Origin of the sequence: Butyricimonas hominis (genome assembly GCF_014287455.1) — a bacterium.
Classification (GTDB): Bacteria; Bacteroidota; Bacteroidia; order Bacteroidales; family Marinifilaceae; genus Butyricimonas; species Butyricimonas muris.
In genome coordinates this window covers 115,343-173,013 of the sequence record NZ_JACOOH010000001.1, presented here as the reverse complement: position 1 = coordinate 173,013, position 57,671 = coordinate 115,343, and the positions used below count along the sequence as shown (strand labels likewise).

Annotated in this window: 42 protein-coding genes and 1 tRNA gene (2 of these 43 running past the window's edge); 27 read left to right on the top strand and 16 right to left on the bottom strand. The window is 45.1% G+C overall.

Annotated elements, in window-relative coordinates; all coding sequences use genetic code 11:
* Positions 1-2,585, top strand: partial view of a PL29 family lyase N-terminal domain-containing protein gene (locus H8S64_RS00655; RefSeq protein WP_186974578.1) — the 3' portion only. It extends 274 nt beyond the left edge of the window; 2,585 of the gene's 2,859 nt are visible here — the last part of the coding sequence; its start codon lies beyond the left edge, outside the window; the stop codon is at positions 2,583-2,585.
* Positions 2,586-2,688: 103 nt separating this feature from the next.
* Here the strand turns inward: H8S64_RS00655 and H8S64_RS00650 are convergent, their stop codons facing one another.
* A complete protein-coding gene (locus H8S64_RS00650; RefSeq protein WP_186974577.1) occupies positions 2,689-3,456 on the bottom strand; it encodes a head GIN domain-containing protein in 768 nt (255 codons plus the stop codon).
* 143 nt (positions 3,457-3,599) lie between these two features.
* On the opposite strand from H8S64_RS00650, the gene H8S64_RS00645 reads away from it, so the two are divergent.
* A complete protein-coding gene (locus H8S64_RS00645; protein WP_186974576.1) occupies positions 3,600-4,133 on the top strand; it encodes a methylated-DNA--[protein]-cysteine S-methyltransferase in 534 nt (177 codons plus the stop codon).
* A gap of 136 nt (positions 4,134-4,269) precedes the next feature.
* Here the strand turns inward: H8S64_RS00645 and H8S64_RS00640 are convergent, their stop codons facing one another.
* Positions 4,270-4,863 carry a MarC family protein gene (locus H8S64_RS00640; protein ID WP_099290938.1) on the bottom strand — a complete coding sequence of 198 codons (594 nt, stop codon included), beginning with the start codon at positions 4,861-4,863 and terminating at the stop codon, positions 4,270-4,272.
* Between the two features lie 269 nt (positions 4,864-5,132).
* Between H8S64_RS00640 and H8S64_RS00635 the strand changes: the two genes are divergently transcribed.
* The 10 genes from H8S64_RS00635 to H8S64_RS00590 all read left to right on the top strand — a co-directional run bounded on the left by H8S64_RS00635 (position 5,133) and on the right by H8S64_RS00590 (position 21,912).
* Positions 5,133-7,850: a response regulator gene (locus tag H8S64_RS00635; protein WP_186974575.1), complete on the top strand. Its 2,718-nt coding sequence runs from the start codon at positions 5,133-5,135 to the stop codon at positions 7,848-7,850.
* Between the two features lie 123 nt (positions 7,851-7,973).
* A complete protein-coding gene (locus tag H8S64_RS00630) occupies positions 7,974-8,531 on the top strand; it encodes an RNA polymerase sigma-70 factor (protein ID WP_099290936.1) in 558 nt (185 codons plus the stop codon).
* A gap of 58 nt (positions 8,532-8,589) precedes the next feature.
* Positions 8,590-9,759: a FecR family protein gene (locus tag H8S64_RS00625; RefSeq protein ID WP_186974574.1), complete on the top strand. Its 1,170-nt coding sequence runs from the start codon at positions 8,590-8,592 to the stop codon at positions 9,757-9,759.
* Between the two features lie 168 nt (positions 9,760-9,927).
* Positions 9,928-13,530 (top strand): SusC/RagA family TonB-linked outer membrane protein, encoded by a 3,603-nt coding sequence (locus tag H8S64_RS00620; RefSeq protein ID WP_255469368.1) that lies wholly within the window; start codon positions 9,928-9,930, stop codon positions 13,528-13,530.
* Between the two features lie 9 nt (positions 13,531-13,539).
* Complete coding sequence (locus tag H8S64_RS22460) at positions 13,540-15,276, top strand: RagB/SusD family nutrient uptake outer membrane protein (RefSeq protein ID WP_255469367.1); 1,737 nt, start codon at positions 13,540-13,542, stop codon at positions 15,274-15,276.
* Positions 15,273-16,442 carry a hypothetical protein gene (locus H8S64_RS00610; RefSeq protein ID WP_186974573.1) on the top strand — a complete coding sequence of 390 codons (1,170 nt, stop codon included), beginning with the start codon at positions 15,273-15,275 and terminating at the stop codon, positions 16,440-16,442. The genes H8S64_RS22460 and H8S64_RS00610 overlap by 4 nt, the downstream gene beginning before the upstream one ends.
* 41 nt (positions 16,443-16,483) lie before the next feature.
* Complete coding sequence (locus tag H8S64_RS00605) at positions 16,484-17,845, top strand: TlpA family protein disulfide reductase (protein ID WP_186974572.1); 1,362 nt, start codon at positions 16,484-16,486, stop codon at positions 17,843-17,845.
* 159 nt (positions 17,846-18,004) lie between these two features.
* The gene (locus H8S64_RS00600) at positions 18,005-19,423 is read left to right on the top strand and encodes a TlpA family protein disulfide reductase (RefSeq protein ID WP_186974571.1); all 1,419 of its coding nucleotides are present in this window, start codon (positions 18,005-18,007) and stop codon (positions 19,421-19,423) included.
* Between the two features lie 25 nt (positions 19,424-19,448).
* On the top strand, positions 19,449-20,537 hold the full coding sequence (locus H8S64_RS00595; protein ID WP_186974570.1) for a thioredoxin family protein: 1,089 nt from the start codon (positions 19,449-19,451) through the stop codon (positions 20,535-20,537).
* Between the two features lie 16 nt (positions 20,538-20,553).
* On the top strand, positions 20,554-21,912 hold the full coding sequence (locus H8S64_RS00590) for a TlpA family protein disulfide reductase (protein ID WP_186974569.1): 1,359 nt from the start codon (positions 20,554-20,556) through the stop codon (positions 21,910-21,912).
* Between the two features lie 121 nt (positions 21,913-22,033).
* On the opposite strand, the gene H8S64_RS00585 is transcribed toward H8S64_RS00590, so the two are convergent.
* Positions 22,034-23,227, bottom strand: coding sequence for a phosphoglycerate kinase (locus tag H8S64_RS00585; RefSeq protein WP_186974568.1), 1,194 nt, complete (start codon positions 23,225-23,227; stop codon positions 22,034-22,036).
* A gap of 236 nt (positions 23,228-23,463) precedes the next feature.
* Between H8S64_RS00585 and H8S64_RS00580 the strand changes: the two genes are divergently transcribed.
* The 6 genes from H8S64_RS00580 to rpiB all read left to right on the top strand — a co-directional run bounded on the left by H8S64_RS00580 (position 23,464) and on the right by rpiB (position 29,664).
* On the top strand, positions 23,464-24,912 hold the full coding sequence (locus tag H8S64_RS00580; RefSeq protein WP_186974567.1) for a tetratricopeptide repeat protein: 1,449 nt from the start codon (positions 23,464-23,466) through the stop codon (positions 24,910-24,912).
* Between the two features lie 17 nt (positions 24,913-24,929).
* On the top strand, positions 24,930-25,370 hold the full coding sequence (locus H8S64_RS00575; RefSeq protein ID WP_099291815.1) for a nucleoside deaminase: 441 nt from the start codon (positions 24,930-24,932) through the stop codon (positions 25,368-25,370).
* A gap of 173 nt (positions 25,371-25,543) precedes the next feature.
* Complete coding sequence (gene ruvB, locus H8S64_RS00570; RefSeq protein WP_099290925.1) at positions 25,544-26,569, top strand: Holliday junction branch migration DNA helicase RuvB; 1,026 nt, start codon at positions 25,544-25,546, stop codon at positions 26,567-26,569.
* Between the two features lie 185 nt (positions 26,570-26,754).
* Positions 26,755-28,296, top strand: coding sequence for a sensor histidine kinase (locus H8S64_RS00565; RefSeq protein WP_099290924.1), 1,542 nt, complete (start codon positions 26,755-26,757; stop codon positions 28,294-28,296).
* 75 nt (positions 28,297-28,371) lie between these two features.
* The gene (rprY, locus tag H8S64_RS00560) at positions 28,372-29,061 is read left to right on the top strand and encodes a response regulator transcription factor RprY (RefSeq protein ID WP_099290923.1); all 690 of its coding nucleotides are present in this window, start codon (positions 28,372-28,374) and stop codon (positions 29,059-29,061) included.
* 171 nt (positions 29,062-29,232) lie between these two features.
* Positions 29,233-29,664, top strand: coding sequence for a ribose 5-phosphate isomerase B (gene rpiB, locus H8S64_RS00555; protein WP_186974566.1), 432 nt, complete (start codon positions 29,233-29,235; stop codon positions 29,662-29,664).
* Positions 29,665-29,741: 77 nt separating this feature from the next.
* Here rpiB and H8S64_RS00550 read toward each other — a convergent pair whose 3' ends face one another.
* The gene (locus H8S64_RS00550; RefSeq protein ID WP_186974565.1) at positions 29,742-32,024 is read right to left on the bottom strand and encodes an NADP-dependent malic enzyme; all 2,283 of its coding nucleotides are present in this window, start codon (positions 32,022-32,024) and stop codon (positions 29,742-29,744) included.
* Between the two features lie 150 nt (positions 32,025-32,174).
* On the opposite strand from H8S64_RS00550, the gene H8S64_RS00545 reads away from it, so the two are divergent.
* A complete protein-coding gene (locus H8S64_RS00545; RefSeq protein WP_186974564.1) occupies positions 32,175-33,527 on the top strand; it encodes a redoxin family protein in 1,353 nt (450 codons plus the stop codon).
* A gap of 3 nt (positions 33,528-33,530) precedes the next feature.
* On the opposite strand, the gene mutL is transcribed toward H8S64_RS00545, so the two are convergent.
* The 4 genes from mutL to H8S64_RS00525 are packed head-to-tail and all read right to left on the bottom strand — an operon-like array spanning position 33,531 to position 37,598.
* Complete coding sequence (gene mutL / locus H8S64_RS00540) at positions 33,531-35,414, bottom strand: DNA mismatch repair endonuclease MutL (protein WP_186974563.1); 1,884 nt, start codon at positions 35,412-35,414, stop codon at positions 33,531-33,533.
* A gap of 10 nt (positions 35,415-35,424) precedes the next feature.
* A complete protein-coding gene (locus H8S64_RS00535) occupies positions 35,425-35,733 on the bottom strand; it encodes a hypothetical protein (RefSeq protein WP_099290919.1) in 309 nt (102 codons plus the stop codon).
* A gap of 23 nt (positions 35,734-35,756) precedes the next feature.
* Entirely contained in the window at positions 35,757-36,845 is a 1,089-nt protein-coding gene (locus H8S64_RS00530) for a lysylphosphatidylglycerol synthase transmembrane domain-containing protein (RefSeq protein WP_099290918.1), read from the bottom strand.
* A gap of 42 nt (positions 36,846-36,887) precedes the next feature.
* Complete coding sequence (locus tag H8S64_RS00525; protein ID WP_186974562.1) at positions 36,888-37,598, bottom strand: hypothetical protein; 711 nt, start codon at positions 37,596-37,598, stop codon at positions 36,888-36,890.
* 1,013 nt (positions 37,599-38,611) lie between these two features.
* Between H8S64_RS00525 and H8S64_RS00520 the strand changes: the two genes are divergently transcribed.
* Entirely contained in the window at positions 38,612-38,785 is a 174-nt protein-coding gene (locus tag H8S64_RS00520; RefSeq protein ID WP_186974561.1) for a hypothetical protein, read from the top strand.
* Positions 38,786-39,051: 266 nt separating this feature from the next.
* Here H8S64_RS00520 and H8S64_RS00515 read toward each other — a convergent pair.
* Positions 39,052-39,125: transfer RNA gene (locus H8S64_RS00515), tRNA-Ala, on the bottom strand.
* A 695-nt stretch (positions 39,126-39,820) separates the two neighbouring features.
* Here H8S64_RS00515 and H8S64_RS00510 point away from each other — a divergent pair.
* The 7 genes from H8S64_RS00510 (at position 39,821) to H8S64_RS00480 (ending at position 49,753) form a co-directional block, all read left to right on the top strand.
* Positions 39,821-40,402, top strand: a complete 582-nt coding sequence (locus H8S64_RS00510; RefSeq protein ID WP_099290915.1) for an RNA polymerase sigma factor — start codon at positions 39,821-39,823, stop codon at positions 40,400-40,402.
* A gap of 110 nt (positions 40,403-40,512) precedes the next feature.
* Positions 40,513-41,673: a FecR family protein gene (locus H8S64_RS00505; protein WP_186974560.1), complete on the top strand. Its 1,161-nt coding sequence runs from the start codon at positions 40,513-40,515 to the stop codon at positions 41,671-41,673.
* Between the two features lie 98 nt (positions 41,674-41,771).
* On the top strand, positions 41,772-45,368 hold the full coding sequence (locus H8S64_RS00500) for a SusC/RagA family TonB-linked outer membrane protein (RefSeq protein WP_255469366.1): 3,597 nt from the start codon (positions 41,772-41,774) through the stop codon (positions 45,366-45,368).
* 11 nt (positions 45,369-45,379) lie between these two features.
* A complete protein-coding gene (locus H8S64_RS00495; RefSeq protein ID WP_186974559.1) occupies positions 45,380-47,005 on the top strand; it encodes a RagB/SusD family nutrient uptake outer membrane protein in 1,626 nt (541 codons plus the stop codon).
* The gene (locus H8S64_RS00490; protein ID WP_186974558.1) at positions 46,990-47,658 is read left to right on the top strand and encodes a hypothetical protein; all 669 of its coding nucleotides are present in this window, start codon (positions 46,990-46,992) and stop codon (positions 47,656-47,658) included. Before H8S64_RS00495 ends, H8S64_RS00490 begins: the two co-directional genes overlap by 16 nt.
* 11 nt (positions 47,659-47,669) lie before the next feature.
* Positions 47,670-48,428 (top strand): hypothetical protein, encoded by a 759-nt coding sequence (locus H8S64_RS00485; protein WP_186974557.1) that lies wholly within the window; start codon positions 47,670-47,672, stop codon positions 48,426-48,428.
* A gap of 47 nt (positions 48,429-48,475) precedes the next feature.
* Positions 48,476-49,753, top strand: coding sequence for a thioredoxin family protein (locus H8S64_RS00480; protein ID WP_255469365.1), 1,278 nt, complete (start codon positions 48,476-48,478; stop codon positions 49,751-49,753).
* A gap of 163 nt (positions 49,754-49,916) precedes the next feature.
* Here the strand turns inward: H8S64_RS00480 and H8S64_RS00475 are convergent, their stop codons facing one another.
* The 7 genes from H8S64_RS00475 to aspS form a co-directional block, all read right to left on the bottom strand.
* Entirely contained in the window at positions 49,917-51,038 is a 1,122-nt protein-coding gene (locus tag H8S64_RS00475) for an ATP-binding protein (RefSeq protein ID WP_186974556.1), read from the bottom strand.
* 137 nt (positions 51,039-51,175) lie between these two features.
* Positions 51,176-52,201 (bottom strand): endonuclease/exonuclease/phosphatase family protein, encoded by a 1,026-nt coding sequence (locus tag H8S64_RS00470; protein WP_099290909.1) that lies wholly within the window; start codon positions 52,199-52,201, stop codon positions 51,176-51,178.
* Positions 52,202-52,349: 148 nt separating this feature from the next.
* Entirely contained in the window at positions 52,350-53,273 is a 924-nt protein-coding gene (locus H8S64_RS00465; RefSeq protein WP_186974555.1) for a rhomboid family protein, read from the bottom strand.
* Between the two features lie 12 nt (positions 53,274-53,285).
* Positions 53,286-54,110 (bottom strand): rhomboid family intramembrane serine protease, encoded by an 825-nt coding sequence (locus H8S64_RS00460; RefSeq protein WP_099290907.1) that lies wholly within the window; start codon positions 54,108-54,110, stop codon positions 53,286-53,288.
* Entirely contained in the window at positions 54,107-55,522 is a 1,416-nt protein-coding gene (locus H8S64_RS00455) for a PSP1 domain-containing protein (protein ID WP_099290906.1), read from the bottom strand. Before H8S64_RS00455 ends, H8S64_RS00460 begins: the two co-directional genes overlap by 4 nt.
* Positions 55,523-55,648: 126 nt before the next feature.
* Positions 55,649-56,776, bottom strand: coding sequence for a DNA polymerase III subunit (locus H8S64_RS00450; RefSeq protein ID WP_099290905.1), 1,128 nt, complete (start codon positions 56,774-56,776; stop codon positions 55,649-55,651).
* Positions 56,777-56,871: 95 nt separating this feature from the next.
* Positions 56,872-57,671: the 3' portion of an aspartate--tRNA ligase gene (gene aspS / locus H8S64_RS00445; protein WP_099290904.1), read on the bottom strand. It continues 949 nt past the right edge of the window; the window shows 800 of its 1,749 coding nt (coding positions 950-1,749); its start codon lies off the right edge, out of view; its stop codon occupies positions 56,872-56,874.

Below are 57,671 nucleotides of genomic sequence, written 5' to 3'. Positions count from 1 at the left end.
CGAACGGGAAAGATGGCAATGATGGAAACGATGGAGCGGCTGCTCCTGTTCCGACATTTGAGATTCAGGATGGTAAATTGGTGGCAAGTTATGCAGACGGAACCTCGAAGGTGGTTTGGGACAAGGTACTTTCAGTGGATGACTTTACTTTCCGTGTTGAAGAGGGACATTTGATTGTCAACGAGAAAGACATGGGAAAAGTTTCCGGAACGGACGGTTTGACTCCTGAAATTAAATTTGAGGGTACGAAGTTGGTGATCAAGATTGGTGACCAGACGATCGAGAAGGAACTCAAGGGCGAGAAAGGCGATGATGCTGACTTGACTCCTCTACAATTCCGGGTAAATTCCGTGAACGGAGAGTTGGAATACACGAAAGACGGCAATACGTGGACCAGCACGGGCACGAAAGTAACCGGGGAGGTACCTGCATTGAATTTCGAGATCAAGGATGGTGTGTTGTATTTGAACCCGAATGAAGATTTCACGCAAGGTGCTATCGGAAGTGTCGTGCCGAATGAATTTAAGGTAGGTAGCGACGGGTACTTGTACGTGAACGGTAAAAAGACCGAAGCTTTGGTTCCCGGTGTTTACATGAAGAAAGATGTGGAAAATGGAACGATGACAATCCATATACCGGCTTATGATGAGGAAACGAATGGTATCAAGGTGGATGTCAACGGCATTGTTTACGAGGATGTTGTTATCCCGCTTCATATTAACAAGATACAGGTAACTTCGGTGACTTTAGTACCGATGACCGAGGGTGGTGATCTAAAGGTTTATAAATTAGCGGGTGCAGATGAAGATGATGAACCCTTGTACGCGACAGCCAGTCAATTGCGCTTCCGCGTGAACCCGGAAGGAGCTACATTGGGAACGGATTTCAAGATGCTGGAAGTGATGGATCAATTCAAACTTTCAAGAAGTGCCGGACCGGTATTCTCGTTATTGAATGCGAAACAAAACGAAGAGGATGGATTGGTGTATGCCGATTTCAAATTTGAAAATGTGGATTTAACATCGGAAGACGCCTACACGTTGGCTGCCGGAGTTGAGAATCTTTACACGGGAAAGGTAATCTATTCCAATTATACTGAATTTAAGCCTGCCGGACAAGAAATAACACCGCAATTTATGAAATTGGCTAACGGGAAAGAAGTTGTTGTCGGGGAAGGTGAGACACCGGTGTTTGAATTGATTCGTGTCGCGGGCAAGAGCGTGAATATCGCGGAAAATATTTTCGTGAAGGCTAAGATTAAAGAAGCTGCCGCACAAGAACTTCGTACTATCGAGTCTTATGGTTTTGCTGCCCCGACTTTCGAGGTGAAAGAGGCTTTGGAGCCCGGTGTATCTTCCAAGAATATTTTCGCGGTGGAGGGAACCACGATTAAGGTGAATGATGTTACTTTCCAAGCGCAAGGTGCAGAGGCTACTTTCAGCGTGATTGCTAAAGTAGGCGACCTTACCGTCGGTACACAAGAAATTAAAGTGAAGATGGTAGAGGATATCAAACAATTGAATTTGATCAAGGATGTAGTTGTAGATAACTTTAACGGCTCTGCACGGGAAATTGCTCTTGCTCTTGAGGCAAATGCAATCAACCAGTTCAATACGCATTTCAACGTTGACGTGACAACGGCTGATAACGTGGAAGTGGCATTCAAGGTAACGGATAAGAACGGTAATGATGCTACGGCTAACTTTACTACATTTGATAAATTGTCCGCGACACCGAAAATTACAGTGAATGCGGGAACCAAGGACGGTGTTTACAATGTGGTGATGACTGTGACGAACACGGTGAGTCCAACAGTTAAAGTTATGAGCGAAACTAAATTCACGATCTCTGTTCACGAGATCAAGTTCTTGGAAGCATGGAAAGTGGCGGAATACTGGCAGAAGGGAGCGGATGCTATCACGATCAAAGTTGATAAGACTACCGAAGATTTTAAATCCGATTTGAGCAAGTTGTTTAATATCAATGCTGATTTGGGCGTGAAAGTAAAATACGTGAACAAAGCCGGTGAAACTAAGGTAAAGGTAGAAGGCAATGAAGCTAAGTTAATGGCACCGAAGAATCTCGTTATCGGTGGAAATGTAAGCGGTAAGATTGTTGCTCAACTGGTGAATGCAGAGGATGAATCGCTTGTTGTTGATGAGAAGGAGATCGACGTGACCTTTGAAAACCCGATCAAATCCTTCACGGTAAGCGGGGAAGACAAGTTGACCATGTTGGATGCCACGGCTTCCGGTGATCAAGGTGGTGTGACGTTGGATATCGATAAGTTGTTAACTCTTGCTTTGAATGTGGATAACCGTGCCGGAGAGATCGTGAATATTATCAAGAAGGAAGAAAGCGGTAAGAATGCAATTGAACCCGATGGCGGCATGTATGGTGCTTCTGCTATTGCATACTCGTTGAAAGGTGCAGATGACAGATTCTCTATTAACGAGGGCAAGTTGACTTGGAGAAATACAAGTACTGCTTTGTCCCAAGAAGTGAAAGCTGTTGTTGTGATCACGATAGAGAATAATTGGAAGACGATCACGAAAGAGGTAACGGTAACTGTAAAACCGAACTAAATAATTTGCAACCAGAACGTAGGTCCGAATCTAGGACCACCTTCACTCCCCGCGAAGAGATTCGCGGGGAGTCTTGTTTTGGTATAATTTCTTTCGTGTGTTATTAATTGTCTTTCTTTATTTTGGATACTCCCGTGGCATCGAGTTTTATGATTTTCGGGTTGCCGGAGTACGTGATCGAGGATACCCCGGAGGCTTTGGCGCTGAGTTCTTTCACGACGTTGATGTTGACGTGGGAGGAGCCTGAGGCTTCGATGGTGGCATTGTCGATCCGGAAGTTGTCAAGGTTTGCGCGAGAGGCTCCGTTTACTTCAATGTTGCCTTCCGTGCTTTTGCCCGCGAGGGTGAGGTTGCTGGCTCCCGATATTCTGAAAGCTATCACGGGGGCGGTGAGTTCACCGGATATTTTTGACGCTCCTGCCAAGTGTATTTCTGCTTCTTGATTTACGCGGATGGGGTCGGTTGACTTCATGGCGGAAGCGCCGACAATTTTCGCCTTGAAGTTGTTCGCGGTGATTTCTCCCGTTAAAGTGAGGGAGGAGGCTCCGGTCAATTCGACATTTTCTAACGCGGACAGGTTGACTTCGGCGGTGAATTTATCGTTGTTTTTTCCTTTGATTTTACCTTCAAAGGTAATGAGTAGTATCCCGTCCTGTTTTAGCGTGAAGTTTAGTTGCTTTTCCAGTCGGGCGGGAATGGTGACCGATGCCCCGGTGGATTCGCCTTGTCTGGCGGTAACTTTGAATGCCCCGTGGACTTCAATCCCGGTGATTTTTTCTCCTTGGAAATGGGAAATCGTGATTTGTTCTTGTGCGATGGCTCCGGTGATGGCGAAGCAGAACATGAAGAGGATGAATGTAATTTTTTTCATGATTATTATTTTTTAATGGGACGTTTAAAGGTAGTGAAAAGTTACAAAGGGTGATAAGTATTGGAAAAAAAATTAGAAATTTGTTTGTTAAGAATTAATCTTTACTTTTGTAAGTATCAGATGTTTTTTTAATCTATAACGCTATGCAATACACTTGTAAATATCTTTCGCCCGCGGGTGGAATAACGATTGCCAGTGATGGCGATAGTCTGACAGGACTATGGTTTGACGGTCAGAAATACTTTGCCGATACGTTGTCGGCGGAGCATGAAGAGAAGTCTTTGCCTGTTTTCGTGCGGACAAAAGAGTGGTTGGATTGTTATTTCGGCGGTAAGGAGCCCGGTTTCACTCCCGATTTGCATTTGGATAGCACGCTTTTTCGTCTTGCCGTGTGGGAAATATTAAGGGAAATTCCTTACGGTAAAGTGATAACTTACAAGGATATCGCGGAAGAAATTGCCCGGCAAAAGGGGGTGCGGAATATGTCGGCTCAAGCGGTGGGAGGTGCCGTGGGGCATAACCCGATCAGTATTATTATACCGTGTCATCGTGTTGTCGGTTGTAATGGCAGTTTGACCGGATACGCGGGAGGTATTGCTAAAAAAGTTCATCTGCTTGCTTTGGAAGGTGTTGACCCGGGTAGATTTTTTGTCCCGTCGAAGGGAACGGCATTGTGATAGACGTGTTTTCACGGGAATTAGTAGCTTCCTTTTTCTATTAAAATATAAATTGGAGCACTTTTTCTCCGATTTTGATATTAAAAGATGTTAAATATAATGTTTTTTCGGGGAAACAGGGATTTCTTGTTTTTGATTAGTGCAGGGATTCCAGTAGAATATTAAGATTGGAGGTGAAAATCTTCACGGACATGGCAAGCAGGATGATGCCGAAGAATTTTCGCAGGATGTAGACACCGCTTTTGCCCAAGACGCGCTCCACGAGGTAGACGTTGCGCAGGACGACGTAGACGACGAGCATGTTGAGGATGATGGCGATGATGATGCTCAAGGGGCTACATTCGGCTTTGAGGGTTAAGGTGGTTGCCAAGGCTCCTGCCCCGGCGATAAGCGGGAACACGACGGGGATGAATGTGGTTGCTCCTTCCGGACCGTCGTTTTGAAATATTTCGATGTTGAAGGTCATTTCTATGGCAAGTACGAAGAGTACCAACGCTCCCGCCAGCGCGAAAGAAGGTATGTCGATGTTGAATAATCTCAATAACCCGTCCCCGGCAAAAAAGAAAGCGATAAATATAACCAGAGATATTCCTGACGCTTGGGCTGCGTTGACTTTTTTCCCGGTACTGTTAAGACCGATGACGATTGGGGTGGAACCCGTGATATCAATAATGGCAAAGAGTACCATGAAGGCGGTGAATATTTCTTTTATATTGATGCTGAAATCCATAAATCGAAGAATAATATGTTTTAATTGACGGGACAAAGATAAGGATAAAAAATAGAAAAGTCGGGTGCTAAAAATGGAATATCTTGTATGGGGGTAATTGTCTTGTAAATTGGAGAAGGTAATCTTTCATAATTATCACTCGTGATTGACTGAATTTATCCTATTTTGTTCTATCTTTGCACGATAGATGCCCTTGTCGTAAGGGGATGGAAGGAATTTTGAGTGTAAACATATAGCACATCTGTTGTGCCGGCGAAAATAGAGGAATAATGAAAGAACGTGAAATGCCTTCTCGGGAGGATGGTAATTTGTCTTTTGAAGAGGAAGTGTCCGAATTAATGGATGAACAGTTTTTGTTCACGGAAAGTGTATGTATTGATTTACCCATGGGGGTTGAGATTTATGATGCACGGGGGATATTGCGTTTTATAAATGATAGTGCCTTGCGTATATATGGTGTTGACGACCGGAATACCGTGGTCGGTACGGTTAATCTTTTCAATAGTCCTTATATGGATGAAGTGTTGGAGGCAAAAGTCCGGGGAGGAGAGGAGATTGAACTGGAGTTCGAGTATGACTTCGACAAGATAAATAGCAATGCCTATTTCAAGAGTAAAAATCGGGATACCATGATTTACGCGGTGCGGATTGTCGCGGTGCGGAACAAGAAGGGAAGTATTATAGGGCATATATTACTCACGAATGATGTTACTGCCGTGAAGGAAGCCGAGTTTCACACGGAAGAGAGCAAGAAGGATATGGAGATGGCGATGGATACGGCTAATATGTCGTCTTGGGTGTATGATGTGGATAAGAAGGTATTCGGTACTTTATATGGCAAGGCTATCGTGGAAGATGGTGTGACTCTTGCCGAGTTACTGGTGAAATTGCATCCTCAGGATCATGTCCCGTTGATGCAACTTTTTTCCCGATTGATAGATAAAGAAATTCAACAAGGGCAGATAACGGTGCGTTTCTATGATGAGCGGGAGGGACAATACCGTTATTACGAGAGCCGGATGCGATTGTCGATGGAGCATTTCGGAAAGCGGTTGATTGTCGGAACGCAAATGGATGTGACGGATAAAGTGCGGATGGTAAAGAGAACACAGGATTTGCTCGCGAAGCGGGAGTTGGCGATGCAATTCAATAGTATTGTTCATTGGGATTTTGATATACGGACACGGAAGTTTGAAGCCTATAATGACCCGATTAATGATTATGCCAGTGATAAGCTTGTGACTGTTTCCGAATACATGGAGGTAGTCCACCCGGAAGATTGTTCTGTTTTCAATGATGCTATCCAGTCGATGTTGTCCGGAGAAGATCTTACGATTGATTTTACTTGTCGCATGCAAACCAAGTACGATGAAACATGGCAATATTTCAGTGTTACGGGTGTTCCTTTCGAACGGGACGAAGAGGGTAATATTGTGCGATTCACGGGATTCAGACAGAATATTTCCAAACTTCACCAGTTGGATGAAGAACTCAGAAGAAGGAATTACAGGATAGAACTTACTTTTAAGACTGTCGGGATGTCTTATTGGGATTTTGATGTCGAGAGCAAGCAGTTCCGGGCGTTTAACGATCCGGTAAATGATTTCCTCTCGGAAAAGGCAATCACTCCCGAGGAGTATCTGAATGTAACCCACCCGGATGATATAGAGCATGTTCGTGAAAATATCGATTGTATGCTCCGGGGGGTAGATAGAGAGTTCGCTTTTAAATACCGCTCCAAGACGAGGTGGGATAAGGAGTGGCAGACTTTGCTGGTGACCGGCGTGCAGGTCGAAAGGGATAAAAGAGGGCGTGTACTTCGTTATACCGGAATCAAGTTTAATAACACGAAATCGGAGAACGTGGCACGGGAGTTAAAGGAACTGAAAGAGAAAGCCGAACTTTCCGATCGGCTTAAATCGGCTTTTCTTGCTAATATGAGTCACGAGATACGTACGCCGTTGAATGCCATTGTCGGGTTTTCCGGGTTGATGGTGGATTGTGACGATCCGGCGGAAAAAGAGGAGTACATGAATGTTATCCGGTCTAATAATGAGTTGTTGTTGCGATTGATTAATGATATTCTTGATCTCTCCAAGATTGAATCGGGTGTTCTTGAGCGTAGGAGAGAGAATTTCAACGTGACGAAGGTGTGTAATGAGTTGTACATGATGATTTCGCAGAAGATCACGAATCCTGATGTCGAATTTTTATTGGAGCCCGGACCGGACTGTTGGATATTTCTGGACAGGAACCGGCTTAAACAGGTGTGGATGAATTTCCTTTCCAATGCCGTGAAATGTACGCGGTCGGGATATATTAAAATGGGATACTCTATCGAGAGGGGAGGCATCCGGGTGTATGTCGAGGATTCCGGTGTCGGAGTCCCCCGGGAGTTGCAGGATAGATTGTTCGGTCGGTTCCAGAAGTTGAACGAGTTCGCGCAGGGGACCGGGTTGGGACTGGCTATTTCCAAGGCTATCGTCGAGGGTGCGGGGGGAGAGATAGGGTGTTCTTCTACTCCCGGTGTCGGCTCGACTTTCTGGGCGTGGGTGCCTTGTGCCATATCCATGGAGGAGAATGGTGATCCGGTTATCACGCAATTTTCGGAAAAACATTCTTCTTTGGATAAATCACGGGAACTGAAAATTTTGGTAGCTGAAGATAATGATAGTAATTATTTGCTGGTGCGACAGATTCTTAAGGGGTATCATGTTGTTCGTGCGCTGAATGGAGTTGAGGCTGTAAAGATGAGTCGTGACGAGAAGTTCGACCTTATTTTTATGGATATGAAAATGCCTGTCATGGGCGGACTGGAAGCAACTCGGAAAATACGAGAGTTTGACGCGGAAATACCCATCATCGCTCTCACGGCAAACGCGTTTGATTCTGACAGAATCAGCGCCATGGATGCCGGATGCAACGCCTTTTTGGCGAAACCTTTGGAAAGGAAACAGTTGCTTGAGATTTTTTCTATGAAATGGTAGGGGGAAATTAAACATTGGTGATGATTGTTTTATATGCCTGAAATGTGAAGGTGGAGTCTAAAAGATAGAAAAAAGGTTATATATTTGTGACGTTGAAGTGATGTTTTATTTATCCGGAGTGTCATGGCTGACGTTGATGATGTTTTTGTACGACAGGTAAACGGGAAGCAGGAAAGAGCTTATCATGAGTTGTTCCGGCGGTTTTATAATTACCTTGTAGTGTATGCCATGAGGCGGGTGCAACGGCAGGATGTGGCGGAGGACGTCGTTCAGGAAGTATTCGTGAGTATGTGGGAGGGCGACAAGGAGTTCAATTCGTTTGTCGGGTTGAAGGCGTTTTTGTATAATGCCGTGTCGAATCGTTGTCTGGATTATTTGAAACACCAGAAGGTGGTAGACCGGTACGTGGCTGTCGCTTTGCGGGAAGGGAAGGAATGGGAGGAGATGGATTTGGTGGAGGAAGAGATGTACAGGGAATTGCATTTGGCAGTGCAGGGATTGCCGGAAAGGAGCCGTGCAGTTTTCGAGTTACATCTGGAGGGGAAGAAAAACGAGGAGATCGCACGATTGCTGGAATTGTCGGTACTTACCGTGAAATCGTACAAGAAAAACGCGATGCATTATTTGAAGAAAAGATTGGGTGATTTGTATTTTTTATTGAACGCGGTAAAAATAATTTGATTCGGATACCCTCTTTTTGTACCCTCGGTCGTATTTGGTGTAAATAAGAAATTACGCCATGAGCAGTGCCAATAAAAATGAAATAAGTTGTTTGCTTCGGAAGTATTTTTCCGGGACGTTGTCCCCGGGGGAGAAAATACGGCTGGATAGTTGGTTGGAAGAAAGGGAGGAACACCGGGTTCTTTTCGAGAGATTGCATAATGACACTCGATTTGCCGAGGAGTATGGGGTGTTTCGACGAGTGGATACGGAGCGGGCGTGGGAGCGTTTTCGCGAGGGACAGGGATTAGGTCGTAGACGGAGGATAGGCACGTGGGTGAGATACGCGGCGGTTATTATGATACCCTTGATTGTCGGGGGGATTTGGTGGGGAATTTCTTCCGGGCGGAAGGAGAAGCAGCCGTTGGTGGCGCAAAAGTCTTTGCCTGTGTTGCGGAAGACAGACGTGATTCTGGAACTTGCCGACGGGAAGAAAATGGTTCTGAAGGGGAAGCAGGAGAAAATGATTCAAGTGGGAGAAAAATTAGTCGTGAAGCAGGCAGCCGGGGAGTTGGTGTACTCGGATTCCGTGGGGAATACTCGGGTTGACACGAATATATTGCGAGTGCCCAAGGGTGGGGAGTTTAAATTGCAGTTGGCTGACGGGACACGGGTGTATTTAAATTCCGCGACAAAATTGAAATATCCGGTGGCTTTCGAGGGGGAAGAACGGCGGGTGTATCTGGAAGGCGAGGCTTATTTCGAGGTGGCGAAGGACGCGGAACGACCGTTTTTTGTTGTCACGGACGAGATGACGGCAAGGGTGTACGGGACGGAATTTAACGTGAACACGAGTTCCGAGAACGGGGTGCGCACGGTGTTGGTCGAGGGAAAGGTGGGGGTGACCGTGCGGGGTTCCGAGCGGGAATACGTGTTGAAGCCTAGTGAGATGGCTTTCTATGACCGGGGCTCGGGAAAGGTAGACGTGCGGGAAGTGGATACGGATTTGTACACGTTGTGGAGGAAAGGGATGTTTGTTTTCGAGCGGGAGTCTTTGGAAAGTATTATGGAAACACTTTCGGCATGGTATGATGTGGAAGTGTTTTTCCAATCGGAGAGCGCGAAGCGGTTGCATTTCTCGGGGCATATGAAGCGTTACGAGCAGATAGACGAGATTTTGCACGCGATTACGGACGCGACGGGTGTCGTGTTTACTATAAACGGGAAAACAGTTTGTGTTTCAAGATAAAACGGAAGGTCGGCAAACCCTCCGTTTCATTCTCATTTAAACAATAAACCTCGCCTTGGAACCGTGAAGGTTTATTGAGTGTTTAATTTATATTACGACAAATGTATGAAAAAAAAACGATTATGTTTTCGATTACCCTGTGGTACGAGAAAAAAAATTGAAAGAGTGATGAAATTTTTTTGGATTTTAATGTGCGCTTTTACTTTCTCTGTTTCGGCAAATTCATTTGCTCAACAGGAACGAGTCAGCTTGAATTTGAAGGATGTGGCAGTACGGACATTGTTCGATGAGATTCAACGCCAGACGAATCTTTATTTCGTGTTCAACACGGAGCAGACGGATCAGTTGGGGCAATTGTCTTTGCGTGTCGAGAACGAAACGGTGGAGAACGTGTTGAAGAAGGTGTTGGAAGGCACGGGGTTGACGTATAAGTTTCGCGGGGATCTGATCGTGATTCAGCAGGAAGACGAGAAAAAGGACGAGAAGAAGGGTAAGCGGATTTTCGGTACGGTTGTTGACGAGAGTACGAAAGAAGTGTTGCCGGGGGTTACGGTGAAGTTGTCCTCGGGGGCTTCCGTGACGATGGGGACTTCCACGGATCACCGGGGGCGATTCGAGTTGGTACTTCCGGTGACGAAGGGTACGTTGGAGTTTTCTTTCGTGGGGTTCGAGAGCCAGAAGGTGAGTTTTAACGAGAAGACGGATAGTTTGCGGGTGGTGTTGAGAGAGAAGGTGAACGAGTTGGAAGATGTCGTTATTACCGGTTACCAACAGATTGACAGGCGGCATTTGACGGCGGCGGTGACTTCGCTTAAAATGGATGATATTGATGTGCCGGGTATAAACCGTCTTGACCAGATGCTGGAGGGGCGTATCCCCGGAATGACTTTTATGCAGAATAGCGGTCAGGTGGGGGCTACCCCGAAGTTGAGAATACGTGGCACTTCTTCTGTCCTCGGGAATCAGGAGCCGTTGTGGGTGGTAGACGGGATTATTCAACAGGATCCGGTGAACATTGATCCGCAACAGTTGAACGACCTCGATTTCGTGAATTTGTTGGGTAATGCTATTGCCGGGTTGAACCCGGACGACGTGGAGCAGATCGACGTGTTGAAGGATGCCGCGGCAACGGCATTGTATGGCGTGCGGGCTGCTAACGGGGTGATCGTTATTACCACGAAAAAAGGGAAGGTGGGACCTCCCAAGTTGTCTTATTCGTTGACGGGAAGTTTTTCGACTCGCCCAAGGTACACGGACAAGGGGTTGAACTTGATGAATTCCAAGGAGAGAGTGGATGTTTCCCGCGAGTTGATGGAGCGGGGGGTGCGTTATACCGGAACGTATAACAGTTTCACGGATTGGATCGGTTACGAGCAGGCTTATTTGGATCATTATAAATACGGTGCGATCAGTTTTGAAGAGTTTCAAAAACGTTCGGCTTATTATGAAACGTTGAACACGGATTGGTTTGATATCTTGTGTCGGGATGCTTTTTCGCACAACCATTCGTTGAGTATCAGCGGGGGAAGTACCAGCGCAAAATATTACGCTTCATTTGGGTACGCGAACGACCAAGGGGAGATTCGCGGGGAAAAGAACGAACGCTACACGGCAAGTGTGCGGGTAACGGTGCAGCATAATAAATTCCAGATGCAATTCGGGATATCCGGTAACGTGCAGGATAAGTTATATAATCCGAGTGAATTGGGAATTATGAATTATGCTTATAATATGACCCGTGCTATCCCTTTGCGTTGGGAAACGGGTGCATTGTACACGTACCAAAAGAATAATCAGCCGTTTAATATCATTCGGGAGATGGAGGAGTCTGAATACAAGATAGCCCAAAAGAGTGCGAGCGTGAATGCGCAGTTGCAATATCGGGTGTCGGAGGCGTGGAAATTGGTCGGTACGGCTTCTTATTCCATGGGTACTTCTGATGATGAAACTTGGTACGGGGAAAATTCCAATTATATTCTTCAATTGAAGAACAAGAGCAATAAGTTGTCCGAGAGTTTGTGCCCTTTCGGGGGAGAGCTGAAAACCAATGCTACGCGTAATAGTTCTTATATGCTTCGTTTGCAAACGGATTATAGCCGGTATTGGGATAAGGATAACGACCATTTCACGAATGCTTCTGTCGGTTACGAGTTGTCGTCCTCAACTTATCGGAAAGAGGCGAACACGGAACGGGGGTATTATAAAGACCGCGGGATGAGTTTTGCCGGATTTGCCGATGGTGATTATGAGAAATACCCGAAATTCTACGAGTGGAGTGTTTCCAATCACCCGAAATATACTAAATCGTTGACAAACACGATGTCGGCTTATCTCACGTTGACGTATAGTTACAAAGACCGGTATATTTTTAACGTGAATACCCGTGCGGATTGGTCTAATGCTTTCGGTAGCCGTAGTAACGAGAAATTGCTTCCCGTGTGGTCGTTTTCCGGACGCTGGAACATGACGGAGGATATTGTTCGGAACGTGAATTGGATCAATAATTTGGCATTGCGTGTGTCATACGGTATCCAAGGAAATATGTCGAACGATCAGCCTACGCGTTTGATTATCAATAAGGGTGGATATAGTAACTCTAAGGGTGGATATACTTCGACGATTAGCAAGTTCCCGAATCCCGATTTGAAATGGGAAAAGACACACTCTTTTAACGCCGGCTTGGATTTCAGTTTGTTGAAAGACAAGATTCAAGGTTCTGTTTCATGGTTTTACAAGAAAACGATTGACGCGTTCCTGTCGAAAACCGTGTGTAACGTGAACGGGGTAAATTCTTACGTGGTTAATTCCGGTAATGTTGAGAATAAGGGTATCGAGTTGACGTTGAATTTTGTCCCGATAAACCAGTCGGTATCGTCTAACGGAAAGAGAGGGTTCGTGTGGAGGTGTGATCCCCAGATCGGGCAGACGTTGAATAAGTTGTTGAACGACCAATTGCGTAAAAATGACAAAACTTTGCAGGATGAATTGTCGTTGTCACAATTTTTGAGTGGTTCCGTTCAGTTGGCGGGAACACCTTTGAATACGTTCTTTTCTTATAAATACGCGGGATTGGACGGCGAGGGAAAGCCTACGTTCAAAGGCTTGGAAGCGGACCGGGCTGACGAGTTGCATGAAAAGTACAAGAATTTGAGTAAGAAGGACGTGTGGTTGGCGGTTTTGGATGAGTCCGGAAGCCGGGTGCCCGTGATTCAAGGTGGGGTTAGTAACTATTTTGGTTACCGGAGTTTCACGTTGTCTGTTAATTTCACGTATAGTTTCGGGAACAAGATTCGATTGTTGCGTATCGCTTCCGGGGAATATAGCGCCGTGTCACCGAAACCGATGCAGAATTTGCGTCGGGAGTTCGTGAATCGCTGGAGAAATCCGGGTGACGAGAAGATAACGGATATACCGGCATTGTCTATTGACGGTGGACAAGATAAAGGGTGGTGGTATAAAAACGAGTATAGAAATCATTGGGAACCGAGCGGGAATGCTACTATATATTCGATGTATGATGATTCGGATATCAGAGTGGCGAGTGGTAATTACGTGCGTTTGCAATCTCTTACTTTGCGGTATTTGTTACCCAAGGAGTTGTTGAAAAAGTTGGGAATGTCTTCCGGGTATTTGTCTTTGTCCGGCTCTAATTTGCACACTTGGGCGAGCAAGGAGTTGAAAGGGCAGACGCCGGAACAATCGGGGACTTCCAGCGTGGTAAATATTTCGATTCGACCGAAGTATTCGTTTAGTTTGAATGTTGTTTTTTAAAATGGATGTATGATGAAAAGATACAGTATTTTGTGGTTTACGGTGCTCCTTTGCTGGCTAAGCGGGGGATGTAAGGATTTCTTGAACGAGTACTCGCAGAGTCTTTCTTATATAGAAACGGCAGCGGATTTGCAGGAATTGTTGTTGGGAAGCGGGTATCAGGATCCCGCTGTGACTGTAAGACCGGGTGGAGAGTATGTCGCTCAGGCGTGGAACAACACGCAGATGAAAGATTTCATGACGTATATTCATTTGATGGATGATGATCTAAAAGAGGCGCCCGATCCTAAAGAGAAAGACACTCATAACAGACCTTGGCAGACTATGTCCGGATTCTATCGTTGGGCGGATGACCCGAATATGAATATACTGGGTACATCGTATATCGATCCCGTGTGGGAGGATTTTTACAAGCGTATTGCTGTCTTGAATTCTATTATATCGGAGATTCCCAGACAGAGGGAGAAAAATAAAATAGGGGAAGAGGAGGTATTGAATCAAGTGGGAGGAGAAACCTATTTTTTGAGGGCTTGGTATTATTTCATGTTGACCAATATATACGGTGCGCCTTACGAGAAGGCTAACCCGAATGCCAAATGGGGAGTGCCATTGAAGTTGTCGGAGGAGGTGATTGATATGTATTATTCCCGCCACACGGTAGGTGAAGTTTATGAAACGATCGTTTCCGATTTGAAGACCGCTATTAAATTCTTTGAACGGATGAGTGCGCCAAGTAAGTCGAAACGCATCGCGAGTGCCGAGGCTTGTTACGCTTTGTTGAGCCGGGTTTATTTGTACATGGAACGGTATGAGGATTGTATCGAGGCGGCGGATAAGATAGAAGGTTTTGGGGTAAGGGAACTTGGTTCGTTGCCTGTTGCCGAATCTTTTGCCACGATAGAATCCGTGGAAACGATATTTTCCCACGGACCGTACGTGATGTATTGGATTCATGGGGAGGATGCTGAAATAGAAACGGTTAACAAGATTGATATAGACCATTTGTTGGAAACGGGAGAAGTTATCATGATCCAGACACAGGAGGTGAAGCAGAATGCTTGGTCGTGGGCTTGTTCTGCCACGTTTGAATCTTTGTTTGACGAGAATGATTATCGATTGAATCGTTTTTTCAGTCGCACCCGTTACAAGAAAAATTTGGTACCGAGGAAGTATAAGGCGAGTATGACTTTTGCCGAATATGATCCGGTGAGTATGGATACCGTGGTGTGCACGAACACGGGAAGTCCTGCAGCTTCCGCGGGGTGGTTGCGTTATGGCGAGGTGCTTTTGAATAAGGTGGAGGCACAGGCTTGTTTGGGACAGGGTGATGCAGCCAACACGTTGAAAGAGTTGCTCCGGTCTCGTTACAAAGTGATGCCGACGATTCCCGGCGGGGGAAAGGAATTGGTGGATTTCGTGCGTTTGGAACGGCGCAAGGAGTTGTGTTTCGAGGGACATCGTTGGTTTGACCTTCGCCGTTACGCGGTGAACTCGGTTTACCCGGATAAAAAGCCGATAGAACATGTTTGTTATCAAATTACAACCAACGACAAGGGGGTGGCCGTGGCTGAAAAGGTTGGAGAAACAACTCTTGAAGCATATAGCGAGAATAGCATGGGGTCGTGGATGATTCCGATACCGCAGAGTGTAATCACTTTTTGCGACGGGAACATGGAAAATCCGGAGCGGAGAGGGGTGTCTGCAAATTTTGTACTTGAAGAAGAAAAAGAGGAGGAAACATTATGAAAAGGTTTATTTGTATTTTGTTGCTGGGGATGTTTTTGGCGTGTTCAGAGGAGGATGCGTTGACCCCCACGGAGGTGAAAGATTGGTACGTGATTACCCCGACGGAGAATATGGACGAGGTGGATGAAGCGATTTATCACTTGTATGAAAAGTACAATAAGGCTGTGTTTTACAAGGATACGATCGGCTCTGAAGACCGGGGTTGGAAAGACGAGAACGGAAACCCGAAACTTTATTACGAGGTGCTTCGGTTAAGTTATGACATGACGGAATCAAATAATATTCAAACGAAAATCACTTACACTCCCGTGGATGTGTCGACTCTCGAGAGCAAGAAGGCTATGCTTCCTTTGTTGGAATTGATGGATGAGAAATTGTTTGCATGGATTGAGGGAGCGGACGTGCACGTGCCTGCCGTCCTGATCGTGCAAGATATGGAGAGAGCGAAGAAGCCTTTGTATGTGTACCGGGGATTCGGGGTACTCGGTTTTGCCTTGAACTGTTTTGAGCAAAAGAATGCGGATTCTCTTATCCAACGGACTTTTTTGCATGAGGTGTGTTATGTGGCTTTACAAGAAAATTTGTCTACTTATCAAGATATTGTTATTAATGCTTTTGAAAACAACACATCAGCATCTCCCGCGGTAGCGAAAGAGTGTTGGGGGGTGAATTACGAAACGTTTGTACCTTCCTATGTTTCTTGGCTTACCAGTGTGAATAATCTGCAAGTGTATGCAAACATGAAATTGCAGTATGAACAACAAAAGGAGGAGGCGCTGGAGCAGTTGAAAAATGAGAATTTAACCGAGGCAGAGCGGAAAAAATGGGAAACTAAACTTAGTTCCGCTGAAATGATGCTTACTTTCGTGGAGGGGAAATTGGGTAATTACGATGAGTACAAAGCAAATCTGGAATTGTATTGTCCCGAGAATTTTGGTTTGTTGGGTTTGACACAAGGTAAAGTCGGTGATAAATTGGCCTATTTTGTTCCGACTGCCGTAGAGGATTTTGCCGCTTACTTGGATGCCATGTTGGATTATAGCGAGGAGGAGTTCAAGGCAAAATACGAGAAGTATCCTTTGGTGCAAGCACGCTATATTCTTGTACAACACGTGCTGAAGAATGCCGGATTTGATATTCAACGAATTCGGTCGGAGATTGATTGAAAATAGTTGTCTGTTTTTAGAGAAATAAATGTTTTAAAAAGATGAAAAAGATATTCGTTTTGATGTTGGTGCTTTGTTGCACCCGGATGCTTGTTGCCCAAGAGTTTACGGCAATTAAAGGAAAGGTCGCGGATCGGTGGTTGCCGCAAGTCAAATTATACGAAACCATTGATGGTGCACCCGTGGTATGCGCTGTGGCTAAAGTGGAACCCGATGGCAGTTTCGGTTTTCTGGTGAAACCGAAAAAGCCCGGTTTTTATGTGTTGGGAGAAGACGAGAAGATGAATTTCCCTGTTTACGTGAAAGGAGGAGAAGAGATTAACATCGAGTTGCGGGAGAATAAAGCTACTTTGACGGGTAAGAATACAAAAGAGAACGTGCAATTGTATAAGTGGCAAGAATATGCTTATAATATTTGGTTGAAAAGTGTGTTCTTTCAGAAGATTATTTCTACCTATGAAGATTTTTTCCCCGAGTACGAGAAATTTGTCGATGGGTTGCCGGCATTCAAAGCAAACGTGAAGAGCGGTAATAAAGTTTTCGATGCGCTCCTTAAAGAGTGGATAGATTATTCGGCGGATTATTACGGTATAGTGTTTCTCTACACGCCTCGCACGAAACATCCGAAAGTATCCGATTACCCGGCATATTATAACCAGATTGTAAATCCCGAGAAGTTTGCTGATGAGAGCGTGCTGGCCTTTCCGAACGGGACTACTATGTTGCGGTTGTACGCGATTTTTGCCTCGAATCAAAAAAATGTCGCTCCTTCCGACAAGGCGGCTTACGAGCAAGCCTGTTTGGAGGCTTTGCCTAATGATCGGTTGAAAGGGGAGTTTGTTGTTGACCGTTTTTTCTCACAATATCGTACTTACGAGGAGTATCTCGATGGGATGAATAAATTCGGGAAATATTGGCTATCACCTTCTTTAAAGACCCGTGCCGAGGCTGTCGGAACTAAACTATACCAAACCCGTTCCGGGGGGATAGCTGCTGATTTCACCTATCCGGATGTGCGGGGCAAGAATGTGTCCTTGTCCGATTTTAAGGGGAAGGTCGTGTTGATCGATGTATGGGCGACATGGTGCGGACCTTGTAAGCAAGAGATTCCTCATTTGAAAAAACTCGAGGAGGAGATGAAAGGAACCGATGTCGTTTTCTTGGGCGTATCGGTGGATGAAGCCAAAAATAAACAGAAATGGCTCGATTTTATTGAAAGCGAGAAATTAGGTGGTATTCAGGTGTTTGCCAACGGTTGGAGTAAGATAACCAAGGATTACCGTATTAACGGGATTCCTCGTTTTATCGTGATTGACCGTAAAGGAAACGTGGCGTCGTTCGATGCCCCTCGTCCCTCGAACCCGGCTTTGAAAAAGATGTTGGAAATGGAATTGAAAAAATGAGTCTATAAGGTCCATAAAGTTTATAAGGTCCGTAAGGTCGATGGACCCCTGCGGGACACTTTGCTTACGGCGGTGAAGCTGCCGATAAATATAGTCCGAAGGACATCTGTGATTTTACGGACTTTATAGACTTTACGGACTCATAAAAGTTTGATTATCATGAGAAGGATTGGTGTATTATTGGCACTTTTGTCGTGTTGTGCTTTTCTCTGTCCGGGGCTTTGGGCGGGAGAGAAGGGGAAACGGCGTATTCAATCACGGGAGCAGAGTGTTTTCGCGGAAGTGAAGGGATTGGTCAGTCGCGACAAAATGCAGGAAGTCGGTTTGTATGAAGCGGTAGACGGGGGCGAGACTTTGATTAGCAAAACCCGTGTCGGCGCGAATGGTTGGTATGGTTTTGCCGTGGAGGTTGCCACTCCCGGTTTTTATACCGTGGGAGGGGAGAAAACGAGTGAGCGTATTCGTGTTTACTTGGAGGCAGGGATGAACGCGGAGGTTAATATTCTGGAAGATTCTCTCGTTATTACCTCTCGTAATTCTCCTGAAAACCTGTTGCTTGCCGAATGGGAAGGCTTGTTTGAGCCTGTCCGTCGTAGGGTGGATCACATGGATTATATTTTCTTTACTTATAAGGAATTATTCCCGTATTATATGGAATTTTTGCCTCAGACCGAGGCTTTTAAGTCAAAGATTCATTGTCGGAATCGTTCGTTTGCGGAATTGCTAAAGCAGACTGTGGATTATGATGTTGAATATTTTGCCTTGCGCGCCTTGACCGCAATCAAGATTGATCGGGTGGTGAGGAAAGGGTGTCGGCCGACTTTGGATGAGTATCCGGTTTATTATAAAACTTTGGTAACGAAAGATAAATTGAAAAATGCGGATTTGCTGAAACAACCTTATGGGACCGATTATCTAGAAAAATATACAACCCTTGCGTTACAGCTGGAAAATCGAAAGAGTACGATTGCCGATCAATTGAGATGGGTGCCTTGTGATTTGTTGAAGGCAGAAATTGTGTTGCGGCATGCCGGGCGGGCAAAGACGTACGAGAAATACGATGAAATTGTCACTTACTTTGCACGTTATCTGACCACCGAGAGTCATCACCGGCGTATGGATGAACTCAGTGCAAAACTTTACGTGGGGAACAAGGGTGACAAGGCGGCAAATTTCACTTATCCCGACCGGAATGGTAAAATGGTTTCTTTGTCTGATTTCAAGGGAAAAATCGTGGTGGTTGATGTATGGGCGACGTGGTGCGGACCTTGCCGGAAAGAGATTCCCGCTTTGATAAAATTGGAAAAAGAGATGCACGGGAAAGATGTCGTTTTCATCGGGGTTTCCGTGGACGAGAAGAAAGACCACCAGAAATGGCTGGAAGTTCTCGACAAGGAAGGGCTGGAAGGCGTACAACTTTTTGCCGACGGGTGGAGCCAGATCGTGAAGGATTACAAGATTAAAGGCATTCCCCGTTTCATGGTTTTCGACCGGGAAGGCAATGTGATTATGATAGACGCTCCCCGTCCTTCCGAACCGGCGTTGAAAGCGTTGCTGGAGAGGGAATTGGATAAATAGGAAAATAACTTAACAAGAAAATATCATGAAGAGGATAGTTATATTGTGTGGTATCGTTTTGTGTTTTATTCAACTGAACGCGCAAGAGAAAGGAGTACAGTTTCAAGACCTAACTTTTCAGGAGGCTTTGGATAAAGCGAAAGCGGAAGACAAACTGGTTTTCATGGATTGTTATACCAGTTGGTGTGGTCCCTGTAAACATATGTTGAACACGGTGTTCGTTTTGCCCGAGATGGGCGAATTTTTCAATGATCAGTTTATTAATGTCAAGTATGATATGGAGAAGGGGGAAGGGCCTCGGTTACGGGGAAAATTTCGTATCACCGCTTACCCCACCTTTTTGATTCTCCGTCCCGACGGCACTTTGCAACATCGTATCGTGGGTGCGCGGAAAGGGACGGATTTTCTGGAATGCGTGAAGCGGGGTGCGAAAGAGGAAACTTCCCAATTTTATTTGGACGAACTCTATCGGCAAGGGAATTTGAGCAAGGAACAACTTCCCTCTTATCGTGTAGCCTTGAAGGACGCGAAAAGAAATGCCGAACTGAAACATATCACCGGGGAAGAGTTTAAACAACTCTCTGACGTGGAGAGGTGTTTGTCCCAATACTGGTATCTTTACGACCAAGATGAGATCACCTTTGAGGACGAGAGATTTGTTTATTTGATAGCCCACAAGACTGAATTTGACAAACAGGTGGGGAAAGAGATCGTGGATAAGAGAATATACGATAGTTATTTTCAAAGATTGGCGGCTCTTAAAGCTAACGTTCCGGTTTCAGCGTCGGTTGCCTTGATAAAAAGACAGATTGCTTCCGTTGATTTCGAGAAAAAGGAGGAGATTGTTTTATCTCTTCGCTACGTGGAAGCCCGTAATAGTCAGGATATCGATGTTTTGCTCGATATCATGGAAAAGAGTTTGCGGGCTTTGCCTCGTGCTTTCCTGTGGCAGGCTCCTTTCTTGGATTTTATTGTTAAGGAAGGGAGCCGGAAACAGGTAGACCGCTATATAGGCATGGAGAATGAAATGGTTGAGGCGATGGATAATGAACCTTTGAAAAAGGCTGTAAAGGAAACATTCGCTAAATATCGTTCTGGTCGAATCGATAATTGATTTATATATGATAGGTATGAGAAAAATATTGATGATGTTATTGTTGTCCTTCGCCTGCTGGGGTGTTATGCGGGCACAAGATACCTTGGCTGTCGTTTCGGGACGAGTGGAAGGGGAGAATCCGGTGATGTTGGTTATCCAACGGCAAATGGGGATGTCCCAACGATTACTGGAAGTTAAGGTACAGGGGGATTATCGTGAATCCCTGACCGTCAAGGAGCCGATGATTGTTTCTCTTTCCTTGGGCAGGCAAACTATTTCCAATACCGTTTTCTTGACACCGGGTGCAAAGCTCGAGGTGGATTTTTCTCGTGAGGATAAGTTCGGAGGTACACACGCCGGAATCAATAATTTGTTGTCACGCTTGTTTACCGACGAGTATCAACCGAAAACCTCCGGTTTGAAGGAGTACTCCCGGGGGTATGCGGAAGCATTGGTTCGTGCTTATCAAGGGCGCGTGGAACAAGTCGAAGCCTCCGGACTCTTGCCGGAAGAACAAAAAGTCGTGCAAGGGGTTGCCCAGTACCAGTTGTTGCGAGATATGTATATGATGATTGATCTCTCGAAGGCTTTCGGGAAGGCTTTTGCCGCCCCGGAGGTCGATACCGATTACAGCGATCCTCTTTTGAATATCGATTGGCTACCCGAATTGGTGTTTGCCGGGGATTGGTTTCCCGTTTTTCAAGAATGGTTGTTTGCCCAAGTGCAAACCGGAAAGCTCAAAATAGGTTCCCGCGAGAGCTATTTGAACGATATGGCTGCCGCTATAAAAAACGAGGAGTTGCGGGAAGCTTATTTGCTGGGGGCACTTTGGAGAGAAGTGCTGCGGGGAAACGTCAAAGACTTTGGGGAACGGCTGAAAAAAGCAACCGAAATTGTGAAGTCTAAAGACGGGAAGGAGCAATTGAAGGCTTACGCCGAGCGGTTGGCCGAAAGTACTTATCCCGCCATGGAAGGTGTGGATTTGAGTGACTATGGATTCCCCAACGAAAAGGGGGATACCGTCTATCTGTCCGACTTCAAAGGCAGGTACGTCTTTATTGACCTTTGGTCTACCGGTTGTAATCCCTGCGTGGCGGAAATCGCCTATGTCAAACGTTTGGAGCAGCGCTTGGCCTCTCTTCCCTTGGCTTGGGTGTCTATCTCTTTGGATTCCAATGCAGATGCATGGCGGGCTTTCATGAAACAAAAAGGCATGACTGGGGTACAATTATTGTGCACCCGCTCCCGTAAGCATCCTTTCATGCAACGTATGGCTGTCAATGGTATTCCCCGCTTCATTATCTTGGATCCTGACGGAAAGGTTTGGGACGCTTCTTCCCGCCGCCCCTCTGATCCGGTGCTGGGGGAATTGTTGCTGAAGGAGTTGAAATAATAGGTGATATTAGATTATTTTTAATTGGATAGTCGTATTCTTTGTTGGAGTAAAAAAGCAGGGGCTGTTCAAAAATGAATTGACAGCCCCTGTTTTATTTCTTTGAGTATTTTACTTGGGATTATTTCCCGCGGATTGCGGTAATACCCGGTAATTCTTTTCCTTCGATGTATTCGAGCAATGCACCGCCTCCGGTGGATACGTAACTCACTTTGTCGGCAAGCCCGAATTGGTTGATGGCAGCCACGGAGTCACCGCCGCCGATGAGCGTGAAGGCGCCTTTGGCGGTAGCTTTCACGATGGCGTCAGCGATTGCTTTCGTTCCCACGGCGAATTTAGGCATTTCGAAAACTCCCACGGGACCGTTCCAAAGGATGGTTTTGGATTCCTCGATGATTTTCGAGAACGTGGCGATGGTTTCCGGACCGATGTCCAAGCCTTCCCAGCCGTCGGGTATTTCCATGGAAGATACCAATTGTGTGTTGGCGTCGTTGCTGAAAGCATCGCCGGCGACAGTGTCGGTAGCTAACACGAGGTTTACACCTTTTTCTTTGGCAATTTTCATGATTTCAAGAGCCAAGTCGAGTTTGTCATCTTCGCAGATAGAGGTTCCGATATGACCGCCCAAGGCTTTCTTGAACGTGTAGGTCATTCCGCCACCGAGGATGAGGTTGTCGACCTTATCCATTAAGTTCATGATGATGTCGATCTTGGAAGATACTTTTGAACCACCCATGATAGCGGTGAACGGGCGAACGGGATTGTGCATCACTCTGTCAACACTTTCCAATTCTCCCTTCATCACGTAACCGAATAGTTTGTCATTCGGGAAGAACTTGGCGATAACGGCAGTAGAAGCATGAGCGCGGTGGGCGGTTCCGAATGCATCGTTGATCCACACGTCGCCAAGGGAAGCCAGTTTTTGAGCAAAGCCTTCGTCGCCTTTCTCCTCTTCTTTGTAGAAACGGAGGTTTTCCAACAAGAGTACTTCGCCGGGTTTTAGCGCGGCAGCCTGCTCTTTCGCGCTTTCGCCGATGCAGTCATCCGCGAATTTCACGGGAACACCCAGTAATTCTTCCAGATGTTTCAAGATATGTTTTAGTGAAAATTTGTCTTCGGGTCCGTTTTTCGGGCGTCCGAGGTGGGACATCAAGATGACGGAACCACCGCCTGCCAACACTTTTTTGATCGTGGGAACGGCTGCCCGCATGCGGGTATCGTCGGTGATCTCGAATTTGTCATTTAACGGCACGTTGAAGTCCACGCGGATAAGTGCCCGCTTGTTTTTAAAGTTGTAATTATCAATTGTCTGCATAGCAATTGTTATTTTAATGAATAGATTACTTAATTGACAGATAAAGATACGTATAAAATTATATCAAAATGAAAAAACAGGGACGAAAATTTGCATCAGTCAAGGAAAATGCAGATTTTTACCACCCGTATAAGATGTTACGGATTTGCAGGTAAAAAGGTTAGCCTGATGAATACCGGTCGTGTGTATCGATGCGCGAAGACAGTAGTCTGTAGCCGTTACGAAAATAATGCAGTATGAGACGAAATGGCATTTTGTTGCTTATAGGTCTGTTTGTTTTCTTGATCTTGCAAGGGTGCCGGAGAAGCGAGAAAGCTAAAATGGAGGAGTTGTGTGACGAGTTGAAGAACTCTGTCATGATGACGCCTGTGTTTGATTCATTGGTTGAGTCTTCCGCGAAGTTGCCTAAGTTTCTGCGGGCAAAAGTGTTATTGGTGGCGGGAACGAATTATTCCATGAAGACGGAACAACTTAAAAAAGCGAAGGAGTATTTGCAGGAGGCAAACCGGCTCGGGTCACGGGAGGTGAAGAACAGAGCGACTTTGGAACTGGTGCGACTGTACGGGACTCTCGTGTTGCGAGATGATTGCGTGGAAGAGGCGATTCATTTTATAGGCAGGGCAAATTCAAAGGTGGTGTTTGTACAGGAGGAAGAGGCGGAGTTCTATTTTTTAAAAGCACGGTTTTACAAGGCGATAGATATTGAACGGGCGTTTGGCGCTATCGAGAAAGCGATAACGATGTACCGGGGGATGGGGGATACGAAGGAGGAGATTGAGATGTGGTGTTTTAAGGCAACGCTTTACGGGGTGTTGGAGGAGTTTGAAGAGCAATATGCTTGTTATGAAGAGGCCTATCGGTTGTTGGGAAAAGTGAGGTATAAAAAAGATGTACGTCCCTTTTTCGAGCAAATGGCGGCGAGCTTGAAGAGATTGGGACGTTACGATGAGGCGTTGCGTTTGTACGGGGCGGTTTTGAAGAATTTGCCGGATACGGCCGGTCTCGGGCGTTACGGGATACAGGTGGCTGAGGCTTATACCGGATTGGGAAGACACGCGGAGGCTAGGGTAATATTGAAAGAGGCATTGAGAGAGGAAAAACGACCGGGGCTGCGTAATACGTTGTTGGGGCGAATTGCCGACTCTTTTTTGAAGGAGGAAACGCGTGATTCCGCCTTGGTTTATTTTAAGTCCGCGATAGATTTATATGATCAATATGCCCGGGAGAAAGGCTTAAGGACACCCAGAGTGAGTTTCAAAAACCATTTGAATTATGCCCGTTGTTTATGGGATAACGGGGAACAGGCGGAGGCTTTGGAGCATCTTGAACAAGTAAGTCGAAGAGAGGCGGAGACGCCGGAAAGTCTGCGGGCGCAGATGGACGTGTTGGAGCAGTTGTGCGAGTATTATGCACATCTGGAAGGAAAGGCGGAATTGCACGAGGCATTCCGTCGGCATGATTCGATAATGGATCTGTATCAAGTGTTGAACGAGGAGGGGCGTTACAGGAACGTGTTGCAGAATTACAAGAATCGGAAGTTGCTTCAAGAGATCGAGGCCATGAGTCAAAAGCAGGAGGAAACGAATTGGTGGTTGATATTCGCGTTGGTCGCGACGATAGGGGTGCTTGGCGTGCTTATGGTTTACACGTGGATTGTGTGGGTAAAAATTCGGAATAAAAAATGATATAATATATAGGTATGATGGATAAGCACGAGATGTTTATGCGGAAAGCTTTGGAAGAGGCTAAACTGGCGGAAGAGGAAGGGGAAATTCCCGTGGGTGCCGTGGTGGTATGCAAGGATCGGGTGATAGCACGGGCACATAATCAAACCGAACGGCTGAATGACGTGACGGCGCACGCCGAAATGTTGGCAATAACGTCGGCAACATCTATGTTAGGCGGAAAATATTTGAATGACTGTACGCTTTACGTGACTATGGAGCCTTGTGTGATGTGCGGTGGGGCGTTGGCGTGGGCGCAATTAGGCGAATTGGTTTACGGGGCTGCCGATCCGCACCGGGGATATGCCCGGCTTACCCCTTCGGTGTTGCACCCGAAGACGAAAGTCAGCGGAGGCGTGCTGGCGGAAGAGTGCGGGGATTTGGTGAAGGAGTTTTTTGCAAGAAAAAGAGAACGGTAGCCTGTGCGCGTGCTAACGCTATTTATGATTTATGATTTAAGATTTACTGATTCTGTGATTTCCGATCGGGTAATTTCATTTTCCATTTTCAATTTTCCATTTTCAATTGTTTTGTTGTACATTTACCAATCGAATTTGCAAAGACAATCGTAAATCTTAAATGGATTAGTTTCATGGGAAGTTTTGATATAAGAAACGGGAGCGTACCTGATGGTGAGAAGGAGCTGGAGAAAGCGTTACGGCCTCTGAGTTTCGGTGATTTTCGGGGACAGAAGAAAATTGTTGAGAACTTGGAGATTTTCGTGCAGGCTGCCAAGATGCGGGGTGAATCGCTTGATCATGTCCTGTTGCATGGACCTCCCGGGTTGGGAAAAACAACTCTGTCGGCAATTATAGCCAACGAGTTGGGTGTGGGGATAAAGATTACTTCCGGTCCGGTGTTGGATAAGCCGGGAGATTTGGCCGGGTTGCTGACCAATCTGGAACCGAATGACGTGTTGTTTATTGATGAAATTCATCGGTTGAGTCCGATCGTGGAGGAATATTTGTACTCGGCCATGGAGGATTTCAAGATCGATATCATGATTGATAAGGGGCCTGCGGCTCGTTCGGTGCAAATTCAATTGAGTCCGTTTACCCTGATTGGGGCGACAACTCGTAGCGGGTTGCTGACAGCCCCGTTAAGGGCTCGTTTCGGGATTAACAGCCATCTGGAATATTATGATCTGGACGTGTTGACCGGAATCGTGGAGCGCTCTGCCGCCATATTGAGGACAAAGATCACGAGTCAGGCATCCAAAGAAATCGCAACCCGTAGCCGGGGTACGCCTCGTATAGCGAACGCTTTGTTACGTCGGGTGCGTGACTTCGCGATGGTGAAAGGGAACGGGGTGGTGGATCACGAGATTACCACGTATGCTTTGGAAGCGTTGAATATCGATAAGTTCGGGTTGGATGATATGGATAATAAGATATTGTTGACGATTATCGATAAATTCAAGGGAGGTCCCGTGGGATTGACCACGATTGCCACGGCGGTGAGTGAAGATCCGGGTACATTGGAAGAGGTGTACGAGCCATTTTTGATCAAGGAAGGATTTTTGAAGCGGACACCCAGAGGTAGAGAGGTCACGGATTTGGCTTATAAGCATTTAAGAAAAGATAGAAGGAAAGATGATTGGCAAGCAACACTTTTTTAAGTGTAAGTTGTTGAACCGTTGAGTGTTTTTAGAAGTTTCACAAATGTTAAATATTAAGTACGAGTGCTGAAAATGGCGTTGTTTTATGAATTTGATAAAAATTGATAGAATGTCAAATAGTTATAGTTTAGTTAAATTTTATTAAGCGTGCTAATTGTTAAAATCGAATTGTTAAATTTGCATGTATGAGAAAGCAACAGATAATCATATTAGGGATTGTGTTTGGCATTTCTTTGCTGGGGTTGGTTATTCTCCAAGCGAGTTACTTCCAGACGGCTTACGATGTGAAAAGAGAGCAATTCTTTTTCACGGTGAACCGTGCCATGGATGAAGTCGTCGATTATATCCGCCAGAAAGAAGAGTCGGGGAGATTTGTGCAGGATCAGAATTTGTTGCAGGCAAAAAAGTCGGGACTCGTGCTGAATGCACCCACGTATATCGATCCCAAGCGTTTGGTGGCGTCAAAGAATGATGTTGCGTTGATGTTGGGGTCAACTTTAGTTTCGGTGGACGACGATTCTGACGTGCAGGATATAAGCGATTTCGTGGGAAGTAAGTTTAAAGAGGATAATCTGGAAACTTCTATTTTGAAATTGCGGCAAGCGCTTAAGGAACGCACGGGAGAAGATTACAAATTAGTGCCCGAGGGGAAAGAGGATAAACATCAGATTGAAGGTCGGGTGGATTTGGACAACCTGTACGGTTTTATCGGTAATACGTTGAAAGATGCGGGGGTGCGCTCCCGTTTCGAGTTCGGTATAAAAGAGAATGGTAAGTTTATATTGAGTTCCGCCAATTTTTTGAGTCAGGCGTCCGATGTCACTTTTAACCGGAAGATATTCCCGGGTGAGGTAAATTCTGCCGTGTTGTACTTGAAATTCCCGGATGCTTCTTCCGACACGGCGGGTTCGCTCTGGATGATATTGCCGGGATTGATTATCACGATCGTGATTGTCTTTTGTGGGGTGTTCTGCCTAATTGTCATTGTACGGCAGAAAAAGTTGTCAGTGATCAAGAATGATTTTATTAATAATATGACACACGAGTTCAAAACGCCGATTGCCACGATCTCTTTAGCATCCCAGATGTTGAAAGACGGTGCGGTGACGAATACTCCGGATTCGGTCGATAGGATAGCGACGATTATCCGTGACGAGAGCAAGCGTCTGACCTTCCAAGTCGAGCGTGTGTTGCAGACCGCTTTATTCACGGAAACCCGGATGAAGCTGAAGTTGAAGAATATTAATATGAATCAACTGATAGAGGATTTGTTGCCTAAATTCAGTTTGCGCGTGGAAGATAAAGGCGGAAAGTTTTCGGCTTATTTGGAGGCGGAGCAGGATGAGGTGCTGGCGGATGAGGTACATGTAACAAACGTGATTTCTAATTTGGTGGATAACGCTATTAAATATTGTGTAAAACCACCGGAAATTACCATCTATACACGTAATAAAGATAAAGAAATTGTAATAAGTGTGATCGATAATGGCATAGGAATTGCTAAGAAAGATCAGAAGCTAATCTTCGAACGATTCTACCGGGTGTCAACAGGAAATTTGCATGACGTGAAAGGTTTCGGCTTGGGACTGTCATACGTGAAGAAAATTGTTGAGGCTCACGGTGGAAGGATTGATGTGGAAAGTTCCCCGGAAAAGGGTAGCTGTTTTGATATTATTTTACCATTAACTGTAAAAAAGCAAAAGATAAAGAGAACCTTATTTTTCTAATTTCGTATATTTTTTCAGACAAATTAGAAAAGAGAATAATGAAAATCAACACGAATTATTAAAAACAACATAGCTATGGATGAGAAAATTAAAATTTTATTGGCAGAGGATGACACCAATCTGGGTATGCTTCTTAAAGAGTATTTAAGAGCTAAAGGTTTTGAAACTATTTTATGTGAGGATGGAGAAATCGCGTATGAAACGTTCTTGAACGAACCGTTTGATATTTGCATTTTCGACGTGATGATGCCTAAAAAAGATGGATTTACACTAGCAAAAGAAGTAAGGCAGATTAATAGCGAAATTCCAATTATTTTCTTGACAGCTAAATCAATGAAAGAGGACGTGTTGGAAGGATTCAAACTGGGTGCCGACGATTATATGAGCAAACCTTTCAGTATGGAAGAGTTATTGCTTCGTATCGAGGCCGTGTTGAGAAGATCAACCGGGTTGAAACCTGAAGACGAGCAGGAAATCTTTAAAATTGGTAAATTGACCTTCAATTCCAAGAAACAAACTTTGTTTGACGGCGAAGAAGAACAAAAGCTGACTACAAAAGAATCAGAGTTGCTCCGTTTATTGTGCTTGAATGTAAATAAAGTGCTGGAGAGAAACTATGCTTTGAAAAATATCTGGGCTGATGACAATTACTTTAATGCCAGAAGTATGGATGTTTATATCACGAAGTTGCGTAAGCATTTGAAGAAAGATCCGTCAGTGGAGATCATCAATGTTCACGGAAAAGGATATAAATTGATTCTTTGATGATATTAAGAAGGGTTCTTGAGGAACCCTTTTTAAGTTACAGGTTGACAGGTTGCAGGTTACAAGTTCGAGAAAAAACTTGTGGTTTGCAACCTGTTAATTTGTGACTATTTTTTACCTTTGTAGGGAATGTATAATATGGCTACTGGGGTAGCGTTAATTTTAAATAAGATGAAAATAGGGATAGCATGTGACCATGCGGGTTACGAGTACAAAGAGAGATTAGTGAAATATCTTCGGGAGAAAGGACATGAAGTAAAAGATTACGGGACACACTCCACCGAGAGTATGGATTACCCGGATACGGCACACCCGTTGGCTTTTGCCGTGGAAGCGGGAGAACACGAGAAAGGGATTGTGTTGTGCGGAAGTGGTAACGGTATTTCCATGACCGTGAACAAACATCAGGGAATCCGTTGCGCTTTATGCTGGAACACGGAACTTGCCGCTTTGGCACGCCAGCATAATAACGCTAACGTGGTGAGTATCCCCGCCCGCTTTATCGCTTACGAGGAAGCACAGGCGATAATAGATACATTTCTTGCTACCGGTTTTGAAGGCGGTCGCCACCAGAGGAGGATAGAGAAGATTCCGGTGAAGTAATTTGTGATTTTAGATTTACGATTTATGATTGAAGGAAATACTTGAATCATAAATCGTAAATCTAAAATCATAAATCATTAAATTCTGCACATATCCACCGGTGTTTCCTTTTGGGCATCGGTGACGGCGAGGGTAGTCATGTAAACGATGTCCCTTACGCTGCATCCCATTTGTAAGATATGCACGGGTTTGTTCAAGCCCAATAGCACGGGACCGATGATCTCGTTGTTGCCGAGTTCTTGCAGTACGCCCAAGGCGATGCTACCGGAACTGAGGTTCGGGAAAATAATGGTGTTTACATCCTTGTCTGCTAACGGGGAGAAGGGATAACGGGCTTGTCGCAGCTCTTTGTTGAAGGCAACGGAAGCGGACATCTCCCCGTCCACGAGTATCTCCGGGTATTTGCGTTGCAGGACTTCCACGGCTTCTTGTATCTGTGCCGGGCTTCCCAGTTTGTACTCGCCGAAATTGGAATAAGAGGTAAGTGCCACCACGGGTTCCACGTTGAATTGTTTCACCGCCTCGTAAGTCAGGACGGTAACACATTCCAGCGTGTCGGCTGACGGGTGACTGTTTACCGTGGTATCAGCCAGAAAATAGGTTCCTTTTTTGTTCGTGACGATATGCATACCCACGGCATATTTGCAGCAAGCCCGCAGACCGATGATATCCTTTGCCGCACGAAGCACGTCATGATAGTCGGAATGAACACCGGAAATGAAGCCGTCGGCATCACCGGATTCCACCATCATGAGTCCGATGAAGTTCGGGTTTTTCATGCCTGTTCTGGCTTGTTCCAGAGTCACTCCTTTGCGTTGTCTTTTCTCGTAGTAAAGTTGGGTGTAACGGGTTATTCTTTCGGTTTCCCGGGCGGGATCGAATATCGTGAATTCCGGCAGTTCCAGTTTGTATTGCTTTTGCAGGGCTTTGATCTCTTCGCGGGAGCCGATGAGTATCGGGTATGCTATCTGTTCGGAGAGGATTTCCTGTACTGCCATGAGGGTTTTGATGTCGGCACCTTCCGCGAAAACGATGCGTTTGGGATTTGTTTTTGCCTTGCGTGTCATTCTCCGCATTAAACGTTCGTCTTGTCCCATCCTTTTTTCCAGTTGATCCTGATAGGTTTCCCAGTCGGTGATTTCCTTGCGTGCAACACCCGATTCGATGGCGGCTTTTGCCACGGCGGGTGCAATCCGGCTGATAAGACGGCCGTCCAAAGGCTTCGGGATGATGTAATTCCTGTCGAATGCCAGTGAAGGATCGTTGTACGCCATTTTCACGTTCTCGGGCACGGGTTCTTTGGTCAGTTTTGCCAGAGCGTAAGTGGCAGCTAATTTCATCTCCTCGTTGATTCCCCGGGCTTGCACGTCGAGTGCACCCCGGAAGATATACGGGAAGCCGAGTACGTTGTTGATCTGGTTCGGGTAGTCCGAACGTCCGGTGGCGAAAATGATATCGGGGCGGCTGTGAATGGCTTTCTCGTAGCTGATTTCCGGATTCGGGTTTGCCAAGGCGAAGACGATCGGGTCTTTTGCCATGCTTTGGATCATTTCCTCTGACAGAATATCTGCCACGGAAAGTCCAAGGAACATGTCAGCCCCGACGAGAGCCTCTTGCAATGTGCGTGCGGAAGTTTCCACGGCGAATTCTTCTTTCTCGGCATTGAGTCCCGCCCTGCCGGAGTAGATGACTCCTTTGCTGTCGCACATGAGCATATTCTCTTTCTTTACCCCGAGAGCTTTGTACAGGCGGGCACATGAGATTGCCGCGGCTCCGGCGCCATTGACAACCACGCGGACGGTGTCTATCTTTTTGCCGTTCAGTTCAAGCGCATTGAGTAGGCCGGCAGCCGAGATGATTGCCGTGCCGTGTTGGTCGTCGTGCATCACGGGGATATCCAGTTCCTCTTTCAGGCGGCGTTCGATCTCGAAACACTCGGGAGCTTTGATGTCTTCCAAGTTGATTCCACCGAAGGTCGGGGCAATCATTTTGACCGTTTCGATGAATTTGTCAACGTCTTTCGTGTCTACCTCGATATCGAATACATCGATGTCGGCGAATATTTTAAATAACAGGCCTTTCCCTTCCATAACGGGTTTACCGGAGAGGGCCCCGATATCCCCCAAGCCGAGTACGGCGGTTCCATTGGAAATGACTGCCACAAGATTACTTTTGGCGGTATATTTGTAAGCGTCGGTCTGGTTCTTCTGGATTTCCAGACAGGGCTCGGCTACCCCCGGGGAATAGGCTAATGAAAGGTCATATTGAGTGCTATGTGGCTTAGTGGGAATGACTTCTATCTTTCCCGGTCGCCCCATGGCATGGTAATGCAAGGCTTGTTTTTTGTCCATTTTGTTCATGTTGTTGCTTATTTTAATAGACCGTAAAACTATTTAGACTTAATACAAATAACAAGGTGTTGAATGTTAATAAAAAGTTAAAGTTTAAATATTAATCGAGGTTAAAAGAAGTTATTATTAATTTAGCAAATTATAAACTAGGCAGGCTAGATGATGGGTAAATTTGGTGGTATATTGTTGGTGATGATTTGTTTGATGTGGTGTTGTAATACCCGCAAAACTGTCATGGAGTTGAATTTGGTCGGTACTTCCGGGATGAAACCGGAGTTAGTGATGAACGGAAGCGAGCGTGTGATAGACGTGAACGAGATGGGGTATGCCAAATTGGTCATGCAAGAGGGTGAAAACGGGTATGCTACTTTGAGGTACGGGAAAGACCGGATTCCTTTATTTATAGAGGATGGGAAATCATTGGTCGTTTATGTGTACGGAGACCACGCGAAAGGAAATACGCGTTTCGAGGGAACCGGGGCTTCCAAAACAATTTATTTGAACAGTCTGGAATCGAGGAATAAGTCCTTCGAGTATGAGTTGGATGGGGAAGAGTTTTTGCAACAACTGAAGGAGCATGTGGCAGAACAGATTTATTATCTGGATACGATGGAGTTTGACGAGGCTTTCAAGGATATGGAGCGTAACCGGATAAAATTTTCGGCTTACACGGTGTTGGAAAATTATCCGTTGTATCACGCGTGGAGCACGGGGAATAAGGATTATCAGCTTGATACGTCCTATCTTGACAGTGTCAAAGGGTTTATAAAGGAAGACGAGAAATTGTTGGTATTGAAAGAATACCAAGAGGGTATGGCTTCTTTGGTTTCGGTAATCAGTACCTCCCGGTTGAAAGAGTATGACGCTTACAAACGGGTGATGGCACAATTCGATTACGTGATTCACAATCTGACAAACAGTACGTTGATAGAATTTCTGATCGATCATTACGCTTATAATTATTTGTTGGGTGCGGGAGTGGACGAACACATGGGAACGATCTTGAGAACGTATGACACGTACGTGAAAGACGTGAAGATGCGGCAGCGTTTCTATGACGGGTACGAGCGATGTATGAAGATCGTGTCCGGTAGGCCGGCTATGAATTTCGTGTTCACGGATATGGCGGGGCAGGCTTTCAGACTGGATGATTTCCGGGGGAAATATCTCTTTATCAACGTGTGGGCGACATGGGGAGTACCCTGTCGGGCGGAAAATGTTTATTGGGAGAAGTTGGAAAAAGAGTTCGAGAACGAGAATATCGTGTTTATTGCCGTTGCCTGTGATAAAGACCGTGCCATGTGGGAGAAACGGGTACGAGAGAACCCGAAGGGCGAGGTGCAATTGTACATGGGAAGCGATCGTTCCTTTATGGACTTTTACATGATACGGGGGATCCCGCGGTTTATACTGATCAGTCCCGACGGGCGGATTATCGATTCAGATATGTCCCGTCCATCGAATCCCGAAACGGCGAAGGTATTGCGCGCTTATCTGAAAAGTAGCAAGTGATTTTTATTTGAACCACTGGGTCACATCCTCGTTTTTCAGGATGTGGATGATAGTTTTGCCGTCGGCCGTGTAATTCGGGTGTCGGCAAGAGAAGAGGTTGTCAAAAAGATCACTCATTTCTTGTCTGTCCAGCGGGGTGTTATAGTCCAGTGCGGCGGCTTTTGCCAAAGAGAGAGCGATTCGTTCCCGCATCTTGTCCCGGATGGAACCTTCCGTGTTCTTGTAATGCTCGATCAGGCTCATCAGAACTTCTTTCCCTCGTGAGGTCGATAAGTCGGGAGGTGTAGAATATATGGCATAACAATTTTTCCCGAATTCTCCCAGCTCGAATCCTAAAAGCATGAGATCGTCGAGAATGTCTTTCACGAGCATGAAATCTTCTGCCGATAATTCCAGTGTTTCGGGAAACAGGCTTTTCTGTCCTCCCGCGGCTTGGTGGGACAATGTTTCCTTGTAACGCTCGAACAGGATGCGTTCGTGTGCCCGTTTCTGATCGATAAACATGAGTCCGGAATGAACAGGGGTCACGATGTAACGACCTTTCATTTGCACGAATGAGATGACGCCCTCGTGCTCTTCCTGTTTTTCCGCCATTTCCGGGATTTCGGTTTGGATTTCTTCCTGTTTATCCTCCAGTCCGGCAAAGAGGGCGTCCCAATTAGCGGGCACCTGTTCTTTGCGGTGGTGCTCGTACTCCCGTTGGCTACCGCCCCCGCTGCTTCCGCTCGTTCTCGCTTTTTGTTCGAAATCCGAATCCTCTTTTGAAATGGAGGTGGAGTAGTTAAACGGGTTATAGTTCGGGTTATAGCTTACTTTTGGTACTTTCGGCACAATTGGGGTGTCGGGTAGCACGAAGTCTACTTTGTCCGCCGTGTCAAAATCGATGGTCGGGATCACGTTGAATTTTCCCAATGCTTCCTTGACACTGGCAAGGATAATCTGGAAAATAGCACTCTCGTCCTGAAATTTAATTTCGGTTTTGGTCGGATGTATATTGACGTCTATAATAGACGGGTCTACCGTGAAATACAAGAAATACGAGGGGATCATGTCTGCGCTGATCAGTCCCGCGTAGGCTTCCGTGAGTGCCTTGTGGAAGAAGTTGTGCTTCATGAAGCGGTCGTTCACGAAGAAATATTGTTCCCCGTAAGTTTTACGGGCATGTTGCGGCACGCAGATAAAACCGTTGATGGTGACAATACCGGTTTCGCAATTCACGGAGAGTAGTTTAGAATTGATCGCCTTGCCAAAGGCGTTCACGATACGTTGCCGTAGTCCGGATGCGGGAAGATTATATATTTCATTCCCGTTGTTTGCCAAGGTAAATGCCACTTCGGGCGTGGCAAGGGCTACCCGCAGAAATTCGGTCGTGATGTTACGCAATTCGGTGTTGTCCGATTTCAGAAATTTCCGGCGGGCGGGGATCGTGTAAAACAAGTTTTTCACGAGCATATTCGTTCCGCGGGGACAACTGATGCTTTCCTGATTCTTTAACTCGGAATCGGCGACAAAAAGATAAGTTCCCAGCTCGTCTTCTTCCCGACGGGTACGTAATTCCACTTCTGCCACCGAAGCGATAGAGGCAAGGGCTTCTCCGCGGAACCCCATGGTGCGTATGTTAAATAAGTCTTGGGCGCAAGAGATTTTGGAGGTGGCGTGTCGTTCGAATGCCATACGGGAATCTCTCGGCGACATTCCTTTGCCGTCGTCGATGATTTGAATGAATCCTTTTCCCGCGTTCTTTAATATTACCTGAACCTTTGTCGCTCCTGCGTCAATGGAATTTTCCATCAATTCTTTCACGACGGAAGCCGGACGTTGCACGACTTCTCCTGCGGCAATCTGGTTTGCCACTGAATCGGGTAATAATTGAATAACATCTGCCATACCTGCGCTCCTAGAAGAATTTCATGATTACATCCAGCTTGTAGGTCACCAGATAAAAAGCAACCATGAGCAGGATAATTAATATGAGAAACAAACGTGTGGAGTATCCTAATCCAGCCTTTGGACGTGTAGCTCTCTTTTTATTAAATTCCCGTTGTAATCCGGCACGCACGTCGGGGACGTATTCCGTTCCGTTTTCAGCGAGCCCCAGTTCGGCACGGATACGTTTCTCCCGTTCTTTACGGGCTTCCGCTTCGGGGTCCCAGTAACGGGGTTTCAGATTGAAGCGTCTGTATTCCGGTTGTTTAAATAGTCCCATGGTTCATTCTCCTCTTTAATTGTTTATTTTTTCGTTTGCTTGGCGGATTTCCCGAAACTGCGGGCAACCCACTTGGGTACGATAAACGCTCCTATAAACAGGTAAGGGTAGTAGCTGATGAGTCTCCAGAGAATGGCCATCGCGATGGCAACTCCCGCGCTCGGTAGAAATTCCCCGAGATACTTGGAGAAAACAAATTCTGCGAAACCACTACCTCCCGGTGTAGGGCTGACCAACATCATGATCCACATGACAAGTTGTCGTGCAAAGATAAGAAAATGTTGCGCCCAATCATAGCGTCCGAACCAAAAAGCTACAAGAATGGCGTTCACAACCCAGTAACGGGCAGTCCACGAGAAGAATGTAGCCCCGAAGGTTTTTAACCAGAAGGAGAAGGGCATCTTTCGCAATTCACGGGAATTACGAATAATGTCGGTTCCCGCCTCGTTGGCATCGTGACGCCATTTGCGAAGAATCCGCCATTTGAATAATTTCATGATCAACCATTTGAGGCCCCGGGGATTTTTGAATAACCCGTAACTCAATATGAGGAGGTAGGCTAATTTCACCCCGTAACCGATGGCCGCGAAAGCGATCAAGCTGTCCGCGACCGCCTTGGTCGTGTCGGGCATATACCACAAGGCTTGATGGTTCACGCATAAAAGGATGATCGGGAACATGATGATAAAGTACAGTTCGTCGAGAAAGGAGGTTGCCATGACCATTGCCGAGCTTTTCCCGACACCGATACCTTCCTTGTGCACGAAGAGGATGGCGAGGCTGGTTCCCCCGATGGCAGAGGGGGTGACCGCCGAGGTAAATTCCCACAGGAAGATGACGCGGAGTGATTGTATCCACGTGAGTTTATCGCCCGAAAGTACTTTGATTCGTACCACGTACCCGAAATCCCGGATTGCCATGCAGAGCACAGCCACGAACAGCCAGAACACGGTGTTCCATGTGAAGGTGATCATGTCGAATGCTTTCGGGTCGAATTCCCGGTATAGCATGTAGGATACCACCGCCAAACCGATGACGATGGGGTATATGATCTTGTAAGGCCTGATTTTCTTTGTTAGTTTCCGGTTCTCCTCCGTGCTCTCCTGTGCCATAACTTCGTTCGTTTATTTTTGGCTAAATTACGAAATTGTATTTTACGCGGCAAGCGTATTTGTTCTTTTCGTCAGATCTTCATGGTAACGTTTGTTTACAGCCCGATGGATAAAGTACATGTAGGGTAAACCGAGATTGGTTTCCAGAAGTGAATTTACTACAATGGTCATGAAGCTGGGATTGCGTATACCCGTTACCAGAAGCACGAACTCCCACGCGAATTGCACTAGAATGCCAATGGCGAGTATCCAGACGATGTTGATTTTTTGGCTTTCGTCTTTGGTCTTTATATTATGTATGCAGAGTATGGCGTAGCCGACAAATAGGATTAATGCCATAATACCGTGATACGCTCCGGTTCCCCGCGATATGGATATCGGGGCGAACCCGCCCCCGAAGTTCTGGCTGAGAAGCGAGCAGGTGAACCATGAGGCGATGATGAGTATCGACCATTCGAGAGCCCTTTTATCCCGGTCGAGCCAAAGCCAGATCCACACGAAGTTCGTGAAACCGTAACTCATGCTTAACCAGAGCAAAAACCAAAAGGGATCAGCTCCTTCTACCGAACGGGTACCCAAATAAAGATAGAAATAGCCATAATCGACTATAAAATAGAGCACTCCGGCAAGTAACCCCACGATAATGGCAAGGTGTCTTTTGGTGTAAACAAGGGTTGCACCCAAGAAAAGTAGGAAAGCGAAGTCCAGATACATGTAGAGAGCGTTCATCGAACGTGCTGCAATAACTTCCATTTTGTTGTTGTTTTAGGTTTTACGGGAAATAATTGCAGCATATTCTGTGCCAATTTTAGATTCAGACAAGTCGATATGTCTATACGGGTGATTGGGAAGCAGATGCGCGAGGGGGTATGTATTATATTAAAAGAATGCACGGGAGAAACTGAAAAGTATTGTGTGTGGGTTTCTCCCGTGCGAGGATCGGCGTTTAACTAAACCAAAAAAATCATGGCTTATGAAGTCACAAATATAAGAATTAAATTTGAAAACAAGATAAGAATATTCTCAATTGTATGCTGTGCGGCTTGATTTACGACAAAATGGTGTTATCTTGCGTCATTACCGCGATACCCGAGGATACAATAATTCCGAGAAAAGATGTTTGTATCATTTGTTTCTGTTACGATTGTTAATTTTCATGATTCCATTGTTGGAAGTTGATGCTTTTATTATGATATGGAATTTTGTGTATAGTTAGGCTATGGTGACTTTGATTGGAAGATAATGGATGAACTCTGATTCTTGATTTTAGGATGTCATTTTATTACAGTGGTTTACGATAAAGTAGAAAAAAATAACAACAATTTGTTACAACCGAAAGAATTAATACTTATATTTGTAGTGCTCGAATGAAATAAAGAACGCTAGTTGCATAAGAAGGGTTAGCCTCCGGTATGCTATTAGCGTTCTTTTTTTATTTCATCGAGCAAACGATTTAAGAAAAGAGACCGGAGGCTCTTTACAAGTAAGGGCATACGTTACATATAAAGATATTGTTACAATTTCCGTGACAATTTTTTTTGAAAATTTCAGTTTATAGGGGTAGGGCCGTGATGGTGACCTGCCCCACTTTTTATTTATCGCTTTTGGTATTCAGTTATCGTATTATGTGTGATCTTGGCGGCAGTGTACCCGTCAGGTTGTACCGAGGATAGCATGGGAGATAATAACACGGTGCTTTTGTTCGTGTTGGAGTATTGTCGACTTCGCCGGAAGATAAGTTCGAGAGTTACGAACAATTGCAGGTTATGGCGAAGAAGATTAGGAAGAGGTTGATCGGGAATGCGGGTAGAGGAAACGTGTTGTTGAGATGTTTGGATTGTGCGTCGATAGAGATAGAGTCGGAATGGAAAAAGGATATGAAGTGCTTGAAATGGATGTTTGACACGAAAACGGGAGAACGGAATTTACAATCTAAGTAATAGATAAGAAACGGGAATTTTTAATTTAGTTGTAATCTCTTTGATTAATCTTTCGGCCAGAGTGTATTTTTCTTCTTTGGTTTTACACACTTTGATTCCTCGTTCTATTTTTGGGATTCGATCAACTTGTTTTTTTTAGCAATCCTTATTTTCATTTTTTCCTGTTTTTTTTAATGTCATTCCAAAACCTAAAAAGAGAACAGAAAAATCCGAAAACAGCACTCAAGGTGTAATTAGTTGATTTTCAGTATTTTTAACCCTGTTTGTGGAGAATATCGGAATCGAACCGACGACCTTTTGAATGCCATTCAAACGCTCTAGCCAACTGAGCTAATTCCCCGTTTGCGGATGCAAATATAGATAAATTATTGAAAATAGAAAATTCTTGGATACGAATTTTCCGGGTGGTGAAGTAAACTTTTGATTTACATTTGGTTTATTCCGCCTAATGTCGTGATGTAAATGGGTAATACTTGAGTTGTAATGTGGTTGTGCGTTTGTTGTATACACAGTGTAGAGATGCTTCGGGGTATATCTATGGCGGATCAATAACGGTAGAACATCGAATGAAGGAGCCTACTTTAGGGGAAAGATGACCTTTATGTTCGGGATTTTTCTTTTCGGTTAGTTGATAGGTGGTTGCGGGGTTATGTGGTATATTAGGATTCGGATAGAATCCGAAGAGAACCCGTGGAATTCCCGTATCAAACACGTATCACTTTCGAATCACTCCCGCATCAAAGGCGCTTGGGAGTGTTTTTGATGCGGGAATGTTCAGGGTGTGGTGTAGGCGTGTGTACTGATTAGGCCGGATTCTGTGCGGGACATCGGTAGCTTGAAGGTGTGTTCATGTCTTGAACGGGGGTGTTTATGAAAACACGTGGGCTCTTTATGAAAAATGGTTGGAGAAAGGGTCAGGCGGGTAGTATCTTTGTATTGGAGAAGTTCTTTGACATGTTGATTGGTATTTATATTTGGAAATGTGTTTCGTGATTTGCTTATTATTGTTACATTTGCCTTCCAAAATTGGCGTAAATGAGTACAGTAGAGAAGGAACGGGATTATTTTTCACGAATGCAGCAAGGTGATAAATGTGCGTTTGAGTATTTTTTTAAAACGTACGTGGATATGTTGTATGCTTATGCTATGGGTTTTTGCCGGGATCAGGACGTGGCGGAAGATTTGGTGCAGGAGGCTTTCGTGCGTTTTTGGACGATGCGGGAGAAGTTGTCTTACTCGGAATCGATTTACGGTTATCTTCAACGAACGGTAAGAAATATATGCATTAACCAGAAAGTGCGTGAGCGAGTGGAGGAAAAATATCGGCAGGCGGTTTTACATTCCGACGAGGATGAATTTTGTTGGGAAGACGACGATGAACTGGAAGAATTGCGGCGGCAGTTGTTGGAAGCGATTGACCGATTGCCGGAGAAATGTCGGGAAATGTTTATTCTTAGTTGCGTGGAAGGGTTGAAGTATCAGGAGGTAGCTGACCAGTTGGGTGTTTCGATCAACACGGTAAAGACCCAAGTGCGTTTCGGGTATAAAAAATTACGTTCCGATTTGAATATTCCGGGAAAAGTATTGATTGTACTTTTGACTATTCTATTGAAATAGAGGTGTTCATCGTGATGAGGTAAATATAATTTGATTTTATTCTGAAAAAAATATCTTTTTCTTTCACCCTTTTTTCTTCTCATCTTGTTAATGGGGTATAAGATGAAGAAATGAAAGAAGAGAATACTGTTCATATTGAAAATATACTACGCCGCTTCCTTACGAAAGGGGAAGCGGTAAGGTGGGATGAACTGCGAAAGGAGTTGGGAAAGGATGAATATGCCCACGTGAAAAAGGAATTGCTTCGTTTGAGAGAAACCCGACTGGAGGCGAATCACGAGCGGATATGGGAAAAGATACAGGATGATTTGAGGCAGAAGACGAGGAAGCGGAAAATACTTCGTTTCGCGAGGTATGCCGCCGTGTTGATGCTTCCGTTAGCATTGGGAATATTGTTTTTGTTGTACCGGGAGGATGGGCAGATGCCGAAACTTGTCGCGGAGAATACTATCGCGGACACTACCGGTCTGCACGGGGCTTACTTGGTGCTGGACGGGGGGACAAAGGTGGAGTTGTCAAAACCTCACGTGGACACGATCCGGCGGGAGGATGGGAGCGCTTTAGCGGTAGATACGTTGGGAACGTTGATGTACAACACGGTGAAGGCTGAGAATCCCAAGTTGTCTTATCACACGATTATCGTTCCGAGGGGAGGAGAATACACGCTGGTGTTAAATGACGGCAGTCGGGTACGATTGAATGCTGATTCCGAGTTGCGTTTTCCGATAGAATTTGCTTCGGGGGAAAGAAAGGTATTCTTGAAAGGCGAGGGATATTTTGAGGTGCAACGGGATACGACACGCCCGTTCCGGGTGGATGTGCACGGGGATGCTATGATAGAGGTATTGGGAACGGAATTTAATATCAATGCTTATCCGGAGAACGGGCAAATTTTCACGACATTGGTGGAAGGGAGCGTGAAGGTTGCGGGTATGATGTCCGATACGGCTGTTGTATTACAACCTCGTCAACAGGCGGCTTTGTCGGGGGGAAATATCCGTGTGCGAGAGGTAAATCCGGAGGATTATATCACGTGGATTAATGGACGATTCTATTTTGAAAGAATGCCGTTGGAAGAGATATTGTTGCAACTGGAACGGTGGTACGACTTGCACGTGTTCTGGGCGAGCGAGGAGTTGAAGTCTTACGAGTTCACGGGAGCGGTTTGGAGAGATAATTCTATCCGGCAGACATTGGATATGATAGAGAAAACGACGGATGTTTGCTTCACGGTTTCCGGTCGCACGGTGACGGTGACAGCTTCATTATAAGGAAAAACGGCATCTGTTAGCGCAGATACCGTCTTGTTCAAGAAACTAATCCGAAGTAGGATTCGGGATTAGTGATGTTAAACTATTAATACAAAGTTATGGAAAAAAATCAAACCATGCAACAAAAGGCTCCCTGGAGTTTCTGTTTGCGGTCTTTTCGGGTGACGAGAGCGTTTTGGGTTTTGTTGTTTTGCGGCTTGTGCATGACGGCGATGCCGGTAAACGCCCAAGATAGCAAGGTCACTCTCCACGTGAAAGATATGCCGCTGGGGGATGTCGTTAAAGAATTGAGAAAACAAACCGGTAAAGATTTCCTTTTTAGCAACCGAGAGGTCGATGCGAATCAAAAGGTGACCGTGGACGTGACGGCTAAGTCTTTGGAGGATGTACTTCCCTTGGTTTTCGGGAAAAATTATCGTTTCGAGATCGAGGAAAACGTGGTTGTCGTGCGTCCGTTCGTGCAAATGACGGCTTCCGGGCAGAAGGGCTTACTGGTTTCGGGTGTGGTTCTGGACGAGAAGCAACAGCCTTTGCCGGGCGTGACGGTAAAACTCATGGGAACTACGGTAGGTACTGCAACAGCCCAGAACGGTAAGTTTGCATTGCATTTGCCGATCACGAAGGGAACGCTGGAGTTCTCGTTCGTGGGCTTCAAAACACAGCAAATCGCATTCTCGGAAAGTACGCGGGATTCTATCCGGGTGATCTTGAAAGAGGATGTAGCCGGGTTGGATGAAGTACAGGTAATCGCTTACGGGCAACAGAAGAAACGGACGGTGATTAGTGCGATATCTTCCGTGAGGGCGGACGATATAAAGGAGTTGCCGACGCATAGTTTGGAGAGTTTGTTGCAGGGACATATGGCAGGTGTAGAAGTGAATAATATGTCCGGGGCTCCGGGAGGAGGTGGTTCAATCGTGGCGATTCGGGGGTATAATTCTCTTTTTGTCGATAAAGAGGGAGAGCGTAGTGCAGAGGGAGATGATCGGAAATACGGGACGCCACTTTACGTGGTAGACGGGGTGCCTATTCAGGCGTTTACTTCCCCGATCACGGGAACGAATACCTTGTCGAACTTAGACCCGTCGATGATCGAGTCAATCGAAGTGTTGAAAGATGCGGCTTCCGCCGCAATTTACGGGTCGCGTGCCGGTAACGGGGTAATTTTGATTACCACGAAAAAAGGACGTTCAGGACAGGCTAAGTTTTCGGTAAACGTTTCTTATTCTGCATCATGGTTGCCGGAGACGCCCACGCAGACGGGAGGAAACTTGGAACGTAAGTTTAATATTTACGGGTTACGGAATACGGTTACCCCCTATCAAGACAAGGATGGAAACTGGAAAATACCCACTTCTTACGAGGAGATTTATAATTTTAAGGGAACTTCAACCAATCAACCCGAGTATGATTGGTTCTGGGGGACAAACGGGAATTGTAATACCGCACTTTTCTTGCAGGATAGTTTGAACGAGTTTTATAACAATTCCACGGATTGGTGGAGGTACACTTATCGCACGGCGAACGTGTACAACGCGAATATTCAGGCAAGCGGGGGAACGGAAAAGGTGCGGTATATGCTGGGAGCAGGTTATTACAAGGAAGAAGGTATCATGAATGGTAGCGATTACCAGCGGGTGAACGTGTTGACGAATGTTTCGGTTCATCCCACGGAACGTCTTACTTTGGATAACCAGATTTCTCTGTCTTACACGGACCGGAGCCGGGGAGGGAACACGTCTTCTGCCAAAAAGGTGGAAGGAATTGTCGTGAATCCCATGCAAACGACGACTTTGTATCCCGGGAGTTCTTATATTAAGGAATATATGCTGGAGAGATTGAATTCCGTTTCCCAGAAAAATCACGGGTATGGTGCTCGTTACGGGATGGTGTTGAGCTATGAAATTATTCGTAATTTGAATTTGAAGATTTCGGGTAGCGTGGACTATAGCCAGGAAAATTTGAACCAGTTCCAGCCGAGTGCCTTGGATAAGTATTATCATTGGTCTGTATCGGACGGGAATATCGGTCGTAATTTGTCGATTTTGAATGAAAACTTGTTAAATTATAGTTTTACGCTTAGACAGAATCATAATTTTGGCATATTACTGGGGTTATCGTTCCAGAAAGATCAAGCTTATTCAAACGCCGGTTCCGGTCGTAATGGGCCGAATGATTTCGTGCAATACGTGCAAGGGCAATGGGGGGATAATAATGGTTTGGTGAATCTGGTTGATCCTGCACTTAAGGATAAACAGGAGCCGATGTATGGTTCCGCGTATACTTACTCTTCGGATTTCGAGGAAGAACGGATGAACAGTTATTTCGGTCGCTTCATGTACAATTACAAGGAGAAATATATGCTTGAGGCGACAATTCGCCGGGACGGTTCTTCTGTTTTCGGTGAAAAAGTGCGTTGGGCGACTTTCCCGTCGGTAGCCGTGGGGTGGGCTTTTTCGGACGAGCCTTTCTTGAAGAATTTGTATTGGTTGAGTTTCGGTAAAGTACGTGTCAGCTGGGGGAAATCGGGACAAAAATTCAGACAGCGTTATCTGGCTCACGGGTTGATGAAGGATAGTGAGAATTCTTTTAACGGGAGTTTCGGGATTGAGCCGGATGCTTCCGGGGGTGTTATTAACAGGAAGTTGACTTGGGAGGAGACAGATCAGTACGACTTGGGTTTGGATGTCAGTTTGTTCAATTACCGGGTTAAATTGACTGCCGATTATTACTACCGCAAGACTACCGGACAATTGAATCAAATGAAACTTCCTACCGATGTTTCCTTCCATAATTTCCAGTGGAGAAATGATTTAGGCGTGGAGAACCAAGGGTTTGAAGTGGAATTGACCGCCGATTTCTTCCGGGAAACGGCTGTGAAATGGAGGATGAAATTCAATATTTCCCGGAACTGGAATCGCTTTGTTAAAAGTGCCAATAACCGCGATTTACAGGGAAATGTGCTGGGAAAACCATTGTACCGGATATCCGTGTATAAAACGGACGGATTCTACAATAGCATGGACGAGGTGCCGCGTTATTTCACGGAATCGAACGGCATACCCAAGCCTTTGACGGCTGAAGGGGCTTACGCTATCTTTTTCCCGGGAACCCGGAAAATCCTTGATTTGAATGGCGACGGCAAAATTAGTAGTGATGATATGTATTACGCGGATAGCCCTCTTCCTTTGGCACATGGCGGGTTTATCAATGAAATCACGTGGAAGCAATTTGATTTGAACGTGTTGTTCACTTATTCTTTGGGACGGCACACGATCAATTCGTATAAATATTTGAATGCGGACGTGGCAATGACGGATGGAAGTCCTTTACTTGGGGACGTGCGTAACTATAATGTCTGGACGGGACCGGATGGCAAGCATCATGATTTTCCTCGCGTGCAGTTGTACTCGACTCTGAATAACCAATACGTTGGTACGTATGATGAAGCGATTGAGAACGTGCATTTCATTCGATTGAAACAACTCACCTTGGGATATAACTTGCACGAGCGGATAGCCAAGAAGGTCGGTCTTTCGGGTGTGCGGTTGTTCCTGACGATGGAGAATTTGTTTTTGTTGACGAATTATTCCGGTTTGGATCCGGAAACCGTGGATATTACTTCGGGTGTGGATGCTTTACAAGCTTACCCGTTGCCGAGAAAGTTTACCGTTGGGTTAACCATTAATTTTTAAAGAGTATGGATATGAAAAAGATATTTGTCATGATATTGCTCTTGCCGTTGTTCTCATGTAATGATTGGTTGAACGTGGAGTCGGAGAAGTCGGTTACTTATCTGAACTATTTCAAGAGTGAACAAGATCTGGAAAGTACGTTGATAGCGATGTTCGGTTATGAAAAGAGAGTATGTGGGGATGTCATTTCTCGGACATTCGACTACACGGGTTTAAGGTGTGATGATCTGGCAGAACGGAACGGATACCGGGAATTGGATAAAAATAGCTTTTTTAATATGCAAAGGCAAGAGAATTGGGCCCTGCAATATAACGCTATTTATCTAACCAATATGCTTGAAGAAAATCGTTTCCGTTTTGAAAATATTTCCGAAGAAAGAGCGGATTACTGGATTGCCCAGGCTAATTTTATAAAAGCCTATATGTATTTCGATTTGGCGCGTAACTGGGGGGATGTTCCCTTGGCTCCCGGAACGGAATCGATCAGCGAGGTGCCAAAAAGTTCCGTGGATACGATTTTGAGGGAAGCGATACGGTGCGCGGAAATAGCCTTGATTCTTCCCACGCATGACAAGCTGACGGATGCTAACGGAAATAGTGTTTCCTCGAAACAGTATGCCAGTTTAGGTACGGTACACACGTTGCTAGCCAATATCTATGCCTGGATGGGTGGACTTTACGGCAAGGAGGAATACTGGAAAAAAGCGGAAGAGCATGCTTCGCTTGTTATCGATAATAAGGTCGGTTCTTACGCTCTGGAAGAAACGATTGGGGAGATGCGAGATAAAGCATTGGGTGTCGGTCGTAATAGCGATGAAACGATTTTTAGTATCGCGATAAATTCGCGAGACGAAGATCGCTATTGGAATAATTTTTTCGAGTGTCGTTATTCGGGGCTACTTTTATTGGCTTGGCCTTACACGGGTGTTACCGTGGAAGATTTCGATTATGCTTACGTGCCGAAGATAACGGTTGAAACCGTCGAGAATATTTATTCGGATCCTGCCGATACGCGAAAGGCGGTGTACTGGAAAGATTTGGGAGAAGTGACTTTCCCGAGTATAGACTGGGTTTATGACCCGGAGTTAGATGATTACGTGGAAGAAGAAGTGGAAATTATTTCTCAATACGCCTTTTTAAACAAGTGGGATAAGGTGATTAATTCTACTAATCCTACTATTATTGAGGGAGGAGAGTCTTCTTTGTTGGCGATGGACGGCGATCGGGTGGTATGGCGGTTGGCGGATTTGATTTTGCTAAGGGCGGAATGCCGGACACGTTTGAAAATGGCTACTGCCGTGGAGGATTTAGACCGGGTTCGGGAACGTGCGGGATTGGAAAAATACTCGGGAAGTACGGACTCGGAAATCCTGCGAAAGGAGATTTTCTACGAACGGGAGCGGGAGCTTTTCGGGGAAGGACAACGTTATTTTGACATCGTGAGAAATGGTTACTACCGGGAGGAATACCCGTATGCGGATATGTACGGGGAAAGTTATTTCCTGTCATACAAGTACGCGGCATTGACGGATGAAGACGTGAAAAACGGGGCGTTATATTTACCGGTAGCGAGAAAATCTATGGAAGAGAACACATCAGTGAAACAAAATACATATTGGTTATGGCATCAAAATTAAGATATTCATTTATGGGCTTTGTTGCCCTGATGGTCGTGTTAGGAAGTTCCTGCACGAAGTACAATTATATCGATGGCGGCTTGGCGAACGGGAAGCATGATTGTTCTATGTGGGAGTATTTTCACACGGATGGTTATGATTGGGACTCCACGATTATTATGATCGAGCACGCCGGGTTAAAATCTCTTTTCGACGGTACGGGAGAGTACAAAGAGATTACTTTTTTCGGTTTGACAAATCACAGTATCCGCGGGTATATGTTGGATATTAACAAGAATCTGGAGGAAAATGATCCGAATTTCTTGCATCGGGTGACGGATATTTCTGCTGCTAAATGCAAAGATGTATTGGAAAAGTTGGTTGTCCCGAAACGAGTGATGTTGAAAGATATTCCCAGGGGTAACCGGGTGAGAATTTCAAACGATTACGACGAGAGGGAAGGAACTACTTTACAGAGTATCCGGGGTGAACTTTTTCTTTGGACAGTGAGAAGTACATGGGAAAATGTACAGGATGTCGGAGCCGTTAGTTTGTTTGTTGCCAGCCATAACGTGATAGGTGGTAAAAATGAAGTAGTCGCTTCAACGGATATACAGACCACGAACGGGATTGTGCAAGCTTTGAATTACGATTTCGACTTCAAAAACTTTTAAACAGGTGTGTTATGAAAAGAATTATGTATGTATTGATGTTAGGTTTTGTCTTCGGCCTTTCTGCTTGTGAAAAGGTGGAGGTGGGATATCTGGAGACTAATAATGCCGTTTATTCGATAGACACGCTATTCCTTTACAATGTGGAGGAGCGGCTGGTGGAGTATAAGGAATATGAGGCAAAATTTAATGAACAGGCAGGTCCTATAAATCAGCGGCTTGAAGCGATAGAAGAGGAGATAGAAGAGAAACGATATGAAATATATGATATTGATGATATATTGTATGATCTTAATTACGAGATAGAGGCGGGAACTGCAACTGATGAGATGCGGGCTGAATATGACAGGCTAATGGAGGAACGTGAAGGTATCAATGCTGAAATTAGAAAACTAGAGAATGAAAGATGGGACAAGCGGGACGAACTTAAGCGAATAGCAAAGGAACTGGGTTTCGATTCTGCCGCACAGATTACGGATGGGGTGGCAAAGTTGGAGAATACATTGAAGTATAATATACCGTGGAATACCTCTCCGTTAGGGGGAATATTGGGAACCCAACCCATGACTTATTCTATTGGCGAGATAAAGAACGAAAAACCGGAAAACGCGGAGTTGTTCCGTAAATCCCTGTCGATCATGGGAGGAGGAATCATGTTTGTCGCGTTTGATGTAGAGGCTCCCGCGGGAACTTATACCGTGTCGGTTGTCGTTGAAAACGAGGGACAACGTGCGGTTTTGGAGGATGCGTTTACGTTTATTCTGGAGGAATAGTATGATAAATCTTGAATTTGATTCTTTAGTAAATTAAATCAGAGTTTATGATGAAATTATTTTATATGTTAGTGTTCCTGATCGGGATGCTGGGAAATTTGTCCGCCCAGATGGTGGTGTTCAAGGGCTCTTTTGACGAGGCTTTGAAGAAGGCGAAGGAGGAGAAAAAGGATTTGTTCGTTGATTTTTACGCGGACTGGTGCGGACCTTGCAAGGCGATGGCTACACGGATATTCACGTTGCCGGAGGTGGGAGAGTATTTTAACGCTCATTTTGTTTGCGTGCAGGTGAACGTGGAGGCAAAGGAGAATAGCGCGGTGGCGAAAAAATATGACGTGAAGGTTTTACCCACGATGGTATTTATCAGCGGGGAAGGCAAAGAGTTGAGACGGGTACAGGGAGCCATGGAGGCGGCAGCTCTTCTGAAAGAAGCGAAGATCGCGAGAGGGGAAGAGTTGAGTTTCACGCAATTGTATGAAAAGTTCAAGAAGAAAAAGAACGATTTGGATTTACATCAACAACTGTTATTGGATGCTCCCCTTTTCTTGCCGACACAGGAGGAATATGACCGGCAGAAGTGGACGACCCGGATCGAGAGCCTTTTCACAACTTATTTGAAAAATAAGAAGTTGGAGGACATGATTAACGAGAAGGACTTTCAGATATTGATGTTATATCATCCGCAGACTTCTAAAGAGGATCCGGTGTTCGATTTCGTTGCCGCCAATTATGATAAATTCGCTCAGGAGGTGAAAAAAGAAGAGGTTGCGGGGTACTTGATCGCCTTGAATAACGGGTATATTGTTCAGTTATGTAAGAAAGGCGATTTGGCTTACAAGGCTCGTTTGGATCGGGTGAACAAGGATTTGAAACCGGTGTATTCCGAGATCTCGTTCGGTTCGTTGAGCGTGTTGGATGCTATCACGCTGCTGGCGGACGCTACTTATTATTTGTACCGGCATGACGAGGCAAAGTTTTTCGAAAACATGGATAAATATTTTGCCGGAAAAGGTGATCAAGTGGAGTCGGGAGATTACGGGCAGGCGTTAGAGGATTTATCGATGGCTTATAACGGGCAGTTGACAAAGAATGCTTACCTGAAGTCCATTGATTGGATCACGAAGGCTTTGGAAAAGAAAGATATGGATGCGGAAATGCATACTCGCTTTTTGGTGATACTGGCTCAATGTTTCCAGAACACGGACAACGTGGAGAAAGCCAAGCAATGTTTGAACCAAGCTTTCGTGGTAAGTGCCGGAATTGCTGACCAGATGCAGATGCAATATATGCAACGGATGATAAAACAATATATGGAAGGTTTATAGAAAGTAGTGTGCTTTATCTGAATACTTGACCGTATCCCGGGTGTAAGATACGGTTTTGAATAATGGTGAGTGCAGGATGTGGTCGATACGGAACGAGGGGAATTCCCCGATGAAGTGTTCCCGAGACCACGTCCTTTTTCGTTGAAGCTATCGGTTTTCCCGTTTATTTGACAAATTCCCAAAAGTTGTCTGGTGTTATCACTTTGAAAATGGAGTTTGGATAAGTTTCTGCAAAGATTTTCGGTATGGAAGTTTTACTTTTAGTGTTCCATTTAAATTCGAAGGTTGTTAGTATTCCGTCTTGGTCTTCTACTAGATCAATTTCTTTTTGGTTATGGGTACGCCAAAAATATGGAATGGCAAAGTTTTTGGAATAAGAATTACGTTTTACTCTTTCGCATATCATTAGATTTTCCCAAAGCGCACCCACGTCATTCCGTAGTTCCAATGGTGCAAAATTAGAAATGACAGCATTCCTGATTCCATTATCGTAAAAATATACTTTCTTCCCTTTTTTTATTTCGTTTCTAAGGTTACGATTGAATGAATCCAGTCTAAAGACAACAAAGCATTTTTCAAGGAGATTGATGTAGTTTTCCACGGTTTCCCTGTCCACTCCTAATAAATTACTTAATTCGTTATATGATACTTCACTACCTAGTTGCAATGCTAAAGCCCTGACTAATTTTTGCAAGATGTCAGGCTTCTTCATTCCCTTGTAAGTGAAAAGGTCTTTGTAGAGATAATTGTTGGCAAGAGTTACTAGAGTTCGTTTGGCATCGGTCGGTTCGTTAATAACTTCAGGATAAAGACCGTAAATCATTCTTTGTTCCAATAAACGTTGTTCTTCTCTTTCGGATGTATGAGCTGCAAGTTCGGATAACGAGAATGGGAATAGTTGATATTCTATGATACGTCCTGTCGCCGGTTCATTTATTTCATTTGCCATATCAAGAGAAGAAGAACCTGTAACAATCACTTGTCCGGCTAGTTTTAAATCACCGATCATTTTAATTGTCAGACCTATATTCTTTACTCTTTGGGCTTCATCAATAAAAATGATCTCGTAAGATGATAACAATAACTTGAGTTCTGTCGATGTTTTTTCCTCTAACAACAACTTGTCATCAAGGTTGTCACAATTTAAGAATAAGCATTTCTTTTCTTTGGAAGATAGCCCTTCCAGTAATGTTGTTTTTCCGACTTGTCTTGCACCTAGAAGTACAATAACTTTTTTTCTTTTAAAATCGGCGAGTATTGAATTGTAGATTTCCCTGTTTATCATATAAACTTTCTTTTGGACAAATATATGAAATTCTGTGGTTGTAACCGCAAAATTCATATAAATTCTGCGGTTATAACCACAGAATTTAGTTAAAATATGATATAACGAAAGTTTTATTACATGATAATTTCTTTCTTTTATCTATGCGAAGGGGCATATTTTAGTTTCGTTTTCACGGGGTAATGGTCTGAATACCTGACAGTATCCCGGGTATAGGATACTGTTTTGAATGATGGTGTGTGCAGGATGTGGTCAATACGGAACGAGGGGAATTCCCCGATATAAGTGTTCCCGAGGCCACGTCCTTTTTCGTTGAAGCTATCGGTCATTCCAGTGGATAAAGTATGGTAGGCATAGGAGAGGGGCGTGTCGTTGAAGTCGCCGCATATAATCACGGGGTAGGGGGATTGTTGCATGTGGGCTTTGATTTCAACGGCTTGGTTGGCTCGATTGCGGTTCGCGTGAACGAGGCGTGAGGATATCTTTTTGACGCCTTGCGTGGCGTTTTCCGTGTTACCGCTGGTCAGGTTTTTATAGATTTGTTCTTCTTTGTTGCCAAGGCGATAGGATTCCAAATGAATGGCGTATACCCGGACGGTGTCACCCTTCACGTCGATGTCCGCGTAAATACAAGCGGCGGCATTGCCGGGAGGGAATTTGATTACTCCTTTATGGATGATAGGATAACGGGAGATCAAGGCAACATCCTTGTTGCGATAGCGGTATTTGTATTCCGGAAATTTCTGGAAGGAAGCGTCCCGGTTGGGAAATTCCTGTATACACACGATGTCTGCATCGCTGTTGTTGATGTAATCCATGATTTTTTTTGGTGCGTCTTTTTCCTGCATCCAGTTATTCGCGTTCATTTGCCGGATGTTGTAAGTCAAGATGGAAAGATCGTGGGGTGCGTCCGGTGCTACTTTGGGGTTTAAGGCATAGTAAGTTGTGATAAACGGGTACCCGGAAGCAATGACTAAAAAAGAAAGAATGGCAATCTTCTTCCACCGGAAGAGCCAATAAAGAAATAATATGATATTTGCTATTAACAGGTAATGGTAAGCGAGTCCCAGTAGTGACGAGGGATAAAACGTGTTCGGGTTTACATACGGGGAAGTATAGCTTCCCAGCAAGCCGATCATTGCCGCAATCGTGATGATCCTCATAACCGTGTTAAATAGACGAACCAAATTAATTTATGATTTTAAATTCTATTAATTCCTTGATTTATGATTTAAGATTGAGTATCCCTTCTGCCAATCACCGCTTTTTTTATCGTAAATCGTAATTCATAAATCGTAAATTGACTCGTTTTCAATTTTTTGATTTGAACAAAATCTCTTTTTCTTCTTTTGTCAGGCTTTCGTAGCCGTGTTTGGAGATTTTATCCAGAATGTCGTTGATGCGGTTGTCCTTTTGTTTCTTGTACTCGTTGTATTCTATGTCGTTCATATCGGATACTTTCTTTTTGTATTTGACATGCATTTTCTTTTTCGGTTTACTGAAAAGTTTACCCAGTTTGTCGAGGAGTGACATAAGACCGCCCGTGAGGTCAAAGTTGCGACGCATGGACAGCGTGAACAAATAGCCGAATACGGCACCTCCCAAATGGGCGATATGTCCCCCCGCGTTTCCCGACGGGATACTGATAAGGTCAATTACTGCCGTGAAAATGGCCAGATGGATTAACTTCACGGGACCGATCAGGAAGACGTATATCTTGTGATTCGGGAGATAGGTACAGACTGCAAACACGATAGCCATGACGGAGGCTGAAGCCCCGATAGCCCACGAGTAGAACCGTTCGACCTCGAATGCCGGAAATATGGCATAAGCGGCGATATACACGATTGCCCCGCTGATACCTCCCAAAAGATATACTCCCGTGAGTTTCGAGCCGGAGAAATAATTCAGGAAAATAGACCCGAACCAGTATAACCATAGCATGTTGAACAGTAGATGGATAAATCCGAACTGGGTGAACATGTAGGTGATGATGGTCCACGGGGTATGGAGAAGATTTTCCGGTAGGGCGGGAACTCCCATGTAAGGCAACAGCATGGCGTCGACATTTTTTCCTCCTGTCAAGGTGATCACGACGGCAATCAACTTGATGATGATAAAGACTCCTATATTGATATAGATAAGTCTGGTCAGTGCAGAACCCTGTCTGAACGAGCTTTTTATCCCGCCCCAAATTCCTTCTGAAAAGTTCGATCCATACGAGTTGTTATACATATCCGTTTATTTCTAATAAAATCGTTTACTATGTTTCCGCCAATAGAGGATCAGGAAGAATCCGAATAACATACCACCGAGGTGTGCGAAATGTGCCACGTTGTCCCCTACTGAATTTTGAAGCCCAAAGAATAATTCGGCTGCACCGTAAAGGAGCACGAAATATTTTGCCTTGATCGGAATCGGGATGAACATCAGGAAGAGTTCCGTGTTCGGGAATAACATTCCGAACGCTAACAATATACCGAATACGGCACCGGATGCCCCGATCGTAGGAGTATTCTGGTATGCCTGTATGATATTTTTGAATATTTCTTCACCCATTTGCGCGAACTGGGTGTTCGAGGGATATTGGTTCCACTGATCCACGATCTGCATCGCGTATGACACGAATTTCGGGTTGCTCACGTGCGCCCGGACGAACTCGGCCAACAGTCCCGGTTCGGGAGTGCTTTGAAAGGCATAGAATTGTTCCTGCATGTTATGAACCCCGTACCAGCTTACCAGTGAATGGAGTGCTGCGGCACCCAAACCGGTAACGAAATAGTAGATCACGAATCGTTTGGTACCCCACACGGATTCAAGAATACGACCGAACATGAATACGGCAAACATGTTGAAGAAAAGGTGCGCGAGCCCCTGTTGCGTGAACATGTGCGTGATATACTGGTATATTTTGAAATCCGGGGATTGCGGCAGGTGCATGCCGAGTATGTTCACCAAATCTAAATTCAGTTTCTGTCCTACCGTGTTGATCAATAGGAATATGATGACGTTTATAATGATGATAACCTTTACTGCGGGAGTCATGCCTGCGAATGGTCTATAGTTGTTCATTGTTCAGCTGGTTTGTTGTTTTCTTTATTCTCCGGTTTATTATTGTTTTTGTTTTCCGGTCTGTTATTTTGATTATTTCCTTGTCTTCGGGGATTCCGATTGTTACCTTGACGGTTGTTCGGACGATTATTGCCTTGGCGATTGTCTTGCCTGTTGCCGGGTCTGTTCTCGTTCTTGGTCAAAGTCTTCTTTTCGGTCTTTTCCCCGGAGGCATTTACGTCTTTTTCTCTCGGTTTGTTTTCCTCGTTGTTATTTTCTTTTTGAGGATTTCTCCGGTTCCTGTTTCTATTACGGCGTCTGCCACTTTGTTCCTTCTTCTCGTCGAAGCGATTCAAACTCTCTTCGCCGACACCGTCGGTATATTTGATATTTACCGCTTCGTTCTTGTCGATTTCGAGTGCTTTCGCCGGAATGATCCCTTTCTTGTTCAAGGCGATGATCTCTTTTACTCGTGCCACGGGTAATTTAATCAGCACGCCGCGTCCTTCTTTGTCAAACGAATAGGACATATTCCGTCCGAAAATATCTGTTTTCTGGTGATAGAGCATACCTTCGCCCGTGTTCAACCATACATTGGACGAGGGGAAGTCCTTTTGTTCGTCAATGTAGGCATCCACCTCGTAATTAAGACAGCATTTTAATTTACCGCATTGTCCCGCGAGTTTTTGGGGATTCAATGAAATATCCTGATATCTCGCCGCGGATGTGGATACGGAAATGAAATTCGTGATAAAGGTCGAACAGCATAGTTTACGCCCGCATGAACCGATACCACCGATACGTCCGGCTTCCTGACGTGCACCGATCTGTTTCATCTCGATGCGGATATGGAATGTTTCCGCCAGAATCTTAATTAACTTCCGGAAATCCACCCGGTCGTTGGCAATGTAGTAGAATATCGCTTTGGTCTTGTCTCCTTGGTACTCCACGTCCCCGATCTTCATGTCAAGATTGAGGTCTGCGGCGATGATTCGCGACCGGATCATGGTATCGTGTTCCAACGCGATGGCTTGTTGCCATTTCTCGATGTCGTGCGGTTTGGCTTTCCGGTATACCTTTTTCAAGGGATTGCGCTCCAAGTCAACCCTTTTCAACTGCATTTGCTCTTTCACGAGTTCACCCGTGAGCGATACGATTCCGATATCGTGCCCGAGAGCCGCTTCAACCGCCACGATGTCCCCGATATTCAGTTTCAAGTTGCTGTTGTTCAGGAAGAAGCCCTTGCGCGTGTTTTTGAATCTTACCTCCACGATATCGGATGGGGTACAACCTTCCGGAATGTCCTGCATCCAGTTGTAGACGGTAAGTTTCCCTGCCAACAGGCGATGGTCAATTACCGGAACAACCGTGGGGTGCTGCTTTATATCTTTATTTTCAATGTTTTCTTGTTTATCTTCAGTTATTTCGCTCATAGTGTATTAATTGAAAATTGAAAATTGAAAATTGAAAATGAGTGGACTTCTGTCTTTCGAGTAAATATTTTCGTTTTTCCAATGCTTCAATTTTTAGTTTTTATCTTTTATTTTATAGTTCTCCCGTCACGGTCTGATGTTTTGCATCACTTTGATACAAAGATCCGTGAGGATAATTTTCCCGTTCCCGTTTCGAATGATGTCGCTGTATGCTTTCTCGAATTCTTCGAAAAGAGGAATGATATTTCCTTCATGCACGTAAGGAGAGAATTTCGTGGAAAAAGTCTTCTCTCTTTCTGTCATGTATACAATTTTTTCTATCCCAAAGTTCCGGACAAAATTCTCCCGTAACATCCGGGTGCAATGGATTAGAAAACTTTTTTGTTTCTCTCTCCCGAGAGAGGCCAATTCGTTGACAAATTCGTTGACAGGAAGCATCTTGCGTTCCCAGCACAAGCGCATCATCTGTACGAATTTCTCTTGGTTATATATCGTTTCGTCAGTTTCGTTCAACATCCGGAGTGCTTTCAGCCAGCTCCCGGAGGCCACGTGTGCCACCTCCTCGGCGGATTCCCGAACCAGGCGTTTTTGCAGTACCAGTTGTTCTGCGATATCTTTCTGTGTTAATGGCGGAATATTGATTCGCTGCGTGCGGGAAAGGATCGTGTTGATAATCTCTTCCGCATGTTCCGCTATTAATAGGAAAAGCGTGTTCGGGTAAGGCTCTTCCAGTATCTTGAGTAGTTTGTTGGAACATTCCGCTTTCATTTTTTCGGGCAACCAGATGATCATCACCTTGTATTCCGATTCAAATGATTTCAAGTTTAGTTTGCGGAGAATGTTGCCGCTTTCCTCCGTGTATATCATGGCTTGGGCGTTCTCGTCCGCTCCCATGGCACTTAACCATTTTTCAAGGTCTATATAGGGACTTTCGAGCAAGAGTTTTCGCCATTCGTTGATATACTCGTCGCTGATAGGTGTTTTTATCCTCGTGGATTTTACAACAGGATACACAAAATGCAGATCTGGGTGAATCAACTTCTGCATTTTTTTGCATTCGGGACAGACACCGCAGGCATCTTCGTGTTTATCTCCCGTGCAAAACAGGTATTGTGTGAAAGCCAAGGCCAAAGCCAGTGAACCCGCTCCCGTTTCCCCGGCAAAAAGTTGAGCGTGACTGATTCTTCCCGATTGCAGGGAAGATATCAGTCGTTGCTTTATCTCTTCATGTCCTATGACGTCTTTAAAAAACACCTTATCAATTTTAGATTTAAAGATTTATGATTTTAGATTTCTCGTCCGCAAGCCAACGCTTTTGTAATCGTAAATCGTAATTCATAAATCGTAAATTAATTTGTTTTCAATTGAATGCCTAGTTCATCGAATTGTTCTTTCGCGATCTCGGAGGGAGCGTCGAGCATGACGTCACGACCGGAGTTGTTCTTCGGGAAAGCGATGACGTCGCGGATTGAATCAAGTCCGGCGAACATGGAAGCAAGACGGTCAAATCCGAAAGCGATACCGCCGTGAGGAGGAGCCCCGTATTTGAACGCACCCATGAGGAAACCGAATTGTTCTTGCGCTGTCTCGTGCGAGATTCCCAAGCAATCAAACATTTTGGATTGTAGTGCAGAGTCGTGGATACGGATAGAACCACCACCGACTTCCACTCCGTTGATTACCATATCGTAAGCGTTTGCCCTAACCTTACCCGGGTCGGTTGTCATCAAAGAAATGTCTTCCGGCTTGGGGGAGGTGAACGGGTGATGCATTGCGTAGAAACGCTGGGTTTCTTCATCCCATTCCAACAACGGGAAGTCTACCACCCACAGAGGTTTGAATACATCCTTATCTCTTAAACCGAGGCGGGAACCCATTTCTAAGCGTAAATCGCAAAGTTGAGCTAACGTCTTGAATTTCGGTCCGACGAGAATCAACAGCAAGTCGCCCGGTTCTGCTTTGCAGGCATCCGCCCAAATCTTCAGATCTTCCGGGGTATAGAATTTGTCGATGGATGATTTGAATGTGCCGTCTTCGTTGTAACGCACGTAAACCAATCCTTTTGCTCCTGTTTGCGGGCGTTTCACGAATTCCGTTAATTCGTCCACTTGTTTGCGGGTGTATCCGGCACATTTCGGTGCGCAGATCG

Excerpts from the sequence above, each read along its gene's own strand:
- H8S64_RS00470 (WP_099290909.1), bottom strand. The coding sequence starts at position 52,201 with ATGAGGATCATCACGATTGCGGCAATGATCGGCTTGCTGGGAAGCTAT.
- H8S64_RS00650 (WP_186974577.1), bottom strand. The coding sequence starts at position 3,456 with ATGAAAAAAATTACATTCATCCTCTTCATGTTCTGCTTCGCCATCACC.
- H8S64_RS00455 (WP_099290906.1), bottom strand. The coding sequence starts at position 55,522 with ATGAGCGAAATAACTGAAGATAAACAAGAAAACATTGAAAATAAAGAT.
- H8S64_RS00490 (WP_186974558.1), top strand. The coding sequence starts at position 46,990 with ATGGCATCAAAATTAAGATATTCATTTATGGGCTTTGTTGCCCTGATG.
- H8S64_RS00580 (WP_186974567.1), top strand. The coding sequence starts at position 23,464 with ATGAGACGAAATGGCATTTTGTTGCTTATAGGTCTGTTTGTTTTCTTG.
- H8S64_RS00535 (WP_099290919.1), bottom strand. The coding sequence starts at position 35,733 with ATGGGACTATTTAAACAACCGGAATACAGACGCTTCAATCTGAAACCC.
- H8S64_RS00480 (WP_255469365.1), top strand. The coding sequence starts at position 48,476 with ATGATGAAATTATTTTATATGTTAGTGTTCCTGATCGGGATGCTGGGA.
- H8S64_RS22460 (WP_255469367.1), top strand. The coding sequence starts at position 13,540 with ATGATGAAAAGATACAGTATTTTGTGGTTTACGGTGCTCCTTTGCTGG.
- H8S64_RS00500 (WP_255469366.1), top strand. The coding sequence starts at position 41,772 with ATGGAAAAAAATCAAACCATGCAACAAAAGGCTCCCTGGAGTTTCTGT.
- H8S64_RS00605 (WP_186974572.1), top strand. The coding sequence starts at position 16,484 with ATGAAAAAGATATTCGTTTTGATGTTGGTGCTTTGTTGCACCCGGATG.
- H8S64_RS00545 (WP_186974564.1), top strand. The coding sequence starts at position 32,175 with ATGATGGGTAAATTTGGTGGTATATTGTTGGTGATGATTTGTTTGATG.
- H8S64_RS00525 (WP_186974562.1), bottom strand. The coding sequence starts at position 37,598 with ATGGAAGTTATTGCAGCACGTTCGATGAACGCTCTCTACATGTATCTG.
- ruvB (WP_099290925.1), top strand. The coding sequence starts at position 25,544 with ATGGGAAGTTTTGATATAAGAAACGGGAGCGTACCTGATGGTGAGAAG.
- rprY (WP_099290923.1), top strand. The coding sequence starts at position 28,372 with ATGGATGAGAAAATTAAAATTTTATTGGCAGAGGATGACACCAATCTG.
- H8S64_RS00610 (WP_186974573.1), top strand. The coding sequence starts at position 15,273 with ATGAAAAGGTTTATTTGTATTTTGTTGCTGGGGATGTTTTTGGCGTGT.
- H8S64_RS00495 (WP_186974559.1), top strand. The coding sequence starts at position 45,380 with ATGAAAAAGATATTTGTCATGATATTGCTCTTGCCGTTGTTCTCATGT.
- H8S64_RS00460 (WP_099290907.1), bottom strand. The coding sequence starts at position 54,110 with ATGAACAACTATAGACCATTCGCAGGCATGACTCCCGCAGTAAAGGTT.
- H8S64_RS00505 (WP_186974560.1), top strand. The coding sequence starts at position 40,513 with ATGAAAGAAGAGAATACTGTTCATATTGAAAATATACTACGCCGCTTC.
- H8S64_RS00510 (WP_099290915.1), top strand. The coding sequence starts at position 39,821 with ATGAGTACAGTAGAGAAGGAACGGGATTATTTTTCACGAATGCAGCAA.
- H8S64_RS00600 (WP_186974571.1), top strand. The coding sequence starts at position 18,005 with ATGAGAAGGATTGGTGTATTATTGGCACTTTTGTCGTGTTGTGCTTTT.
- H8S64_RS00520 (WP_186974561.1), top strand. The coding sequence starts at position 38,612 with ATGGCGAAGAAGATTAGGAAGAGGTTGATCGGGAATGCGGGTAGAGGA.
- H8S64_RS00595 (WP_186974570.1), top strand. The coding sequence starts at position 19,449 with ATGAAGAGGATAGTTATATTGTGTGGTATCGTTTTGTGTTTTATTCAA.
- H8S64_RS00575 (WP_099291815.1), top strand. The coding sequence starts at position 24,930 with ATGGATAAGCACGAGATGTTTATGCGGAAAGCTTTGGAAGAGGCTAAA.
- H8S64_RS00530 (WP_099290918.1), bottom strand. The coding sequence starts at position 36,845 with ATGGCACAGGAGAGCACGGAGGAGAACCGGAAACTAACAAAGAAAATC.
- H8S64_RS00465 (WP_186974555.1), bottom strand. The coding sequence starts at position 53,273 with ATGTATAACAACTCGTATGGATCGAACTTTTCAGAAGGAATTTGGGGC.
- H8S64_RS00590 (WP_186974569.1), top strand. The coding sequence starts at position 20,554 with ATGAGAAAAATATTGATGATGTTATTGTTGTCCTTCGCCTGCTGGGGT.
- H8S64_RS00620 (WP_255469368.1), top strand. The coding sequence starts at position 9,928 with ATGAAATTTTTTTGGATTTTAATGTGCGCTTTTACTTTCTCTGTTTCG.
- H8S64_RS00485 (WP_186974557.1), top strand. The coding sequence starts at position 47,670 with ATGAAAAGAATTATGTATGTATTGATGTTAGGTTTTGTCTTCGGCCTT.
- H8S64_RS00635 (WP_186974575.1), top strand. The coding sequence starts at position 5,133 with ATGAAAGAACGTGAAATGCCTTCTCGGGAGGATGGTAATTTGTCTTTT.
- H8S64_RS00630 (WP_099290936.1), top strand. The coding sequence starts at position 7,974 with ATGGCTGACGTTGATGATGTTTTTGTACGACAGGTAAACGGGAAGCAG.
- H8S64_RS00475 (WP_186974556.1), bottom strand. The coding sequence starts at position 51,038 with ATGATAAACAGGGAAATCTACAATTCAATACTCGCCGATTTTAAAAGA.
- H8S64_RS00585 (WP_186974568.1), bottom strand. The coding sequence starts at position 23,227 with ATGCAGACAATTGATAATTACAACTTTAAAAACAAGCGGGCACTTATC.
- H8S64_RS00625 (WP_186974574.1), top strand. The coding sequence starts at position 8,590 with ATGAGCAGTGCCAATAAAAATGAAATAAGTTGTTTGCTTCGGAAGTAT.
- H8S64_RS00550 (WP_186974565.1), bottom strand. The coding sequence starts at position 32,024 with ATGAACAAAATGGACAAAAAACAAGCCTTGCATTACCATGCCATGGGG.
- H8S64_RS00565 (WP_099290924.1), top strand. The coding sequence starts at position 26,755 with ATGAGAAAGCAACAGATAATCATATTAGGGATTGTGTTTGGCATTTCT.
- mutL (WP_186974563.1), bottom strand. The coding sequence starts at position 35,414 with ATGGCAGATGTTATTCAATTATTACCCGATTCAGTGGCAAACCAGATT.
- H8S64_RS00640 (WP_099290938.1), bottom strand. The coding sequence starts at position 4,863 with ATGGATTTCAGCATCAATATAAAAGAAATATTCACCGCCTTCATGGTA.
- H8S64_RS00645 (WP_186974576.1), top strand. The coding sequence starts at position 3,600 with ATGCAATACACTTGTAAATATCTTTCGCCCGCGGGTGGAATAACGATT.
- rpiB (WP_186974566.1), top strand. The coding sequence starts at position 29,233 with ATGAAAATAGGGATAGCATGTGACCATGCGGGTTACGAGTACAAAGAG.